The organism is Bradyrhizobium sp. LB13.1, from assembly GCF_054056815.1.
In genome coordinates, this window is the sequence record NZ_JBSRYQ010000001.1 from 6,885,944 (window position 1) to 6,943,248 (window position 57,305).

47 protein-coding genes, 12 pseudogenes and 1 other annotated feature (2 of these 60 running past the window's edge) are annotated in these 57,305 nt (G+C 59.1%); of the genes and pseudogenes, 28 read left to right on the forward strand and 31 right to left on the reverse strand.

The genetic code is table 11. The annotated features are described in order from the left end of the window. From ACVWYI_RS33280 to ACVWYI_RS33325, 10 genes and pseudogenes are all read right to left on the reverse strand, one after another. Positions 1-87, reverse strand: the 5' portion of a protein-coding gene (locus ACVWYI_RS33280; protein WP_456664239.1) for a hypothetical protein. 129 nt of this gene lie to the left of the window's left edge; only the first 87 of its 216 coding nucleotides appear in the window; it begins with the start codon at positions 85-87; its stop codon lies beyond the left edge, outside the window. After that, a complete protein-coding gene (locus ACVWYI_RS33285) occupies positions 45-698 on the reverse strand; it encodes a hypothetical protein (protein ID WP_456664240.1) in 654 nt (217 codons plus the stop codon). Before ACVWYI_RS33285 ends, ACVWYI_RS33280 begins: the two co-directional genes overlap by 43 nt. Before the next feature lie 919 nt (positions 699-1,617). Next, entirely contained in the window at positions 1,618-3,192 is a 1,575-nt protein-coding gene (locus ACVWYI_RS33290) for a porin (RefSeq protein ID WP_247352201.1), read from the reverse strand. 650 nt (positions 3,193-3,842) lie between these two features. Then, complete coding sequence (locus ACVWYI_RS33295) at positions 3,843-4,034, reverse strand: transposase (protein ID WP_456664241.1); 192 nt, start codon at positions 4,032-4,034, stop codon at positions 3,843-3,845. A 277-nt stretch (positions 4,035-4,311) separates the two neighbouring features. Beyond that, positions 4,312-4,526: pseudogene (locus ACVWYI_RS33300) on the reverse strand (IS110 family transposase); the annotation flags it as partial. 160 nt (positions 4,527-4,686) lie between these two features. Next, the gene (locus ACVWYI_RS33305; protein ID WP_247352203.1) at positions 4,687-6,402 is read right to left on the reverse strand and encodes an arylsulfatase; all 1,716 of its coding nucleotides are present in this window, start codon (positions 6,400-6,402) and stop codon (positions 4,687-4,689) included. Positions 6,403-6,759: 357 nt separating this feature from the next. Then, positions 6,760-7,679, reverse strand: a pseudogene (locus tag ACVWYI_RS33310) (formylglycine-generating enzyme family protein). A 165-nt stretch (positions 7,680-7,844) separates the two neighbouring features. After that, positions 7,845-8,378: an HdeD family acid-resistance protein gene (locus ACVWYI_RS33315; RefSeq protein ID WP_247352207.1), complete on the reverse strand. Its 534-nt coding sequence runs from the start codon at positions 8,376-8,378 to the stop codon at positions 7,845-7,847. 150 nt (positions 8,379-8,528) lie between these two features. Beyond that, positions 8,529-10,178 carry an arylsulfatase gene (locus ACVWYI_RS33320; protein WP_456664242.1) on the reverse strand — a complete coding sequence of 550 codons (1,650 nt, stop codon included), beginning with the start codon at positions 10,176-10,178 and terminating at the stop codon, positions 8,529-8,531. 246 nt (positions 10,179-10,424) lie between these two features. Beyond that, complete coding sequence (locus ACVWYI_RS33325) at positions 10,425-11,378, reverse strand: helix-turn-helix domain-containing protein (RefSeq protein ID WP_456664243.1); 954 nt, start codon at positions 11,376-11,378, stop codon at positions 10,425-10,427. Positions 11,379-11,709: 331 nt separating this feature from the next. Here ACVWYI_RS33325 and ACVWYI_RS33330 point away from each other — a divergent pair, with 331 nt between their 5' ends. Further along, positions 11,710-12,711 carry a SphA family protein gene (locus ACVWYI_RS33330; protein ID WP_247352212.1) on the forward strand — a complete coding sequence of 334 codons (1,002 nt, stop codon included), beginning with the start codon at positions 11,710-11,712 and terminating at the stop codon, positions 12,709-12,711. Positions 12,712-13,002: 291 nt separating this feature from the next. Here the strand turns inward: ACVWYI_RS33330 and ACVWYI_RS33335 are convergent, their stop codons facing one another. Beyond that, positions 13,003-14,016, reverse strand: coding sequence for an HAD family hydrolase (locus ACVWYI_RS33335; RefSeq protein ID WP_247352214.1), 1,014 nt, complete (start codon positions 14,014-14,016; stop codon positions 13,003-13,005). Positions 14,017-14,300: 284 nt separating this feature from the next. Then, the gene (locus tag ACVWYI_RS33340; protein ID WP_354069187.1) at positions 14,301-15,332 is read right to left on the reverse strand and encodes an AraC family transcriptional regulator; all 1,032 of its coding nucleotides are present in this window, start codon (positions 15,330-15,332) and stop codon (positions 14,301-14,303) included. Between the two features lie 196 nt (positions 15,333-15,528). Here ACVWYI_RS33340 and ACVWYI_RS33345 point away from each other — a divergent pair, with 196 nt between their 5' ends. From ACVWYI_RS33345 to ACVWYI_RS33370, 6 genes are all read left to right on the forward strand, one after another. Beyond that, entirely contained in the window at positions 15,529-15,702 is a 174-nt protein-coding gene (locus ACVWYI_RS33345) for a hypothetical protein (RefSeq protein WP_247352216.1), read from the forward strand. A 768-nt stretch (positions 15,703-16,470) separates the two neighbouring features. Then, positions 16,471-16,818, forward strand: a complete 348-nt coding sequence (locus tag ACVWYI_RS33350; RefSeq protein WP_247352218.1) for an HdeA/HdeB family chaperone — start codon at positions 16,471-16,473, stop codon at positions 16,816-16,818. A 221-nt stretch (positions 16,819-17,039) separates the two neighbouring features. Then, positions 17,040-17,729 (forward strand): hypothetical protein, encoded by a 690-nt coding sequence (locus ACVWYI_RS33355; protein WP_456664605.1) that lies wholly within the window; start codon positions 17,040-17,042, stop codon positions 17,727-17,729. Positions 17,730-17,892: 163 nt separating this feature from the next. Continuing rightward, entirely contained in the window at positions 17,893-18,615 is a 723-nt protein-coding gene (locus ACVWYI_RS33360; protein ID WP_247352220.1) for an outer membrane protein, read from the forward strand. A gap of 59 nt (positions 18,616-18,674) precedes the next feature. Further along, on the forward strand, positions 18,675-19,160 hold the full coding sequence (locus ACVWYI_RS33365; RefSeq protein ID WP_247352221.1) for a DUF992 domain-containing protein: 486 nt from the start codon (positions 18,675-18,677) through the stop codon (positions 19,158-19,160). A 94-nt stretch (positions 19,161-19,254) separates the two neighbouring features. After that, positions 19,255-19,719, forward strand: a complete 465-nt coding sequence (locus ACVWYI_RS33370; RefSeq protein WP_247352222.1) for a cysteine rich repeat-containing protein — start codon at positions 19,255-19,257, stop codon at positions 19,717-19,719. 630 nt (positions 19,720-20,349) lie between these two features. Here ACVWYI_RS33370 and ACVWYI_RS33375 read toward each other — a convergent pair. Then, a complete protein-coding gene (locus tag ACVWYI_RS33375; protein WP_456664244.1) occupies positions 20,350-20,700 on the reverse strand; it encodes a hypothetical protein in 351 nt (116 codons plus the stop codon). A gap of 351 nt (positions 20,701-21,051) precedes the next feature. Here ACVWYI_RS33375 and ACVWYI_RS33380 point away from each other — a divergent pair, with 351 nt between their 5' ends. Next, positions 21,052-21,852, forward strand: a complete 801-nt coding sequence (locus tag ACVWYI_RS33380) for an LssY C-terminal domain-containing protein (RefSeq protein ID WP_456664245.1) — start codon at positions 21,052-21,054, stop codon at positions 21,850-21,852. A 201-nt stretch (positions 21,853-22,053) separates the two neighbouring features. On the opposite strand, the gene ACVWYI_RS33385 is transcribed toward ACVWYI_RS33380, so the two are convergent. The 6 genes from ACVWYI_RS33385 to ACVWYI_RS33410 all read right to left on the reverse strand — a co-directional run bounded on the left by ACVWYI_RS33385 (position 22,054) and on the right by ACVWYI_RS33410 (position 27,359). Further along, complete coding sequence (locus tag ACVWYI_RS33385; protein ID WP_247352225.1) at positions 22,054-22,956, reverse strand: GNAT family N-acetyltransferase; 903 nt, start codon at positions 22,954-22,956, stop codon at positions 22,054-22,056. Positions 22,957-23,173: 217 nt separating this feature from the next. Beyond that, positions 23,174-23,332 (reverse strand): hypothetical protein, encoded by a 159-nt coding sequence (locus ACVWYI_RS33390; RefSeq protein ID WP_247352226.1) that lies wholly within the window; start codon positions 23,330-23,332, stop codon positions 23,174-23,176. Between the two features lie 173 nt (positions 23,333-23,505). Continuing rightward, positions 23,506-24,075 (reverse strand): NuoB/complex I 20 kDa subunit family protein, encoded by a 570-nt coding sequence (locus tag ACVWYI_RS33395; RefSeq protein ID WP_456649770.1) that lies wholly within the window; start codon positions 24,073-24,075, stop codon positions 23,506-23,508. Between the two features lie 64 nt (positions 24,076-24,139). Continuing rightward, the gene (locus ACVWYI_RS33400; protein WP_247352227.1) at positions 24,140-24,355 is read right to left on the reverse strand and encodes a hypothetical protein; all 216 of its coding nucleotides are present in this window, start codon (positions 24,353-24,355) and stop codon (positions 24,140-24,142) included. Between the two features lie 120 nt (positions 24,356-24,475). Next, positions 24,476-25,363: a hypothetical protein gene (locus ACVWYI_RS33405; protein WP_247352228.1), complete on the reverse strand. Its 888-nt coding sequence runs from the start codon at positions 25,361-25,363 to the stop codon at positions 24,476-24,478. A 4-nt stretch (positions 25,364-25,367) separates the two neighbouring features. After that, positions 25,368-27,359 carry a protein-L-isoaspartate(D-aspartate) O-methyltransferase gene (locus ACVWYI_RS33410; RefSeq protein ID WP_247352254.1) on the reverse strand — a complete coding sequence of 664 codons (1,992 nt, stop codon included), beginning with the start codon at positions 27,357-27,359 and terminating at the stop codon, positions 25,368-25,370. 358 nt (positions 27,360-27,717) lie between these two features. Here ACVWYI_RS33410 and ACVWYI_RS33415 point away from each other — a divergent pair, with 358 nt between their 5' ends. The 3 genes and pseudogenes from ACVWYI_RS33415 to ACVWYI_RS33425 all read left to right on the forward strand — a co-directional run. Continuing rightward, positions 27,718-28,044: a hypothetical protein gene (locus ACVWYI_RS33415; protein ID WP_247352229.1), complete on the forward strand. Its 327-nt coding sequence runs from the start codon at positions 27,718-27,720 to the stop codon at positions 28,042-28,044. Positions 28,045-28,361: 317 nt separating this feature from the next. Further along, positions 28,362-28,858, forward strand: a pseudogene (locus ACVWYI_RS33420) (Hsp20/alpha crystallin family protein). Between the two features lie 127 nt (positions 28,859-28,985). Continuing rightward, positions 28,986-29,375 (forward strand): annotated as a pseudogene (locus ACVWYI_RS33425) (IS481 family transposase); the annotation flags it as partial. A gap of 1,397 nt (positions 29,376-30,772) precedes the next feature. Here the strand turns inward: ACVWYI_RS33425 and ACVWYI_RS33430 are convergent. The 3 genes and pseudogenes from ACVWYI_RS33430 to ACVWYI_RS33440 form a co-directional block, all read right to left on the reverse strand. Further along, positions 30,773-31,159, reverse strand: a complete 387-nt coding sequence (locus ACVWYI_RS33430) for a response regulator transcription factor (protein ID WP_354050165.1) — start codon at positions 31,157-31,159, stop codon at positions 30,773-30,775. Between the two features lie 85 nt (positions 31,160-31,244). Next, positions 31,245-31,917: pseudogene (locus ACVWYI_RS33435) on the reverse strand (response regulator transcription factor). Continuing rightward, positions 31,914-34,350, reverse strand: a pseudogene (locus tag ACVWYI_RS33440) (PAS domain-containing sensor histidine kinase). Before ACVWYI_RS33440 ends, ACVWYI_RS33435 begins: the two co-directional pseudogenes overlap by 4 nt. Positions 34,351-35,045: 695 nt before the next feature. On the opposite strand from ACVWYI_RS33440, the gene ACVWYI_RS33445 reads away from it, so the two are divergent. The 10 genes and pseudogenes from ACVWYI_RS33445 (at position 35,046) to ACVWYI_RS33490 (ending at position 44,398) form a co-directional block, all read left to right on the forward strand. After that, on the forward strand, positions 35,046-35,444 hold the full coding sequence (locus ACVWYI_RS33445) for a hypothetical protein (protein ID WP_247444718.1): 399 nt from the start codon (positions 35,046-35,048) through the stop codon (positions 35,442-35,444). Between the two features lie 1,049 nt (positions 35,445-36,493). Then, entirely contained in the window at positions 36,494-36,778 is a 285-nt protein-coding gene (locus ACVWYI_RS33450) for a hypothetical protein (protein WP_456664606.1), read from the forward strand. Positions 36,779-36,853: 75 nt separating this feature from the next. Next, on the forward strand, positions 36,854-37,018 hold the full coding sequence (locus tag ACVWYI_RS33455) for a DUF2934 domain-containing protein (RefSeq protein WP_247352234.1): 165 nt from the start codon (positions 36,854-36,856) through the stop codon (positions 37,016-37,018). Between the two features lie 615 nt (positions 37,019-37,633). Then, entirely contained in the window at positions 37,634-38,071 is a 438-nt protein-coding gene (locus tag ACVWYI_RS33460; RefSeq protein WP_247444717.1) for a sensor histidine kinase, read from the forward strand. Between the two features lie 588 nt (positions 38,072-38,659). After that, positions 38,660-39,457: a Crp/Fnr family transcriptional regulator gene (locus ACVWYI_RS33465; protein WP_247444716.1), complete on the forward strand. Its 798-nt coding sequence runs from the start codon at positions 38,660-38,662 to the stop codon at positions 39,455-39,457. Between the two features lie 218 nt (positions 39,458-39,675). Further along, complete coding sequence (locus ACVWYI_RS33470) at positions 39,676-41,019, forward strand: ABC transporter substrate-binding protein (protein ID WP_354049980.1); 1,344 nt, start codon at positions 39,676-39,678, stop codon at positions 41,017-41,019. 130 nt (positions 41,020-41,149) lie between these two features. Next, entirely contained in the window at positions 41,150-42,178 is a 1,029-nt protein-coding gene (locus ACVWYI_RS33475) for an ABC transporter ATP-binding protein (protein WP_247444714.1), read from the forward strand. Between the two features lie 15 nt (positions 42,179-42,193). Next, positions 42,194-43,123: a carbohydrate ABC transporter permease gene (locus ACVWYI_RS33480; RefSeq protein ID WP_247444713.1), complete on the forward strand. Its 930-nt coding sequence runs from the start codon at positions 42,194-42,196 to the stop codon at positions 43,121-43,123. Position 43,124: 1 nt separating this feature from the next. Further along, entirely contained in the window at positions 43,125-43,970 is an 846-nt protein-coding gene (locus ACVWYI_RS33485; RefSeq protein ID WP_247444712.1) for a carbohydrate ABC transporter permease, read from the forward strand. Between the two features lie 39 nt (positions 43,971-44,009). Beyond that, a pseudogene (locus ACVWYI_RS33490) lies at positions 44,010-44,398 on the forward strand (hypothetical protein). 347 nt (positions 44,399-44,745) lie between these two features. Here ACVWYI_RS33490 and ACVWYI_RS33495 read toward each other — a convergent pair. Beyond that, on the reverse strand, positions 44,746-44,937 hold the full coding sequence (locus tag ACVWYI_RS33495; RefSeq protein WP_247444711.1) for a DUF3606 domain-containing protein: 192 nt from the start codon (positions 44,935-44,937) through the stop codon (positions 44,746-44,748). Positions 44,938-44,972: 35 nt separating this feature from the next. Next, positions 44,973-45,344 (reverse strand): ATP dependent DNA ligase, encoded by a 372-nt coding sequence (locus tag ACVWYI_RS33500; protein ID WP_247444710.1) that lies wholly within the window; start codon positions 45,342-45,344, stop codon positions 44,973-44,975. A gap of 148 nt (positions 45,345-45,492) precedes the next feature. On the opposite strand from ACVWYI_RS33500, the pseudogene ACVWYI_RS33505 reads away from it, so the two are divergent. The 3 genes and pseudogenes from ACVWYI_RS33505 to ACVWYI_RS33515 form a co-directional block, all read left to right on the forward strand. Then, positions 45,493-46,116, forward strand: a pseudogene (locus ACVWYI_RS33505) (transposase); the annotation flags it as partial. Beyond that, positions 45,818-45,932, forward strand: a sequence feature (AL1L pseudoknot). (Overlaps the previous pseudogene by 115 nt.) 902 nt (positions 46,117-47,018) lie before the next feature. After that, entirely contained in the window at positions 47,019-47,552 is a 534-nt protein-coding gene (locus ACVWYI_RS33510; protein WP_456664246.1) for a Crp/Fnr family transcriptional regulator, read from the forward strand. A 5-nt stretch (positions 47,553-47,557) separates the two neighbouring features. Then, complete coding sequence (locus ACVWYI_RS33515) at positions 47,558-47,782, forward strand: DUF6894 family protein (RefSeq protein ID WP_247444708.1); 225 nt, start codon at positions 47,558-47,560, stop codon at positions 47,780-47,782. Between the two features lie 436 nt (positions 47,783-48,218). On the opposite strand, the pseudogene ACVWYI_RS33520 reads toward ACVWYI_RS33515, so the two are convergent. From ACVWYI_RS33520 to ACVWYI_RS33530, 3 genes and pseudogenes are all read right to left on the reverse strand, one after another. Continuing rightward, positions 48,219-48,415: pseudogene (locus ACVWYI_RS33520) on the reverse strand (cold-shock protein). A 130-nt stretch (positions 48,416-48,545) separates the two neighbouring features. Further along, a complete protein-coding gene (locus ACVWYI_RS33525; RefSeq protein WP_247444707.1) occupies positions 48,546-48,713 on the reverse strand; it encodes a hypothetical protein in 168 nt (55 codons plus the stop codon). A gap of 272 nt (positions 48,714-48,985) precedes the next feature. Continuing rightward, positions 48,986-49,270 (reverse strand): hypothetical protein, encoded by a 285-nt coding sequence (locus ACVWYI_RS33530; RefSeq protein ID WP_247444706.1) that lies wholly within the window; start codon positions 49,268-49,270, stop codon positions 48,986-48,988. Between the two features lie 201 nt (positions 49,271-49,471). Between ACVWYI_RS33530 and ACVWYI_RS33535 the strand changes: the two genes are divergently transcribed. From ACVWYI_RS33535 to ACVWYI_RS33550, 4 genes and pseudogenes are all read left to right on the forward strand, one after another. Further along, a complete protein-coding gene (locus ACVWYI_RS33535) occupies positions 49,472-49,651 on the forward strand; it encodes a hypothetical protein (protein ID WP_247444705.1) in 180 nt (59 codons plus the stop codon). A 1,389-nt stretch (positions 49,652-51,040) separates the two neighbouring features. Beyond that, positions 51,041-52,000, forward strand: a pseudogene (locus ACVWYI_RS33540) (IS5 family transposase); the annotation flags it as partial. Between the two features lie 35 nt (positions 52,001-52,035). Then, positions 52,036-52,248, forward strand: a pseudogene (locus ACVWYI_RS33545) (phage integrase N-terminal SAM-like domain-containing protein); the annotation flags it as partial. A 3-nt stretch (positions 52,249-52,251) separates the two neighbouring features. Beyond that, a pseudogene (locus ACVWYI_RS33550) lies at positions 52,252-52,422 on the forward strand (transposase zinc-binding domain-containing protein); the annotation flags it as partial. Between the two features lie 447 nt (positions 52,423-52,869). On the opposite strand, the gene ACVWYI_RS33555 reads toward ACVWYI_RS33550, so the two are convergent. From ACVWYI_RS33555 to ACVWYI_RS33570, 4 genes are all read right to left on the reverse strand, one after another. Then, positions 52,870-53,205 (reverse strand): response regulator, encoded by a 336-nt coding sequence (locus ACVWYI_RS33555; protein ID WP_456664247.1) that lies wholly within the window; start codon positions 53,203-53,205, stop codon positions 52,870-52,872. Then, on the reverse strand, positions 53,186-54,742 hold the full coding sequence (locus ACVWYI_RS33560; RefSeq protein ID WP_456664248.1) for a PAS domain S-box protein: 1,557 nt from the start codon (positions 54,740-54,742) through the stop codon (positions 53,186-53,188). The genes ACVWYI_RS33555 and ACVWYI_RS33560 overlap by 20 nt, the downstream gene beginning before the upstream one ends. Before the next feature lie 240 nt (positions 54,743-54,982). Then, on the reverse strand, positions 54,983-55,918 hold the full coding sequence (locus ACVWYI_RS33565) for a DUF5996 family protein (RefSeq protein ID WP_456664249.1): 936 nt from the start codon (positions 55,916-55,918) through the stop codon (positions 54,983-54,985). Positions 55,919-57,231: 1,313 nt separating this feature from the next. Further along, positions 57,232-57,305, reverse strand: the 3' end of a protein-coding gene (locus ACVWYI_RS33570) for a recombinase family protein (protein WP_456664250.1). Its footprint extends 1,090 nt past the window's final position; the window shows 74 of its 1,164 coding nt (coding positions 1,091-1,164); the start codon falls outside the window, past its right edge; the stop codon is at positions 57,232-57,234.

Genomic DNA, 57,305 nt, shown 5'->3' on the forward strand with positions numbered 1-57,305 from the left:
GGTCTCGGTATCCAGCAGGCCCCTGTCGGTCGCAGCAAAAGCGATCACTGCGAACGATTGACGAAAGGTGGCGAGGAACATTGCCATGCGGTCACCCTCCGCCAGCCGCCACTGATATGCGAACTGATCGGATACTTCGAACTTTCCTTGACGCAACGTGCTCGGCGGCAACAGGTGCTCAAAAACGCTCTGGGGAAACGTACCATCGAGGCGGTCAACATTTGAAAACCACCGCGCAACAACGCCACCAGACTTCGGCAAAACTTTTTTTGTAGCGGCCCATCGGTACGAAGCAAGCCACCATTTTGCTTTCGCCATCCTGCAGCCGTTTGCAGTTCGCGAGGGATGTGCATTTCCTGCAGCAGTCCGGGAATGTTGTTATTGACGGCCGAAAAGATGCTCTTCATCTCCGCACGGCCCGCGTCCGTTCCTGAATCGGGCATGGAACGGCCGAGCATAGCTGCAACCAGATCAGCGTGCTTAGTGCCGCCGTTGCACGGCTCGCAACTCCCGAATTCAAGTCCTTTTGGACGTTGGCGCTGCGCGAACATGATGATCGGCGGAACGTGGTCAACAGTCGTCGCAGGTAGGTCGCCGCCGCAGTAGATGCACCACGGACAACCGTCCAGTACGGCGGCGTGCGCGCGGCGCTTCAGATTGCTCTCGCCCATCAACAAAAAGACCCCTTGGCGACTCATAGGAGATCGTAGCGTGCCCGTTGCGCCCGCCGCCAGACTTGGGCTTGATAGGCATTCATATAATTTTCTCGCAGCCGGACCGTCGCCGGATCGCGACACAAATGTGGACACAACAGCCACAGCACGTTGATATGTCTAAGCTTTTTGTGCCTACACTCTCCCTGCGCAGTGGCTTTACGGCGTATGCCGTGCTCTCCCGGGAGCCGAGTTCCTGTTGGCCTCCCTCGCCTTCACGAAAGTCGCGGACACCGCGCCGGTTGACGCGAATGCCGCCTCCGCAAAGGCTTGACCGTAGCAACGACGGCCAGGACCACACGGTTTTGCCGTACGCACGGCTCGCTTGTCGCCACCGGTTTCGACGACGTTGTGCACGTTGCCGCCGACCTGATGACGAGACGAACCTGACAGCGCCGCTCGTCGGCACGAAGTTCTGGGCTCACGGAGAGCAATCCGCCCTGCCCGCACTTTCGCGCCCGACGCTGCCGCGTCCACCGCAAGCCCGGCTCTACGACCATCACGACACATGGTCGCCCCTCAAGGGTGAGCCGGGATGGGCGACTACATACGCCAAAACCGAATTTCGGTAAAGTGGAATATTTTTGCGGGGAGGGATTGACGGGGTGACGGGTGTTTTGCCCGACGGGTGACGGTTGGCAACGCTCAGAATTTTGGAGCGTCCGAGTGCCACCGGACAAGCGCATCCATGTTCAGTCGCATTTCGTTTGCATTGAACAATTATCAAGCCATACCGAGAAGCTTAGCCGAGAAACTGGTTGAGAGACGTTCGTCTCACCTTTGCTGGGTGGAGAGCCAGTTTAGGCTGTCCCGATTCTCACCCGCTGCCGGAGGCATCAAAAATGCAAAGAACCCCCGGCAGTTTCCCGCCGGGGGCCTTGGAGGTCAGGTCGTTAGACCAAACTTACCAGTTGCGCTGAGCGCGGAGCAGCACGCTGACGGTGCTCTGATCCTTCAGCTCGTAGGTGGCACCCGGCTTTGCGACGAGTGGCGCAGCGGCAGGCGTGGTGATCGTACCAGCGTACTTCTGGTCGAGCATGGTGTAGGCCACGTCCGCCGAGAAGGTCAGATTCTTCACCGGGGTCCAGCGGGTGATGAGACCGACCGTGCCGAGGTTGAAGTCCGGGTTGCAGGTGGTGATGCCCGCAGTGGCTGCGCCCAAACCGAGGAGAGCACCGCAGACGAGAGCCGAACCGCCGTTGCCGTACTTCAGCTGAGAGTACGAACCGTAGATCGCGGTGTTCCAGAACGCATCCCAGTTGTGGGTGAAGGCGCCACGGAAGCCCCAGCTCGTAACCGTGGAGATGCCGGTTCCGTTGGCAAACACACCGTCAGCAGCGCCGGCAAGGCCAATGCTCTGATAGGCACCCGCCAGGCCGGTACCGCCGAACATTGCATAGTTCTGCGAGGCCAAGCTCTGGAAGTTGTAGCGGGTCGCACCGTCCGTGTAGACCGCCTGCACGTTGAGCGTGTCGCCGGCACCAGTCGGGATGTTCTTGATGGACAACGCCGCCTGCACAGCATATCCCCACTTGTCGCCCGGGTGACCGGCCGCTTCGGTTCCCGCAATCGCAGCCGCAGCGGGCAAGCCAGTGTAGTACCCGACGTGGTTGTCATGCGCCGCGGCGGACAACTGGAACAGACCCCAGGCCTGGTCAACGCGGATCATACCCTGGATGTCAGGAGACCGGGTGCCACCGAAGGCATTGATGCCGTAGCCGCCCGAACCAAAACCCGCGACCGAAACGCCGGCGCTGGTGTTGTACAGGTTGCTCTGATAGTAGGCAGTCGGGTCTACCGCCGAAATCGCGGCCGTGATGCCCTGACCGAAGTCAGCGGTGTAGGTGAACTGGTTCACACCAGTGACCGTGCCGCCGCCACCCGTCAGACCGTCGAAGTTGTTGCCCGGATAGTTGGTCCAGGGAGCGTCGAACTGCGCGACGGCCTTACCCATGGTGAAGCCGGCGAACTGGATGAAGGCGTAGTACACGCCGAGCGTACCGCCAGCGATCGCGCCTGCGTTGGCATTGTTGGGTGCGCCAACGCCCGTGCCGCCGAGCTGCGAGTAAACGGTCGCGCCAGGAGTGGTGCCGCTGCCCGAGTACGCATCCGTGGTCCACGAGAACACCACATCCGCGAAGGTACGAACCACGCCGTATTCGGTCGCGGTGCGCGTGTCGACGTTGAAGTCTTCACGGGCGCGAGTGACGTAGTAGTTCGTCAGACGGTTCTGAGCACCTTGGGTGCTGCTGAAGTTACCGTTGAAATCGGTCGCGTTGATGGCGACTTCGGCGCGCAGATAACCACCCAGCTTGATGCAGGTGTCAGTGCCCGGGATGTAGTAGAAACCGGCACCATAGAGCGAACAGATCCTCACGTACTCGACCGCTTTGGCCTTTACGGGAAGATCAGCCGCTTGTGCTCCCCCAACGGCGAGCAGTGCTGCCGCGGAACCGAGCAAAAGGCCCTTGAACTTCATGTTAACCTCCAGTTGAAGCCCCGTACAATTGCTCGTACAAAGCCGTTTGAGCTACCCGCAAAAACACGTCGAAATTCAACGCGTCCCTGTAACGATGGTCTACTTCAGTGAAAGACCTAAACGGGACGACCTTGGGATGCCCCCCTCCGTCGCACTCACGATAAGAAGCGAAGACCTCCGATCAATCAATGACAGACTGCCTTTGTTGAGGCCTGAATGGCGCGTTTTTGGACGGATGTTGCACAAATATCACTTTTTGCTGAACGGCTACTTTTCACCAATACCTTGATAATACTTACGAAATACCGCCGCTTGACGAGAAGTGCTCGGGGCGTGATCTCGCGCTGGTAGGAGTTCCCCACAGCCTCAATTCTCTCTCTGCGGCTGATCATCTCGGGGAATCAGCCCGACCCCAAGGCCTTGCGCCTTTCGAACGAGGGAGTTTCTTGCGAGGGAGTTTCTTGGCGGAGACCCGAGGCTTTGCCCGAGCGACGCGGAGTCACTGCTCGGGCGGCTGATCTGAGCTAGAGCGTCACTCTTCTAATCAGGACTTCAAGGAGAACCTTCACTTGCAGCGTTGGGCGAAGCAGCCATGTGTTCGGCCTTCTCGTGCGGTACTCATGACCGCTGGCCATAATGCCCTCCGCTGATCAGGTCCCGATTAAAAGCACGCATTCATAGCGGATCACGGCGAGTGCGCCCGCCGTGATCCGGCTGCCCAAATTGCGATCGCCTTGCTTGCTGATACTGCCAAGCTTGTCCTTGCCCCCACTGGAGTTCTGCTTCGGCACGAGCCCGCTCCAGGCCGAGAAGTCCCGCCCCGATCGGAAGGCCACTGGCATCGGCAACCCGCAGGGGTGTCGAACAGCTGTTGGCGTCGCCGATCCAGCTGACTGCCGGGTCCCGGAGGTTGCCCGCGCGTGTCTTGCGTATCTCGGCAGTCAGTTGCGGACACTGAAGGCTCAGATCCCGGAGTTCGCAGATCCTGGAGTTCGATAGGCGCATTATTGCTTGGCATCGATCAAAGGCGACAAGCAAGCGACTGGATGCGATCCCTGGCATCGGTTCAGCACCGGCAACGGCGCTAGTCGCGAGCGAGTTGATGACGGCAGTCTGCTAGCGAACGATGAGATGGCGCACGCGATGAAGCATCAGACAGCTCTGTTGTTCGATCGTCTTGCTCGCCACGAACCGCATGTTAGGCCTTGTGGCCGCCTCGCAAATAGCCTCCGCGTCGGTGCTGTCGTTCTTCTGCCGCTTGACGTGGGGCTTCACATGGACGGAGGCATCAGTTGGACCGTATGCCCCAGGGCCTGCAGCCGGCGCGACCAATAATGCGAGGACGCACAAGCCTCGATCCCCACTGGGCACGCGGCATCTTCTCAAAGAAGGACGGCACGAAACGGCGCTTGAGCTGAAGGCGTACGACCACATGGAATGACGGGTGCCTCGCTATCAGGGCACCCGTCCGAAGTTGATCAACCAAAGTTCATTCTACCTGGCGATTGCAGCTTGGGCCGCGGCGATCTTCGCCTTCACGGCCTCAAGATTGAAACTCGCGCCTTTCTGCATCGGCGGAAACTCGATCGCAGTCATCGCCAGCTTTTCAACCTGTTGTTGAACAAATACGAAGCGCCAGAATTCGTATTTGAACCAGTCGAAGTATTGCTGCGCACCTTCCTTGGTCCCGTTGTTCGGCCAGCCCGTGCGCTCGAACGGATCGAGGCGCAGGTTGGTTATGTAGGGTACATCCGGCTTGCTTTTGTCACCCAACCAGCCCCCAGGCTGGTCGATGAACCGAAACTTGTAGTCATCGATGCGCACCGCGCCGAGCTCGCTTTCGCCGAAGTACCAGATCTCGTGCCTTTTCGACGGCCCCTGACCGGTGATCATATCCATCTGATTATAACCATCGAGATGGCACTTGAACGTGGTTTCGCCGATCTGCTTTCCCTTCTTCAATTCTTCGACGATGTTGGGATTGCCCGCGGCAGCAACAAGCGTCGGGAACCAGTCGAGGCCGGAGATGATGCCATTCTCGACCTTGCCCACCGGCACTTTGCCGGGCCAGCGGATCATTGCTGGGACGCGGAAGCCGCCTTCCATCACCGTGCCCTTGCTCTGCGCGAATGGCGTCTGTCCGCCATCGGGCCAGGTGAACACTTCGGTGCCATTGTCGGTCGTGAAGATGACGATGGTGTTGTCGTCGACACCCATGTCCTTGAGCTTCTTCATGACAATGCCGACGTCATCGTCGAGTTGCGCCATACCGGCTTCATGGATCGTCCAGCCGTTCTTGGAGTTGCGCAACGCCTGATATTTCGGCGACAGATGGGTGACGATGTGCATGCGGGTCGGGTTGAGCCACAGGAAAAACGGTTTGTTCTCGGCCTTCGCTTTATCGATGAACGCCAGCGAGAGGTCGCGAATTTCGTCGTCCACAGTTTCCATTCGCTTCGGGTAGAGCGTTCCGGCGTCCTCGATCCTCTGCTTGCCTACCTTGCCCCAGCGCGGATCTACCGTGGCGTCGTCAACGCTGGTCGCATATGAATGAATCATATTCCGCGGACCGACGGTGTTCAGCAGATCCTGCGGATAGGCGGGATGGGCCGGATCTTCCATCGCATCCAGATGATAGAGGTAGCCAAAGAATTCGTCGAAGCCGTGCACGGTTGGCAAGAACTCGTTCTTATCGCCGAGATGGTTCTTGCCGAATTGGCCGGTCGCGTAGCCCATTCCTTTTAGCGCCTGAGCGATCGTTACGGCCTGCGCCGGCAGGCCTGTGGGAGCGCCGGCTTGGCCAACGGTCGTCATACCGGTGCGGATCGGCAGCTCGCCAGTGATGAAGTTGGCACGACCGGCCGTACAACTCGCCTCGGCGTAATAGTCGGTGAACAGCATGCCTTCGGCGGCGATCTTGTCCAGGTTCGGTGTCCGGCCGGCCATCATGCCGCGGTGGTAAGCGCCAAGATTCCAGATGCCGATGTCGTCGCCCATGATGACGACAATGTTGGGCTTTTGTCCGGCAGACGCAGCTGCGGGTGCTGTCGTCGCCTGCTGCGCTTGGGCAGGGCTCGTCAACCCGACGGCTGCGAGTGCCGAGGCCGCGACGAGAGAGCTGCCGCTCAATAGCAATTCGCGGCGTTTCAATCCTGCGCTGCCTGGCCCGGTAGCGAGCTCTGACTTTTCTGACGCCTTTTTGTCGCTCATGACGATTCCCTTCCTGGTGAGCACGTGAAGCCGAATGACGAGAGCGTCGGCTCGAGGCGGCATGACTCGGCCGGGCAGAGCGACAACAGTATGCGCAAGTACTGCAAGTACTGAAGGCTCTCCACCTGACGAATGTCGACCGTCGCAAGTACAGTTTGTGAGCCGACGCACTAACGAAAATGACCCACGACCCATCCTGGCGGAGTTTCTAGGGATCGACTATGCGGAAACGGCAACCGCTCCAATTGCGAGTCCAACCCGATCATGCGGATGGCTTAGGGGCTGTGCAGGATCGCTCCGTTGCGGAACGAGGTCGCTGAGATGGGTAGATGGCAAGCTAGGCGTTGATCTTCCTCATCAGGATTTTCTCCTGGAGATGCACCGGAATCCAACATGGCTCGCAGACGTATCGATCGGCTCGGCATGACGGGCTGCCGGGCGATAGCGTCGGCAGTAGTTCGGCGCACACAGATGTGAGCCTCCCTTGAGCACTCTCCGGGGAATGCTGATGTTCGGGGTGCGCGGGTCGTAGCTCCCGCCCTCGGCGCCTCCGCGCGGATTCTGCGGAACGCAACAAGCTTTCGGCGCATCGGCATCGTGCTTCGCCGAATACCAGTCGGCCGTCCACTCCCAGACGTTGCCGATCATGTCATAGAGGCCGTAGCCGTTCGGCGGAAACGCGGTCACCGGCGAGGTACGTTCGAAGCCATCGGCTGCGAGGTTCTCGTGCGGAAAATTCCCTTGCCAGGTGTTGGCCATGTGTTTGCCAGCAGGCGTCAGTTCGTCTCCCCACGCGAACTCCGCGTCGCTCAAGCCCCCGCGCGCGCGGCGAATTCCCATTCGGCTTCGGTCGGTAGTTCCTTCCCGGCCCAGTTTGCGTAGGCTTCCACGTCGCGCAAAGCGACGTGAACGACGGGGTGATCTTCCAGCCCACGGATATTGCTGTGACGTCCGTAGGGCCGTCGCCAGTTGGCGCCGAAGGCGAATGTCCACCACTCCCCCCAGTAACGCAGGTCCACCGCCTCTTTGGGCGGAGTGAACACAAGGGAGCCTGCTTTGAGCATCCGCGGCAATGCGTTTGGATAATCCTTCGCGTCGGGAGTGATCTCTGCGAAGGTGACGTAGCCGGTCGCGTTGATAAACTCGCGGAACTGGCGATTGGTTACAGGCGTCCGGTCCATCCAAAAACCGTCCACGGTAACGCGGTGGGCGGGCGCTTCCTCCGGATAGTGCTTGTTTGAGCCCATCCGAAACGTACCGCCTGGTACGTGCACCATCTCTATATGCGGTGAATCTTCAACGCGCCTGGGATCAGACTGGGGGAGCGAAATTCATGTGACTTCCGTCTTGCCGATCACTTCAGTAGCAGAGTGCCCAGCCTGCGCCGCGCGCACTATGCGAATTCGGCAGAATCCCGAAATCCTCGAAGCGAAGACCAAGCCTTAGCTACGAACTCGAAAGGCCAGGATTACCAATCCCGCCCCCTGAATGAGGAGCAGCGCACCAAAGACAACCGGCACGGCCAATGCGGCTGCGATCGGAGACCCTAATAGCAGAAGACCAACCAGGCCGTTGATCGCTCCCAGGATAAGCGGCCCGATGCCGCCACCCTTGAGGCCGGCAATGATCTGCAGGGCGCCCATGACAAGTCCTTGCACGCCGAGAATGAGGATAAGCACAGTAGGCACGGTCAGGGAAGCAACCAAAGGGTGCCTTAGAACGAACAGTCCAGCCAGAACGCCGACAAGCCCGCTAAGCAGGGACCATATCCACGGAGTCGAGCGATCGACGAAGACCTGAACCAGCGCAAGGAGGCCGGTGATAAGCCAGTAGAATCCCAGGAAGGTTGTGAGCGCCAGGATTGTGGCTCCGGGCTGAGTGACAAGCATAAGGCCAAGAATGATACCGGCAAAACCCTGCAGCAGGAAAACCCACCAGATGCTCGGCTGTTGCGGAAGGATAGCGATATTGGTCATGACGAGCGGGCTCCCTCTGCTAAATGGCTGGCGGCAATCGCTGCGGCTTGAGCAGCTCAGCGATGTCGAGCGCGGCTCGACGCCAGCTCACAGTATCCAAAGTGACCGGCTTTTGGGCCGGCCACCAATGTTGGATATCGGCAGGCGTCGTTACTCGCTCTGGTGACCGGACTTCTTCATCTCTGCGAGGATACCGTCGAGGTTATAGGTCTCCGGTGCCTGCATCGGAGGGAAGTCCTTGTACGAAAAGAGCTCCTTTTCCCAGAGCAGCTGGCCGAGCGGCAGGATATTCCAGTCATAGAGATAGGCCGTGCTCGGAGAGCCGATCGAACCGGCATAGCCCAGCAACGATTTGGCATCGGAGCCGACCGTCTGCTCGAATGGGTCACGCTTGATGTTGGCGACCTGCGTCCAATGGAAGCTCTGCGCTCCGAACAGCCCGCCGGTCCCGGTGTCCGGCACCATCGTGTAGTACATCTTCCAGTTCTTGTAGCGTACCGCCGATGGCTGCGCGCCGGTGTAGTAGAAGAAGACTTCGCGCGCCGACTTGTCCGTGCCTTCGAGATAGGCGCGCTGATCGACGCCGTCCAGCGTCGTCTTGACGATGCCGGGATAGCTTCCGGCCTCGATCTGCTTCTTCAAAGCGTCGCCCTTCGGGCCGCCGGCGATGTCGACCAGCGTCGGCAACCAATCAAGTGAGGACATCATTTCGCTCTTGACCGTGCCCGGCTTGATGTGGCCCGGCCAGCGAACGACCAGCGGGGCGCGCATGCCACCTTCCCAGGTGGTCAGCTTGCCGCCCTTGAAAAGGGTGGTGCCGCCGTCGGGAAAAGTGATGTTCTCGGCGCCGTTGTCGGTGGTGAAGACGACGATGGTGTTGTCGAGCTGGCCCATGTCTTCGAGTTTCTTGAGAACATAGCCGATATTGTCGTCCATCTGCTTCATGCCGGCCTCGTTGAGGCCCCAGTCCTTGCCACCGGGCTCGCCGATCATCGCCTCGTATTTCGGTGGCAGCACGGTCGTGATGTGCATGCGCGCCGGGTTGTACCAGACGAAGAACGGCTTGTTGGTCTTCTTGGGATCGTTCCGATCAAGATAGTCGATGACCTTGGCCGAGATTTCTTCGTCCACGCTTCGGGATCGATCGAGCGTCAAGGGACCTTCGTCCTTGCAGGTCTGGTTTGCTTGCGAGCCGTCTGATGATCTGCACGCAAGCACTGGCCGCGGCGGCGTCAAGCACGTCGTTGTTCGAGGATCCACGGCACCTGGGACTTCGGTGAGACCCGGGACCGGGGTTGCTTTGCACGGAGGCGCAATGCCTTGCACGGTCGGGCTCTTGTTGATGTCCGGGAAACTCACCCCCTGCATCGCGTCGAGGTGATACAGGTAACCCCAGAACTCCTGGAAACCATGCGCAGTTGGTAGCGCCTCGGGATTGTCACCAAGGTGATTCTTGCCGAATTCGCCGGTGTTGTAGCCGAGGTCGAGCAAGAACTTGGCAACGGCGGGGGTGCCAGGCCGCAACCAGGACGGGCTGCCGGGTAGCTGCGGGGGAATCATGCCGGTGCGAAGGGGATGCATGCCGGTGAAGAACGCGTTGCGGCCGGCGGTGCAGCTCTGCTCGGCATAGTAGGTCATGAAAAGCGCACCGTCATTTCCGATGCGGTCTATGTTCGGAGTCTCTCCCACCATCAAGCCGCGATGATAGATGCTCGGCTGCATGATGCCGATGTCGTCGCCCATGATGAAAAGGATGTTGGGCTTTCCGGCTGGCGCCTGTGCGAAGGCTGGCAGGGTCATCGCAGGCAAACTGACGGCCGCCAAGGCCGCCCCTGAGACCAGCATCCGTTTTAAGCTTTTAGTGATCGTCATAGCTCCGGCTCCTACTCTCACGATGTGTGAACGGCAGACTTTTCGAAGTCTGGAGGGCGGCCGCAGAAAGCGAAATGAATTGGCCGCACTCGCAGAGCTTTCCGCTTGCTGACGTGGCTAGTCTTCCAAGCTCTCTCAGATGGGGCTATGCGAATTCGGCAGAGCGCTTGTAAATTATTCCGCTTTGTCGGAAACGCGGCGCAAAGTTGACGAAGGTGTTTCACCGAAAGCGTCACGGTAGGCCACCGCAAAGCGGCCTAGTTCGGTGAAGTGATGATTTCGCGCAATCTCTGAAACACTGGCCGATTCCGGATCGGCGCAACTCAATGCGGATCGCGCCCTATTCAACCGCCGCAACAGGTAATACCGGCTTGGACTAACGCCCAGAAATTCTGCGCAGCAAACTCGCAACGTGCGCTCCGGCACTCCGATCGTGCTGCAGAGCTCGGACAGGTTCAAATGAGGCTCGCTTCGTCGCGCCAAACACTCTTCGAAGCGAAGCATGATATCGGCGTGGCGCAGCCTGGAATTCGAGAGCCCATCGGCATGCCTGGTCGACAGGCATTTGACGAGTGCATGGAGCAACTCGCGCTCGAGCAAGGCCGCACCGGCTTTTGAAATGAATTCTCCAGCCCTTTCAGCGAGCTGACACGCTTGGGAAACCAGGCCCAACAACACAGCAGTGGCGCCGTCTCCAGGAACCAAGACGTAGCCCTGTGATGGCGCTCTAATTGTTTCACCAATCAGAGTTTTGCTGCATGCGATCAGCTGATCTGGCGGCAGAGATAGCATGTACCAGTCCCCTTCTCCGACGGTTCGCTGGTGCGCTTTCTGCCCAAGGGAATGGAAAATCAGATCGCCAAAATTCAAGCCCAAGCCGCAATAGATCAGGCTCCGCGTCCGATTCGTCGAAAACGAGATGTGCACATGGGCCGGCGGCAAGGTGAGGAAAGCGATGCGCGGAAGGTTCTCTCTCCCTCTCAACACGTTCAGGCAGCCAAGATCCAAATGGGTCAGTTGCCCCTTGAACGCTCCATTCGATGTAATAAAGAGCTCGACCTTCGCCGCTCCAATCGCCGCACCGTAGGCGTCTGGACTAGCGAAAGTCGCCATTCCGTTCTGGATCATCCAAATCGTCTCGTTCGAAGACGGCCGCCGCCGCCGGCCCAGGCGGGCCCCAGCATGGTAGATCGGCAACGATCCGCCTATGCAGCTTCGGAAGCGGAATGTACTCGGTTGCGACTATTGGTTTCCTGGCTCCCCCTCGGGGCGACTGGCGCTATGCCCCAAGTGTTGCGCCGAGACATCAGCCGCCAAGAGTTTGCTGTTTTCTGCCGATTTTGCATAGCTTACGACCGAACCGCAGATAGCATAGGAGAACAAGGTACCGGGGAGCGGGCAGATGCGGCGTGATGGTTCGATCAGGGACTTCGGGCTCGGCGCGGGTACGATCTGTGCGATGCTGATCCTCACCACCCAAGTGTCCCGCGGCGACGAAAGCGGCATTTCGTTCTGGCTACCCGGCCAGATCAGCAGTCTGCCGGCGGTCCCGCAGAGCGCGCCGGGCTGGTCGATGGGGACCGTCTATTATCACACGAGTGTTGCAGCTTCCGGTTCAGTCGCTGCGGCAAGAGAGATTCAGATCGGGAGGCTCGCGCCGAACGTCAATGTCAGCCTCAACGCGAGCCTGCATGCGCAAGCCGATCTTTTGCTATTAAACCCGACCTACACCTTCGGCACACCCGTCCTTGGTGGCCAATTGGCAATGGGAGTAACGGGCATATTCGGCCGGTCGGCTGCGACCATTGATGGAACGCTGACAACCAGCGTGGGAGGATTTGCGGCAACGCGAATGGGGAGCATCGGTGACTCGATTACGTCCGTCGGCGATCTCTACCCGATGATCACGCTGAAATGGAACTCGGGCGTTAACAATTATATGACGTACATAACCGGCGATATTCCGGTCGGCGCTTACGATCCAAGTCGCATCGCGAACATCGGGATCGGTCACGGCGCCATCGATGCTGGCGGCGGCTACACGTACTTGAACCCGGCTACGGGTGTGACGCTTTCAGGCGTTGCGGGATTCACTTACAATGTCAAGAACCCCGACACGCAGGTTCAAAGCGGAATTGATTTCCATTTCGACTGGAGCACAGCGCAATTTCTTTCGAAACAGGCTTTCGTGGGCTTGGTCGGCTACGCTTATCAGCAAGTCTCAGATGATACCGGCGGACATCCACTGCTTGGCGGCTTCAGATCTCGCGTTCTTGGTATGGGGCCCCAGTTCGGATACATTTTCCCCGTCGGCGACATGCAGGGATATCTGAACATAAAGGCATACGGAGAATTTGATGCGGCGAACCGGCCGTCTGGTTGGAATACGTGGCTGACGTTTGCAATTTCCCCAACGGCGGCAACGGATGCGAAGCCGACTCGGCATCTCGTGACGAAGTAGTGATCGGGACTTCGTGACGGCTTCGCTTCTGCACGCGTCCCTTAACTCACCATCAGGCAGTTAGGTGACTTCTGCTGTTGAGCTTTGACGAAACGTCTGCCAGCCCGTTGATCGCTTCAAGGCTCAACGCGTGATTGCCTCGCTCGTTTGTGTCTTGCGCAAGCCTCGCAAGGTGGCTTCGCTACCGACGTGCGTCAACTCCGCAGGTTTCGATCGAGAACAACTTCTTCCCAACGGATCGAATTGAACCGAGGCTTTGATGCACAGTCGGCTGAAGGCAACCGCGGGAACTCAGCGCGCATCGAAGGAAAAGATCACTTTCCAATCTTTCTTCATGTCGATCACAGTCCACCGGTTTGCAGCAGCCGCGTCCAACGCCACGTCGAGCCGTCCAAAATGTGACTGTCGATCATAGGCGTACTCGCGCGCTGCGTCAGTGTGATGAACTATAGCCCCAAGACGCAAGCCATCGCCGCCGATGGTGGTCCATTGAAGCATTTGCAGATCGCCGTCTGAGTTTCCGAATGCAGCAATGGGACGACGGCCAACAAACTCGTAGATTCCAACGGGCTTGCCCGCCTTGTCGTCGATGAAGTTCACCTCCGGCAAACGGAATAGCGTAGGAATGCCATCGCGCATTTCAAATTTGGTCTTGATAGATGACCCTACCACTTGTTCCGGAGGAACCCCGTACACTTTGTCCGTCCATGGACGCATAAACTCGACGCCGCCGCCGGACACTATATAGGTCTTGAAGCCGTTCGCCCGAAGATAGGAAATCAACTCAAGCATCGGCTGATAGACCAGTTCAGTGTAAGGCCGCCGGAATCGCGGATCGCGCGCCGTGGCGAGCCAGTCCACCACAATCTTGGAGAATTCGTCAGTCGTCATGCCGGCGTGGGTCAGCAGGATTAGATCCAGCAGGCTGCGCTCGCTGAAGCCGGTCAGAGCTTGCATATCCCCTGCAAGTACCGACTGGAAAGGCTCTGTATACTGCCATTCCGGATGCAAGGGCGCCAGAGCCCTTACCCGATCGAGCGCGAATGCCAGTTGAACATACATCGGCTGCTCAACCCAAAGCGTGCCATCGTTGTCGAAGGTCGCAACACGTGCGGCGGCCGGCACGAATTCCGAGCCGCCTAGTGTAGTGACTCGACGCACAAAATCCACGATAGCCTGTTTCGTCGGCGTGTCGTTCCATGATGGGAGGGGATCGCTTTGGGCAAACGTGGGCACCAGGCAGATCAGGTTCAGCAACAGACCCAATGTGGCGCCGGCAATCGCGCTCAAAAATTTGCGCCTCATAGCTCACACTCCAAGTGCCGACAAATTATCGGGACTCCCGACTTGGTGGAGTTTGAATGAGCCGGATGTTCACCGTCTATGCAATTTCGGCAGACCTTCTGCATAAGCACGCCTGAGCTACCAGCGACGGAGCGGCCTCTCGACAATGCACGAACAGTGGCGAACGTCGCGCAACGAGGCGGGTTAGCGTCACCTCGGATCGGGCCGGAACCTGTCGCCAAGAACTTGCGCCGGTCACGCGATGGAACGTGACGTTCGTCGGCGAGCCGGGCTTTATCTGAAACTCAAGATACGAGCTGTGAAGGACGATCTATATTTCTCGATCGGAAGTCCTCACGACGCCGTAGGGTGGCGAGCGGCGGTTCGCCAAACAAGTTGCGATAGGCAACTGAAAAGCGGCCCAGCTCCCAGAAGCCATGCGTGGTGGCGATCTGGGTGACCGTTGCACAGTCGGGTGCTGCTTGTCCCAAGGCGCGGTGAACAAGATGCATCCTCCGCAAAGTGAGGTAGCGAATCGGGCCCATACCCAGATGCTCCTCGCAGACAACTCGCAGCGTTCGTTCCGCGACCCCGATCGCGGAGCATATTTCATCCAGGTACAAAGGAGTATTTGGGTTCGCATCTATAAAGTCTTCGAAGCGCGCGACGATAGTCCCGTGTCGCAGCCCGCCATCTTTCGATGCCGAGACGTTGCAGTCAGCCACACATCGCAGCAGAGCGTAGACCAATTGGTGCTCGATTGCGCGGATTACCTCCGGAACCTCCAGAAGCTCGGGGGCGGTTTTGGCAAAGGCTCCGGCGATCGCATGCAGGTCCAGAAATCGTTTCATCAGGTCCGGGGCAGGCCTCAGGAAACGCGTGCGCTGCTGTGGATCGAACTCGAAACCCATCATCGAACTGCACGCTTCAGCAAGCTCCTTCACTGCAAGCGACACTCCGCCGAGGCGATATTTTCCCGTCGTCACCACATGCTGCATGTCATGATCGTGCGCGCACAGATCACCCAGGGAGAATAACCGGCCTCGATTGTACACCTCTGGCTGATCTTCAGTGAGGAAAGTAAATACCTTGCGAGTTGCCGTGACCCTGCCTCTGTGTATACGCGGCAAAGTTTCCTCGAATCGCTGCATCCACAGTCGATCCAATGTCACTTGCGTTAGCTGGGATCTGAATTCGCCCTTCGCCGTCGGGAATATCTCTATGTCGGCCGAACGGATGCTCGCTGCGTACTGAGCCGGGTCAACGAAATTGAGGACTTTAGTCCGATTCACTTTGAGCTCCACCAAATACGCCGGTACACGCTCAGCGAGCAACACTATCTGTTTCTAATTCAGCATGTCAGGAAAATCTATGCAGTATCGGCAAAAATCATTTTCCGTCGATATGCTGAAATCGCATAGGCGGCCCGAAGCAAAGATGACAACTTCTCAAAGCGCGCACAAAAAATTTTCCGGAACCGCCCGGTCTGAATTGATTTGAGATCATATCAAATGCGACCGGCGAAGAGGCCAGATGCGCGAAGAGCGATTGACCGCGGCCGAGTGCGAGGAAATCGAGGCGGCGATGCGCGACGATGCTGCATTCCTGCCACCGGGATCAATTGCACGAGAGAAACTGTTGCAGCTGGCGGAAGCGTACCGGGTTCTCGCCGGTCTCAAAAGAATAGTACGTCGTCAAGTGAATTGATAGTTTCCCATGTACCGACCGCATCGCACCATTAGAACGGTTGCCGCAGCGCAGGACTTCTCCTGCTGTTGCGCGTCAGGGAATGCGAATGGCGACCTGGTCGTTCGTCTGTGGACTCTTCTCCCGAAGCAACAGCGGCGATGGGCTTGGTCATAGGCACTCGAGCTGGTTCGATGACCTGAGTTTTTCCGGAATTGCATAGCCGGCCTGAGCGCTGAATTTTATGCTGACCAGCCAGCGACTCCCACGAACCCACCTGGAGAACACTTGTGCAAACGTCAATCTTGCATCGCCCGGGCCGCGAGAGCCGATCGTTTCATCTCCCGACAGGCTTTCCACGGTTAGAGGAATGCTCATGATCACTGCTCGCTTGCTCCCCATCATTCTCGTCCTTGTACATGCGCTGCCGTCAGTTGCTATCGCCAAAGAGGCGCACGACCGCACCGTGTCAGTTCGCGATACTCGGCCCGCTCCGCGCCTGAGAACGAGCACCGTCGCTCGACAGGATTTGTTTGATCGCCGTAACCCAAATAACGCTCGTGCAGACTGGCCCAGTCCGCCTGCTCAACCCGGACAGTTCTGAGGGTAGCAGATCTCATCTGGCTGACGCCGGTACGCCAAGGGGTGATGCCAAGTTCTGGTCCAGTCTTCTTTGATTGGCCGCTAGGGCCGAGGCCCATCGGCCGAAAGTGCATAGCAAACGGCCCTTGTTTGTTGTGATCTCGAGCGCAGAACCCGATCGCTTCATCATTTCTCAGAGAGTTCCAGATGCGCAAAATAGTTCTTTTCGCGACAACGATCCTTTTAGCTACGAGCTCGCATTCTCGGGCCCAAACAGACCTCACCGCCTACGCCGATGCCAACGGATACATCGACGTCCAAACATTGACCTGCGCCGCGCTCGCGGGCACCTGGCAGGGAGACGCCGATCGGCTCACGACTTGGTATAGCGGCTGGTACAACGGCCTCGCCAAGAAGCATTACCTCAATATAGCGAGATCGAAAGAGCTCGAGCATGAGGTGATCGTCTACTGCAAAGCAAATCCTCAAATACGCATCATTGAGGCCATTGACGTCATGCTCAAGCAAGAGAGGCTCTCGGCCGGTTTCAAATGATATTGCTCTTGACCGCAACTTTTTAGATCGAGCTGGAGCACGCGGTTTTTGCGAAACGGCCTTCGTCCCGGATTCGGCATCAGGATTGGTCGGCAGAGAAAATAGATCTCGATCGCCGGAATTGCATAGTCAAACCTATAATGCTCTTCCATGGTTGCCCGGAGAGCGCGACGCCTTCCGCAAATTCTGGAAGCAATAACGTCGACGAAAGAGGGGGCGATATGACGAGCAAGACGAAGGCTGCCGCGCTTGCGGGATTTTTGGGCGTTTCAATCGCGTTCGCAGGCATCGCCGGCGCGTTTGGGCAGGCTGCTCCGACGTCATCCTCGATAAAAACGATTGGCACCCCTGCCGCGGCTGTCAAACCGGAAATCGTCCCGTCTTTGTTCGTGATGAACTCCCGCGGAGCGACACTGCAGGGAGATAACCTCGTTCTGACTGGCGTCACGCCGAGCTCGATCATCTTCGCAGATCGCCCAATACGAGCTGCCGGTCACCAGGCCACTGCCGACGTGATCGCAGAATGGGGCTCAGGAGAGGACAGCTTCGCCAAGAACCCACCCAATGCGACAGTGTCCGTTTTAGCGAAGGACGGCTCAGTGAAGGATGCGGTGGTGGTGCTGAAGAACCCGAAGCTCGAGGGTGACAAGCTGACTTTCACCGTGCAGACCCTGGAAGGTGATCTCGCCGGCGCCGATGGAGCGGCAGCGGTCTTCATCGATATTATCGGGCGGCCCCTGACGCCGCTATCGTTTGCCGGAGTTGCTCGCCGTTCCGCATTCCGCGGCGCAATGTACGCGGGCGCCGTAGGGGCCGCCGCATATGGAGCGGCCGCTTATGCCGCGCCCTACTATCGTCCCTATCCGCCACCTCCGGCATGCGGCTACTATCCCTACCCGCCTTGCTACTGAAGACCGCAGCTCCGCAACAGACAATTCGTTGCCTTCGACGCTCGGCGCCCTTTGCCGGATGCGCTTGATCGCGGCATCCGAGTGGCCCCCCGAATGCTCCTTCAAAATTCCGTCCGAAAACTTGGCGGCAAACTTGGCGGCTTCGACTCATAAGGACCAGCTCATGTGGCGTTTGGCACGTATCGCTCTCCTCGCCACCACGACCGGCGCTGTTAGCGCATCGGCATCTGCTGCCGACCTCCCGGGCCGAGTGGAGTCCCTCGCGCCGGTCGCCTATGCGCCTGCATTTTCATGGACCGGCTTCTACGTTGGTGGCGAGCTGGGGTGGATACAAACAAACCCCCAATACACGACCGGCGCGCTACTGCTCGGTGCTCCGTTCCTGCTCACATCCGGATCGCGTAAGGATGGCCTGACATATGGAATGCTCACTGGCTATAATTACCAGGTGGGTCAGTTGGTGTTGGGCGTCGAAGGTGATTTTCAGGGATGGACGGTCGGCGCTATACGCTACACCGCAATCACCGGCGATTTCCTTACGGCGCATAGCAAATGGGGCGGCTCGATACGCGGGCGGCTCGGCTACGCTGCCGATCGCGCCCTGCTCTATGTGACGGGTGGAGCGGCGTTCGCATCCATCGAGACCTCGATTCCCTTTACCGGTATTTCAGTCGGCGGCGACGGCACGCGCGTGGGCTGGACGATCGGGGCCGGGCTGGACTACGCCGTCACAAACAACTGGTTCACAGGGCTCGAATATCGCTACTCACAGTATCAATCCAGATCCTTGGTGTATCCAATACCGGTTCTTAATCTTGGCATCATCGGGTTCAAGCAAGAGCTGAGCAACAACCAGGTCACGGCTCGCCTGGGCTATAAGTTCTGAATCGTTTTCGACCCTGGCTAAGCCCAAATCGAGTAATTGCAGCAACGCGGGATTTCGTCATGCTCAAACATCTAGGCACGCTGTTGCTCGTGGGGCTCGCCACGCTGTTCGTATCACCTGCGGTTGCCCAACAGCCGCCTCCCGGAGTTAGCGTCGGTACCCTGACGTGCAAAATGGCGCCTTCCATCGGCTTGCTCTTTGGATCCCGCCAGCGGATGGCATGCCGCTTCGCACCCAACGGCCCCTATCCGCCAGAAGCATATCTTGGCGTGATGGGCACTATTGGTATCGATATCGGGATCACGGCAGGCGGGGCGATGGCATGGGGCGTCTTTGCACCAACGGCAGGTCCACGACGCGGATCGCTATCCGGCACCTATGTGGGTGCGAGTGGCGCCGTCGGCGTTGGCGTCGGCGTCGGCGCCAATCTGCTGTTCGGTGGAACGGGTCGTTCAATCGCCTTGCAGCCGCTCTCCCTCGAGGGCTCGGTCGGAATCAATTTGTCGCTTGGAGTTTCAAGCCTCACGCTTTCCTTGGCGCAATGAATTACAGCCAAAGAGCATCCCTCAGCGTTCATCACGAGCCTGCAGCCAGTTCAACGACCGCGCGGTTCGGAGCCAGTCATCAGAGGACGTATCGATGAGAATGACAGTCAGATCAATTATCATCCTTGGGGCTTTCCCGTGGCTCGCCATTTCGTCGATTGGCACGGCTTCCGCGCAGGCAGACGTCGGAAAGGCGCTTTTGGAAAAGCTGACCGCCAGGGTGGCAAAGCTTGAGAGCGCCTGCGCAAGCGATATCAAGAAATACTGCAAAACGGTGACGCCTGGTGAAGGGCGCATGATTTATTGCATGCAAGCCCATGAAGACAAGATTAGCCCCAAATGCGCGTTCGAACTCGGGGAAGCCACGACAAGCGTGCAAACGACGGCAGACGTTCTGAAAGACACTGTGATTGCATGCAAGGCCGAGATAAGCGGACCGTGCGGAAAAATATTGCCCGGCCAAGGTCGAATGGCTGCTTGTCTGCTGTCGAATAAATCGACAGCGTCTGCGGGTTGCGTCGAAGCCATTCAGAAGATCGAGTCCATGGCCGCTCAATAGCACGGCAAGCGCGTAGCATCTGTCAGGGATGGCTGTCTCTCCTCCCGTGTACTACGCGGCATGGTCGATCGGGCCTGAAAGGCGACACTGCCTCGCGGAGAAGCGGCCATGAACAAGGGACGGGAGCCACTCTTGTTCTCCTGAATACAAGATCCTTCGCTGACGCCAACACATCAATTCAATTCGCCCGGAATCAACTTTTTGAAGTTCACCGGGGCTCGATAACTGTCTTCGCGGCGAGTCTTGCACGCTTGCAGCACCGGACGATTTTGACGCGGGCGTGCAAAGTTATCGCAGGTGATGAATTTTCGGGATTGGAGTTAGAATACCTGGTCCGTCTAAGCCCGACACTTATGTCACGATTGCAACAACAGCATGAACTGATTGGCAAGATGGCCGTCTGCGACATCGCTCGTCCGGCAATTCGACGTTTCCGATCATCGGTCTGAGTGGGTAGAATTCTCGGCCGGGCAAATTGATGGGCTGCGACTGAGATCGTTGGGGGGAATTCCCACCCCTCAGTTCCGCCGCAAGCCTTGAGGATGAATTCCGAGCGAGGAGACTGGCAACAGCATCACATCGGGCAACGCGAATAGCTCAAAGTTAAGTCCGGCATTCCCGGGAAAATTCTTACGATAGTGTTGTCGTCGACGACTTTCGCGCTGATTGAACATTCGATGCCATGATGTCATTCGCACATCTGGCGATGATATGAAGAACATTTCCATCTTCTTTCCGCCTGCTGACGGTACAGGTCTGCATTTGACCCCGAATCTTGTCTCCCTCCAGGATGAACCCACCGCCGTACTGGTCCGAATCCCGCCGAAAGGAAATCGCACCGTCCTTCTTCATGAAAACTTGGCCGCAAGACGAGGGAGAAGTGGCCCACGAACCGGTGATTTCGAGCGCGTTCGCCGGAATGGCGAGGGCAGACCAAGCAACAGCAAGCGTCGCAACGAGGAGGCATGCTCTGCGCTTCATATGATTCTCCACGTTGCTAAGTGTCCCCCAAATCCGGCGGCGGATCACCATTCAGGAGAGACTACGGGAGATCGCTGGTTTCCGGCTATGCAGTTTCGGCAGGAAGAGAGGGTTCAGTCGACCGGGCAATTATCGCGGCGGTTTCCGCGCGCTGGCCGTAGAGACCTTGAATTCGGGCCATCGAGAGTATGGAAGGCGAAACGGGACGGCCGATTTCGCATAGTCGTCACGATGCGCAGTTCCTAAGATCGAGGCTGTTTGCGTAAGCCAAGCTGGGGCGGCATGCTCGCCAGGTGGCATCAGAGCGTTGTCGGAGTTCGGACGTTGGACAAGCTACGGAGGCGCTGGGGGATGTCGTTCGGGAGAGGGCAATGGTGGCTTGCCGTTTTTGGCGTCGGTGCACTCGGCTATCTGCTGGTGGCGTACGTCTTGGCCCCTTCCTTCTGGAAGCACCACGAACACGAACCCGGGCTGGCCGATTTACCCGAGGTAACTCGCACAGCAGACGGCATTCCCGGCGATGCACTGAATGTCGGGTTGGTCGGCGACGCCCAAGATATTGCCCGCGCGATGCATGCCGCGGAATGGTTTCCCGCAGACCCTATCACTCTGCGCACAAGCATTGAGATCGTGGGTAGCGTCATTCTCGACCGGCCATACCGCGACGCGCCGGTCAGCCCACTGTTCTACGACGGAAAACGAGAGCAGCTCGCTTTCGAGAAACCGGTGGGAAGCAGCGCGGACCGTCGTCATCACGTTCGACTGTGGAAAGTTCTCGAGAAAGGGACCAGCGGGCGACCGGTCTGGCTTGGCGCGATCACCTTTGATCGGGGAGTTGGAGTGAGCCGCGACACCGGTCAAATCACCCATCACATCGGGCCGGATATTGACGCTGAGCGAGACCTTCTGATGCACGACTTGCGAGCCGCCGACATGGTTGAGGCGTTTTTTAAGGTTTCCGGAGTTGGACCGACACTATTTGCGCGGAATGGCGAGGGAGATCCTTATTACACCGACGGGGAAATCGACGTGGCGCGCCTTGTCGTCGACGGTCACAAGAGCACGCAACCACCAGGAGCCTTGCCAGCGCCGGCCTTGATAGCCCTAAAGGACACGGTCTGGCATGCTGTGAGTGCCGGCGTCGCCAAATAAAAGCGGACGCCCCGTCCTGTGCTCGATGTCGATGCTCTCGGGCCTTGCAGATAAAGAAGAGCCTCAAGACCGTCATGCGCAAATACAAAGTTCACCGCTCCGTCGCGAATTGCTTGCGGAATCTCGGCAGGACCAGCGCCTCGAGCTCTGGCTCCTGGCACCCGCTGACCAAGCCTGGATGGTGAAGAAAGCTTCGTCGTTTCACATAAATCCTGGGTTCCGAGGCAGGTACTGGGCCCAACTGCCGAAATCGCGTGAGGACATCAGCAACATCGGAAACTTGATCCGCATGCCGTGCTCGAACGCCGTCGTCAGGGCAGCTTCGCTCGCACCCGGTAGAAATGCCGATACTTGCGGTGCGCCACTCTCGACGGCCAGGCGTAGCGCCGTCCTGAAGGCGGTGGCTGCGGCGCCGGACTGCAGGACCGCGACCGGTCCGATATGGCCGCCGGCATCGACGTAAACGTAGCCGGCCCAATCATCTCCGTCGTACAGGCTGAAGCCTCGCATCCGGCTGTCGTTGATAAGATAGCGATGGTGCTTCTGGCGAGATACTCCAAGCACCCGCTCGTCCGCCTGCACGAGGCGGGCCAGGGTCGAGGCGTCTTGGTCGAGCGGAGCGCATCTGAACTGCGGCCCATTCATACGATCGATCAAACGCTCTCGGGGCACGCTGACGCTGTAGATCGGAAACCGTGGAAACAGTCCGTGACGGATGTAGAGCCCCTGCGACACGGCATTGAAGGCAAAAGTGATCAGAACCCTGTTGGAAGCGCCGGACTTCTTGGCGTGATCTAGCGTCCGTTCGATCAGCTCGTTGCCGATACTCCCACCCTGGCGGTCAGGCGATACGAAAAGCTGCGCCAGAAACCAGATATCGCCGCAGACCCAGCTCCAAGCAAAGCCGAGGATCCGGCCCTCGTCTTCCGCGACCCAGAGACCGTCGGGATCGTCCCTCAGGGAGAACAACTGAAAATTCGGCGGACTCGCTGCGGCCATGGACCCAAATCCATGGCGGCCCGTGAGATCGTTGATGCTGGCGACGACAAGCGCATCGGCGAGCTCCAGGTCCTCCGCGCGGGCGGGTCGGCAAACCATTGTCATCGAACGACTCCACGATCACGGGGACTCCCGAAAGGTCCGAATACCTAATGCCGCCGGATCAGTCTCCACAGCGTTAGGGACGCAGAAAGCCTCACCCGAGGGCTTTCCGCCACGCAAGACCGGACCGCCGGAGGCCAGTGGGCGGACGCCGCCTCAAGCGACCTCGCCGGCAGTCAAGGCACAGACGCATCCGGCCCCTGGAGTCGGAGCGCTCAGCTCAGAACCATTCGCCCGGGGTGTATTTGTCGACGATCAGAACAGAGAGGGACAGCAGCAGGCCCAGGCCACTAAACAGCGCCACCGAAAGCGCGGTATCGATGTCGGCGATCGATTTCGCGGACACGCGGGGCAGCAGCCATGCAATCGCAGCGTTCATGTCACTCTCCGGTGAAGACGGCCAAGACCCGACGCCCACCATAACAGCAGGCGTTCGTTTCAGGATGACTTCGTGGGATTAACGAAACGGCTTCTCGATGCAGCGAAAACGCCTGTCGATCCGTTCCCCGACCACCGCTGCGAAAAGATGGTTGCGCGGTGTCGGCAAGCTTGTCAGCGCTCGATCGTACCGGTTCGCAGTATCTTCTTTTGCAGGAGCATAACTCCGTACAGCAGCGCCTCGGCGGTAGGCGGACAGCCCGGGACATAGATGTCGACCGGGACGATCCGATCGCAACCGCGCACCACCGAATACGAGTAGTGGTAATAGCCGCCGCCATTGGCGCACGATCCCATCGAGATCACATAGCGCGGCTCCGGCATCTGATCGTACACCTTGCGCAATGCTGGCGCCATTTTGTTGCACAATGTGCCGGCAACAATCATCACGTCGGACTGGCGCGGCGAGGCACGCGGGGCAAAGCCGAAGCGTTCGGCGTCGTAGCGTGGCATCGCCATCTGCATCATTTCGATCGCGCAGCAGGCGAGACCGAAGGTCATCCACATCAGCGAGCCGCTACGTGCCCAGGTAATCAGATTGTCTGCGGACGTGACCAGAAACCCCCGGTCCGACAGTTCGTGGTTCACTTCACGAAAGAAATGATCGTCCGCGCCTTGCGTGCCGGCATAGCGATGGACGGTCCCGACCGGCGCGGTCGTCGTGGCTGAATGCCCGCTTTGCATTATGAGTTGAATCTTGCCCATGCAAATCTCCTGCTGGCCCAGCACTGGCGGCGCACCGCCTGGTTCAATGAGCAAATCGGTCGAAGCCGAGAAGCAGGGCCAACACTGCAGCTCCCGCCAAGCCTGCGATAAAGATCGCGCGGCGCAGGGGAGTGCGGAGAATGATCTCGCCGCCCCTGGCCTTCTCGGCCGGATAGGGCGCCGTCTGGCGTTCGTTCCTTTCTGTCATCGCTGGATCGGCTCGGTTTCCATGCATCCGATTGGTTTTCGAGAAATGCACGCCGCTCTCGCGCTCTGTGGGGCCAAATCAAAGCAAGGCGAAACGTTCCAGGCCGGCCGGCTCAAATGTCGCCGGCCGGCAACCTGTTCCTCTTGATGCCGCGCGAGACTGCGCGGGTGCTTAGATGAACGCCCCTGGATAATGGGACGTGCATGCCATAACCCAAGTGATCGCCTCGCGATCATATTCATCGCCTGATCGCCAGCTTTCAAAAAATGTGTTTAGGCGCTCGACGCGCTCGGGCCAGACATGCGTCGCTTGCAGACCCAGGGAAACGCCGAAATTGGTGAAGGCGAACTTTGTGTCGCGCAGCGACGGCGCCCGACTGAAATAGCCCGGAGGATCAATCCACATCGTGTCGAGCGACCGCAGTGCGCGTTGCGCTTGCGCGATGGCCCATGACTCTTCAGGAAAGAAGTGAGCGAGCCACAGCATCATACCGAGCGCCAGGTCCTGGTCGATTTCGAGCCCGCGATAGGTCTGCTCGATCATGACGCTCATTTCCGCGATCTCGGACCTGAGTACATCGCTGTCGAGCAGCCGGTAACTGATATAGCCGTCATATGCATCCATGGCGCCCAGACCATAGCCGGGATAGGGACCGCTCAAATCTTCTTTCATTTTCCAGACCACACCGCGGTCGGGGATGACGAATGCCCGATGGATGTCGCGCGCCAACGCAATGCCGCGTTCACGGTATTCAGGCTTCACATCGCCCAGCCGTGCCAGCGCAAAAAGCCACATCGCGAGGTAGTGAAAGTACTGTCCGTCGCGGTCGGCGGCCTCGCCGATGCGCAGCCCGCGCGAACGGCCGAGTACGCGCTCCACATCGCTCACCAGCCGTTCGGCTTCGTCCAGCCAGCGGCGCTCGCCCAGTTCGCGGTAAAGCGAGACATACAGCACTACCCCAAAGGCATCAGTCCAGAGATAACGCAGGCCGTTCGGCCAGATCCGCTCGGCCCGCATCCAATCGAGCTTTTCCAGCACATAGCCGATGTCCCGCAGCATCGGGCTACAAGCCGAATGGATAAGTGTCGGGCACGCCGGCCTTGGCGTGCTCCGGTCCTAGCGGCGTAACCGCCGAGGTCTCATCGAACCAGACGAAGGCGTCGAATTGCTGCGGTAGCGAGGCATTGGCGTAGTGGCTCATTAGTTCGGTATCCGGCCTGTAGATGACGCCGATGAACCGCTCCAGCCGCGGCTCCAGAAGACGGCGCCGGACTGCCTGATCGCGGCCAAGATCGAGTAGGCAGCGTGGAACATTGGCATCGTGGCAGGCGCGCTCGTAGCTGTCGCGATGCGACGGTCGCACGCGCTTGATTTCCATATCGCCGCCCCAGTCAGAAGCCGCTGCCACGGTGCCCGTGTGCGTGCCGAAGCCGATCAGTGCAGCCTCGCCGCCAAATCGCTCTCGGCAGAGCTGGCCAATGTTCAGTTCATCGCGGACGGCGCCCATTTCGGTGTGACGGGCATCGCCGATGTGAGAGTTATGTGCCCAGACCACGGCCTTGGATTGTGGCCCGTGCGCGTCAAGCAGATGTCCAAGCGTCTCGAACATGTGCGTGTCGCGCAAGTTCCAGGATTCAGCGCCACCATAGTACATGATCCGATAGTAGCGCTCGGCGGAGGCGATCAGACGTGCGTTCTGCGCGGCATCCAGAAAGTCTTCACCGTTCTCAGCAATGTATTCGATCCGCCGTTGCAGCAGCTCCCGACATTGATCGACCACCGCCTTTTCGCACTTGCGGTAGCCTGCTGTGAGCACCGCTCGGCCGTAAGTGGAGGGTTCTTTCTGCCAGGGCGTGAGGCAAGCATAGCGCTCACGCGCCACGGCCGCAGCTTCAGGATCGACTTTGTCGAGATATTCGAGAATGGCGGCGATGGAACCGCTCATGTTGTAGAGGTCGAGACCAAAAAAGCCGGCGCGCTGCTCCGGCTTGAGATTGTCATTGTGCTCCCTCATCCAACCGAGGAACGCATCCACATCGGTGTTGCGCCACATCCAGGTCGGAAAGCGCTGAAATGGCGGCTCCTCTCCAAGACGTGCTGGCCGATGGCGTACATAGCGGTCGGCGGCGGCCGCATCGGGCCAATCCGCTTCGACGGCAACGATCGTGAAACCATGCTCCTCGACCAGACGCATGGTGATGGCCGCCCGCGCGCGATAGAACTCGGATGTTCCGTGGCTCGCCTCCCCCAGCAAAACGACGCGGCGATCGGCGAAGCGATCGAAAAATTGTCCGAAAGCGGGGTCGTCGAGCTTGGGCAGCGGTTCGGCCAGGCCGGCGATCATTTCAGACAAAGTTTGTCCACGTGATTGGTCCTGCGCGCCGCTCGTGGCCGCGCTTCGACCATCCTCCGCCCAGCCCTGTTCGCCGATCAATGGCACGAACGCGACGGCGCCAAGATTCTCTTCTTCGAATTCGGACCCGCTCTTCCGGGTGAGCTTTATCAGAGTCTGATAGCGCTCTTCCTCGCCTACCGGAATCACCAGACGGCCACCGATTGCGAGCTGCTCCTTCAGCGCCGAAGGCACCTCGGGTCCGCCAGCCGCGACCACGATTGCATCGAACGGCGCGGCCTCGGGCCAACCGCGCGTGCCATCGCCGACGCGCAGTTCGACATTGTCATAACCGAGCTTCTTCAACCGTTGCTGGGCGGATTTGCCTAACGAAGGGTGGCGCTCAATGGCGCAGACCCGGTTGGCCATCTGACTCAGGACAGCTGCCGCGTAGCCGGAGCCAGCGCCTACTTCGAGAACGCTGTCGCCGGGCTTTACCTCGGCCGCCTCGATCATCAGCGCGACGATGTAAGGTTGCGAGACGGTCTGACCTTCGCAGATCGGCAGTGGGCAGTCTTCGTAGGCGAATTCTTCGAAACCGGGTTCGACGAAAACCTCGCGTGGCACACGCCGCAGCGCCTCCAAGACGTGGGTATCCCGCACCCCGCGTCTGGCAATCTGAATATCAACCATCTGGTCTCGGGCGCGCGCGAGATCAAGCATTGGCTTTACCTCGTCATCCGGCATGGGTGTGCTCTCCACCCGGACGAAATTCCGCGCAGAGCATCGCCGGCGTCCTTGCGGTCGCGGCTGAGTGCAGCGACAATTTCGTCGAACCAAATATTGGTCGTCTGCAGTGTCTGTGGACGACATCAAGGCCAGTTGCGCTCATCGCAGCCTCGATCTTTAGCGTCATGACGGAACGCGTCCTTCAAAACTTCGTTCCAGAGCGTCGATCTATTGGCGGATCCCGGTGCGACGCGGAAAACGACTTATCCAAAAAACTGGTGTGAACCGGAACTACCACGCCGGCTAGAGGGTTCGTTTTGAAGGTCGCAACAAGCAGCAAAGGAGTTGCAGAATGGCAAGAGTGAGCAAGCTCTCAATTGCCGGCTTGGCGATAGTCGGCTTGTTTGGCCTCGGCGCCACCAGTGCGTCCGCGCAGGCCATCTATGTGGATCCTTATATCCAGCCCTATCCTGTCGTCGTAGCCCCGGGCAGCGCTTATGTCGCACCGGCGCCGATCGTGCGCGAGCGCACCGTCGTGGTGGGCCGCCCTGGGTACACCCGGCTTCCAGCATATTCGTATCGCGCGCCGATAGTGCCGTACGGCTATGGAGGCTACCACCCCGGATACAGCTACGCGGGATATGACTACGCGACGGATGTGATCGCCTCCGATTGGTGAACCGGATCCGCGGCTACATACAGCATGGCCCCGCCGAGGCGGGGCCATTTCACCAGGCGGTTTCTTTGCTCGCTGCTGCAGATGCACGAGCGCACATTCTCCCGAAACAAGACGCTGACGATTCGTTGCCGACGTTTCAGCGGTACGGCGCGATCGGATTGCTATCATCTGGCTTGGCCAAGAGCGTGCGGGTTCCGAGCCAAGCCAAAAATGTGGCAGAGGCTTGAAGCGGTAAATCGGGAGGCTACTTTTTGGATCAGCAAATCAACTTCCGCGTTGGTATGCGGAGGAAGTAGCCTGGTTGAGGGAGGATCATCATGTCCATCAAGGATCTCGTTCCATGGAATAGTAGGAGTCGCGAGGTTTGTCTCGGACGTGCATCCATTCTATACGTCGCAGCGCGAAATCAATCATATGTTCGACGATGCGTTTCGCGGGTTCGATCTAGCGCCATTCGGACTAACCTCCTGGTCGGCGGATGGGCCGGGCTGGCCTCAGATCGACATTGACGAAACGGACAAAGAGCTGCGTATCACTGCTGAACTGCCTGGTCTCGAGGAGAAGGACGTCAGTCTGCAAATTGCAGATGGCGTTCTCTCGATCTCCGGTGAGAAGAAATCGGAGTCGGTAGATAAGGATCGGCGTTTCAGTGAACGGTACTACGGCCGCTTCGAGCGGGCGCATTCCGCTACAGGACGTCAATGAGGATGAAGTCTCAGCCGCGTTCAAGAATGGCGTACTGACAATTACGGCGCCAAAATCCGCGGAAGCGAAGCGCAACGTTCGCCGCATCGCTATAAATCGCAACGGCTGACGTACTCGTTTGCCCGCGAGAGTCTCGCCGAGTTGGGGGCTCGGCGTGACGATGGGAATTTGCGCCGGCCGCGGGTGACGAGCCATTAGTATCGCGCCTGACTTTATCGCTGAAAGAAGCCGGGATGCCGGGCGCCAACAGCCTGATGCAGCAGGACCGCTTCGACGCCTTCGTCCGCGAGTTCAATGCCGAACGGCCGCATGAGGCGCTGCAGATGAAATGCCCCGCCGAACTCTATCGCGCCTCACCACGCCGTTACGATGGCTTGCCCGAGTTGATCTATCCGTTCCACGATCGCGAGGTTCTCGTGACCGCTTGCGGGCGCCTTTGCCTGCATCGCAAGCGAATCAACATCTCGACCGTGCTGGCCGGCCAGAAACTCGGCATCAAGGAGGTCGACGACGGCATTTGGCTCGTCAGCTTCATGCACTATGATTTGGGATATTTCGACCTGGAGCAGAAAACCCTGCAACCCCTCGACAACCCGTTCGGCACGAGGTTGTCACCCATGTCTTAGGGACGACCTGTTACCGATGTCTCCGGGCTGGACACAAGGCCGTTGGTAGCGGGAGACCGCTACATGGCTAAACCCACTATTGTGGAGGCGCTGTTCTCTTACAGGAGGGCAGCTTAACTCCCGACGTCGCGCCTTCATAGCCCGCCAGGAGCCGCCGTTCTTACGCGGTCCTCGCACGCCCGTGCGTCGACATAAAATTTACGATTTGGACGGAGCCGCTGATTAAGAGGCGTGTGATTTCGCAGCAAGATCAATCGTCATTCCGACAAACGTTTCGTCCCACCTGCATTGAACCCGCAATAGGTTTTCTCGTCTCGTACACCAAGGGCAATAACCTCGCGATCCACCTGGCCTGCGCAGGTTCAATTCCCGGAGACGCAAACACCGATACCAACACGCTTCAAGTCCCGATCTGAGCGAGGCACCTCCCTACGCTACGTCCCGAACGTAAGTAGCGATCAAAAGATCAACGAAAGCGGTGAGCTTTGCGCGGGATTGACCACCTTTATCGCCGTTTGTTCACGGGGTTTCGGTGGTCAATCGGTGGTCGAGTGCATCGACTAACTGTCGGAGCCCGCCTGAGGAAGCGGCAGAGACCATAGCGGATCCGCCGCACCCACCATTCGTTGCCAAAGGACGGCGGAGCTGGATTTCAGGAAGCTCCTCTGCTCGAGGTGCCCAGGGGCGGACTGGACATCAATCCATCAAACTACAGCCGAGCCACTCCTGCCCACTCGTCACGCCGCACCGCCGGGCGGCACAACGTCGCTACCCAATACGGGTTCTGTCTGCAGGAAGGCGGTACAGGCCAAACGGACGAACGGCGGGTGGCCCCGTCTTGGCGAAGGCGAACTTTCTGCGCGCCTCGACTTCTTTAGAGATGCGCGGTCCAGGCGCCCCATCTCGTGAACGAACTTAGAGCGTTCGCCCAATTGAATGAGCTCCTTGGGACCAGCGATCGAGCGCGTGCCATTGAGGTATCCAGAGGTGTGCGCATTGGCAATGTCCAAAAACTAGTCGAGAATTTGAATGAAGACGGATCACGATCATCAGTCTCTGCGGCATCAGAAGGCGCGCGAGGTCGGGCGTACCATGGCGCGATCTGCTGGAGAGCTTTGGGCCTTACTCCTCTTTCGAGCCCACCGAACAATGCAACAACGACCACTCCGAATGATCGAGAACGTACCGCGCTGAATCCAACGCCGCTATGCGCCCGAGAGCAAACGTCAATCGCCACAACAGCTACGTCCGTTAACCCCGGCAGAAGCTCCACTTATCCAAGCGGAGATTCTGTTCAGACAAAACGGGACCAGCTCTGAGAGCGGTTTTTGCTATGTTCATGCCTCGATAATTTGGAGCTTCTCAACCACTCTCGCCCGAGTGCTGGCGGCCCACTATTACGTGGCGACACCGGACCCGGACAGAGCGGTCTCCAGACAGTGAATCAGAGCCGGCGTCGAAAACGGCTTCGCGAGAAAGCAGATGGCGCCGGCCTTCAGCGCGCGCTCGCGCACCGCGGCGTCGTCTGGAAATGCCGTCACGAAAATGAAAGGCGTGTGGTGGCCCAGGCCGCGAATATGCACCAACAGATCGACACCACTGATGGCCGACATCTGCACATCCGCGATGACGCAGGACGTCGTCTTCAGTTCTGCCGACTGGAGAAATTCGCGAGCGGAGCCAAAGATGGAGACCGCGTATCCCCGCGACGTCAGGAGATTATTCGTCGCAAGGCGGACTGATGGATCGTCGTCAATGACGGAAATGACCGAGGGGGTTGACAAGATGATCGCTCCTGATCGGGGGCTGCCGATCATGGTGCAGCGCCCACCGGAAACTGGGCCCTCGTAGCAAGCTTGAAAAGCATACTTAGGTTTGCACGTTTCCCCCTGGGCGTGGGATTCCGAGCGCCTCGGTCATTCTGACGAGATCGGCCAATGACTTGGCGCCCATTTTCCGCATGATCTGTCCGCGATAGATCTTGACGGTAATCTCTGCCAATCCAAGCTCGGCGGCGACTTGCTTGTTCATCAGGCCGGACGCAACCAGGGCGAGGATGTCGCGCTGGCGCGCGGTCAGACCCTCGAAACGGGACCGCACTCCTGCGACCGACTTCTCGGCATTGCGCCGCCTGCGATCTCGATCAATGGCAGCCTGAACCGCATCCAGCATGTCCTGGTCGCGCACCGGCTTGGTCAGAAAATCGATGGCGCCACTCTTCATGGCCCTGACGGTCATGGGAATATCGCCATGGCCGGTGATGAAGATAATGGGCGTGCGAATGTTGGCCTTCGCGAGGTCCGTCTGGAGGTCGAAGCCGCTCGAGCCCGGCAGCCGGATGTCGAGCACCAAGGCAACTGGGGACCGCCGGCGGCTTGGCTTCCATGACCTCCGCCGCTGAGCCGAAGGCCTCGACCCTGAGGCCGACCGATTGAAAAAGATTGGTGAGCGCACGCCGCATCGACGGATCGTCATCGACGATCAGGACGATCGGATCGTCGGCACTCGCCTGTGCCTGCATCGGCTTGGCGTGGTCCGTCACGACGTGTCCTTGTGTGGGAAGGGCAGGGCAATCTGGAACGTTGCGCCGCTCCCCTCATTGGGAAGGGCCGAAAGCCGGCCGGCGTGAGCCTCGATGATCGATCGGCAGATCGATAGTCCCATGCCCAGGCCGCTCGACTTTGTGGTGAAGAACGGTGTGAAGATGCGGTCTGTCACGTCGCAGCCAAGGCCGACACCGCGATCTCTCACGGTGAGGAGCAGGTGGCGGTCGCCGTCCTCGCCAGCCTGACTGGAGCGGATCGCCAGCTCGCGCGGACGGTCAACATTGGCTTGCATGGCTTCGATCCCGTTCACGACAAGGTTGATCAGCACCTGCTGGAGTTGGATCCGATCGCCGCAAATCTTGGGCAGGCCGGACGACAACTCCATTCGCACCGACACGGCATTTGTAGCGAGCTCGCGCCGAACGAAGGCTATCACCTCCCTGACAACCTGATTGATGTCGAGCGCAACCATCTCGATTTCGGTCTTCTTCGCGAGCGCCCGAATCCGGCGGATCACCTCGCTAGCCCGATTTGCGTCTTCGACAATCCATTCCACGGAACGTCGCGCAGCGTCCAGATTGGCCGGGTCGCGACCGAGCCAGCTGATACAGGCGTCCGCATTGGAGATCACGGCGGCAAGAGGCTGGTTGATTTCGTGGGCTATCGAGGCGGTGAGTTCGCCGAGCGTCGTGACGCGCGTGACATGGGCGAGCTCGGCTTGCGCTTTGCGTAGCGCTTCTTCAGCCTGCTCGGCGCGGATAGCCGCCGTCACATCGCTGCTGACGCCCCGATATCCGAGAAAATGGCCGTCCGCATCATGTAAGGGCTTGCCGCTGGTGCGCACGTAAATTGGAGATCCATTGCGATCCCTGCCACGGTAAACCAGATCGCGGAACGGGAGGTGGGCGTCGAGCGTCGCGCGATGCTGCTCCCACTTTCCCGGCTCAAGCTCAGCGTCGGGCGGAATGTCCCAACGGCTCAGGCCAATCAAGCCCGTCGGCGTAGCACTGGCCGTATCGGCGTGTTCCGATATCTGCGTGATACGGTGATCCGACCCGGTCTCCCAAAACCAGTCAGATGCCGTTTCAGCATAGTCCCGGAACCGCTGCTCGGATGTCTTGAGTTCATCAAATGCCCTTTGCAGCGCTTCTTTTGCAGCGATCTGCTCGGTGACATCCACGTGGGTACCGATGATCTCCATCACTTCGCCGTCGCTGTTGACGATGGGATGTCCCTCGGTATGGACTCGTCGTATCGAGCCGTCCGGGCGCGCAATGCGAAAGTCAACTTCAAAGGGTTCCTTTCGCCGGACGGCCCGACGTTCCACCTCGACGATCCGTTGGAAATCCTCAGGGAGGATGCGTTGCTGGAAAGCCCGCGCCGGTACTTCGATCTGGCCTGGGTCAAATCCGAACAGGCGGTAGAGTTCAGCCGATCGGTAGGCAAACTCCTGACGACGCACATCCCAGGCCCAGCTGCTTGTATGGCTGAGCCGCTGTGCCTCGGCCAAATAGGCCTCGCTGCGGCGCAGCCTCTGTTCCGCCTCTTTTGCAACCGTGACATCGGTGACAGCCCCGACAAATTCGATGAGCCCGGATCCATGTCTGACCGCGCGGGCTACGGAATGGAGATATTTGACTGATCCGTCAGGCATCAGCAGGCGATATTCATGGTCGAAATCCGCTGCTCGGCGGGCGGCTCGATCGAGGGTCTTGCTGACCGCAGCGCGATCTTCCGGATGGATGCGCTGGACAACAAAATCCAAGGTCGGCTTCACCGCCAGGTCGCATTGGAAGATGCGAAAGGTTTCCATTGACCAGACGATCGCGCCTGTTACGATGTTGAGGCCGAAGCTGCCGGTGCGGCTCAGTTCCTGGGCTTGGGCGAGGTAGGCCTCGCTCTGGCGTAGCGCATCCTCCGCCTCCTTGCGCTGGGTAATGTTTTCGCAGGCGACCAGCACGATCGGCGTGCCGTCGCCGCGCAGCATCGCCTTGGCGTTTTCACGGACCCAAAGGACCGATCCGTCCTTCCGGAACTTGCGAATCTCCCAAGTATGCGACTGGTGCAGGGTTTCCAGGGACAATGCTACACATCGGCGAACAAAGTCGTGGTCCTCCTCGAAAAAGACGTTGAGCACGGACTGGCCAATCAGCTCGGCCGCGGTGTAGCCCAGCTGTGCGGCGCCGAATGTATTGACGTTGAGCACCGTTCCGGCCCGATCGACCATGAAGTACATGACCGGATTGTGCTCGAACACCTCGCGCCACTGCTTCACGGCGTCGCGTAGATCGAGGATGTCTTGCCCGCGAGTCATCTCCGACAGCGGGCCTGTCCTTCTCGCCGTTGCCGAAAGATCGAAGTGCCGCGAGGCCGCCGAGCAGCAATTGTGCGGCCGAATTCCCGAATTTCGCGATTTGGCCAGGCATCATCGCAGGCGTCCCGGCTCGCTGGGGCCGCAGCAAGTAGAGCACTTTGCAGCAAGGGGAGCAATTCCCTCCGACCAAGTTAGAACTCCGCGCCGAAATTCGCGGTGACCGTGCAGCCTGCCGGCCTTGCGCCGTCTCGTTGCGAAGGTGCGGCGGGGTCCGAAACTACGGGACAAACTTACGTATAGCTCGCGCATCCCAAGTCATAGCGCACATTTACCTCCGTACAGTTGAGCGGTCCGTTGCGGGCGGATTAGTCTCATAACCAATCGAGGGGACGCGATGTGCAAGGCACAAGCCGGCAATTAGCTCGATGTGCTGCTACAGCTCTGCGACCGTTGCCCGACTTGCCGCATGAATGGCTGATCACGATTAATAGGCTGCATTTCACGAACGGAGCGTGGATGGCTCTGCGTCAGCGTACGAGCGAATCCACGGCCATGAAGCCGGGAGAGTATGATGTGCGATACGCCTGAACACTCCGAGCGCGGTCCTGCTGTAAAAGGTTGCGCTCTCTGTAGCGGCAAGTTTGGCCTGATCCGATATTATTCCTGGCGAACGCCACTGTGCTCCAGAAAATGTCTCGACCGCTTCAGGGCGCGTCGCGAACGCGACCGCCGATGGTTGTTCCGATTTCAGGCGGCATGAGGATTTGTCCTTCGATCCGCTCCATCCGCCAATTCTGAACAGGAGGCTGCGTGCTGAACCGTGCTTGCAAGCTCCTCTTGATGATCGCGCTGCCGCTTCCGTTGATAACGGGAGTGGAGGCCGACGAGGTTGGACCGGATAGTGCACATCGTCATCATCCGCTCCAGGATCAGCTCCTGCACGAGAAGTTCTATTCCAGCTGGCGTATGCCCGACAATCCGGTGCTCAGCTGCTGCAACAATGCGGATTGCTATCCGACCGAGGTACGATACGTCGACGGCAGGGTCTACGCGCGACGCCGGGAAGACGGGAAATACATCCTGATCCCGTCCCAGAAGGTCGAGCGAAACAGAGACAATCCCGACGGCCGCAACCATTTTTGCGCGCCGCCGCCGTCCGCCTCTCCGGTCGACACGGCCTACTGCTTCGCGCTGGGAGGTGCCACGTGAGATTCATATTGGTGAACGACAGAACCCCTTTCCGCACGACGTTCTGTCTATGGTGCTGCGAGCAGATCAGCACTGGTTATCTGCGCGACGCCAGGACGCAACTGCCTTACTGCGACTATGAGTGCTACGCGCTTCATGGCGAAGCTGCGCCGTTGATCGAGGGGCGTGCGCGAACGGCGTCTTGAGCGGACACGTGCTCGAGACGATCGGCGATGCGCCTGTCGGCAGGAGAGGACACGACCTTGAGATTCATGCTCATCAATCATGGACGACCCAGCTACGGCGCCACCTGCAGCGCGTGCGCCCAGCCATTGGGCGCGAGTTACGTCCGGCATTTGTCTACGCGACGGCGTTATTGCGATACGGATTGCTACCGTCGCTATCAACAGTCGGCCATGGGAATGCTCTGGCCTTACCACAGTTCGCTCGAGACGATCACGGTGTTGGCGGCCACTTCGAGCTGGAGCTGGCTGATGCAGATGAGCGCGCTTTCGCGCTCGCTGACGGACGCGTTTCTGCGCGCGCACGAACCTTCTGACCACGGAAGGAGGTGACGGCTAGCCGATGAGGGCCGCGCAGAGTGGTCGGCCGCAGTCACTGCATCCAGCTTCGCGCCGCGTCCAGCCCCGGCGTTGCGAAGCTACGGCGCGGAGGCTGCGGCCGCTGCCGGCGTGTGCGGACGGTATCGCGCAACTTATCTCTGAAGTGCGGGTCTCCTAAATTTGCCAGAGAGTATACCTTCCCAGAACCACGTGCGGCTGATCATTGCTGTTGCGACACCAGGACATCTTCGCTCCGCACGGGAGGATTACAAGCCGGTCGTCCCGTCTCGTGCCGTTCACGGCATCGCTCAAAGAACTGCCTAGCGCGCCCAATTTGGCGATGGTCCGAGTTTGCATCAGTTCGTTCCAGATCCGGAACGCGGTGAAGCAAAAGTCGCGGGTGCTGCAGATTTCCAACCCGCACAGCCGTTCGAGATCCTAAGCTCGTCCATTGAGACGACAAAACATGTTTGTTGCTTTGTTCAAGATGATCAGCGGGGTCGAAAAGTGTTTGATGTCTATCGCAATGACAAGCGTGACATGCTCGTTCTAAACACAGGCTCTGCCGTACCCGTGCTTTACTCTGCACATAACTGGCGCAACAGCAGAAGAAGAGTTCTCAAGGTCAGCGACGAAATTAAGTCAGCCGTTCAGGACCTCCAGTTTTCCTTGACATCACGGCGGCATGGGGCCTCAGCTACCTTGAATGCGACTGAACTTGCGCTGATCGATCAGGTGCGGAGCGGTGATGTCCTGCAGCTGCAACGGCATGATGAGCCAGATGTGGATTAGGGAGAACCGTACAAGAACTACGTGAACAGGGCGGTGAGCCTAAACCGCGCTTGGTCTCATTGGGAGTAACGCACCATGGCAGGTCCTTTGACCCAGAAGGACGTCGAGCGCCGCGCATATCAGCTGTGGGAGCAAGCGGGAATGCCTAAGGGGCGGGATCAAGAGTTCTATTTGGAAGCGGAGCGACAGCTGAAGGAAGAGCTGATCCACCACGAACTCAAAACGCCGGATACGCTGTAGAAAACAAGGAAGAGAGGTCCGCGCGCCTTCTATGGCGTCGAGATCAATCCACTGGCTGTTGCAACGATCCAGCGGTTGCCCAACGCACGATGGAGTCGATTCGTCCGATGCCGGGAACGGTGTCACCCCGTGTTGCCATCCGAACCCCGTCGGGCCCTCCAAGAACCGCCATCCCGCCTCTAACATCAAGAACGGTCCAACCCTCAATGGTTGTCGGTCTTGTCTCCGGCGTGGGCAATCCAAGCGCGCTGTAATACCGTGTCGATCGATATGGTCGAAGCGCCGCACGCATAAAGGAAAGCCTTGAGAGCACTCGTCGCTCCTGCTCGACCCACCCGGTGATGGCAGGTGAGGCGACCCAAGGAACATGCGTCGAAACGCCGACGGTGATGGAACGCCTACTGCTCCGCCTGATCGCCGTGACGCCGCGTTACCCCACGTGGGTGCGGTACCTTCTGACCCGCGGCCTGGTCGGAATCACGTTCACGGCAAAGCTCCTGCTCTTCGACGCTCTGGATTCCCTTCCTCTGCTGCTGTTCATCCCGGCAGTATTCCTTGCATCGAGTGATCTCCGACCATGGGTCCGGCGTGTTGGCCACCGCGGCGAGCGCAGTGATGGCCGCGGCTTATTTCATGTCCCCGCCGGTCACCTCTGCAATCGTCCCGCTGATCGACTTTCTAGTGATGGGCCTGTTGATTGCCGCTGTCACCGAAACCTTGCGGAAGACTCTGGACAGGCTTTCGCAAGCCAAGTCATATGGCGATGTCCTCTTGCAGGAGCTCGCGCATCGCACCAGAAACGAACTCGCGATCTTCATCTCAATCCTTCGACTGCAGGCGCGTTCCGATCCCAATCCTGTGCCGCAGGCCGCGATCGCCTCGGCCGTCGCACGGATGGACGCGGTGGCGAAGGTGCACGACAGGTTGCGCGTCGCCGACAGCGACCTCGTCGATCTTGCGCCCTACGCGGACCGGCTGTGCGCAAGCCTGGCGGACTTTCATCGTGGAGTGCGTCCGATCGCGATACAGGTGCACTGCGACTCGGCTCGGTGAAGAGCTCTCAGGCCGGATCCATCGGGCTGATCGTCGAGCCGGTGACAAACGCGTTCAAGTACGCCTTTCCGGAAGGACAGACGGCACGGTGGAAGTGAACATCAGGGCTTTGAGCGGTCGGATCACGGTCACCGTGCGGGACGACGGCGTCGGCTGCCCCAGCGAGGTCAAGAGCGGCCTAGGGACCCGCCTCATCAGCCTGCTGACCTCACAGATGAATGGAAATATGGCCAGGGTCCCCTTGCCTCGCTTCTGCGAGGTCCAAGTCATGGTGTCGGTGCTTCCCACCTAGTTTCGCGCCCGCCGCAGCGCGCTTTCGAGTTTTCTCCCTCTGCTTCTGCCAGCGCGCCTCATCGGCTTGCGACCGTTTCTCGACGGGGGCCCGGTCGGCCTCCAACTCGGCCGCCCTCCCGTCCTGCTGGCGCCTGCCTTTCGTTCGGGGGGTGAAGGCGCCTTTAGCGGGATCGCCGGATTGTCGGGTGCCAGTGACTCTAGATGGAAGAGAGAGTAGCTTCGCGGGGAACAAGCCCTGATCTCAGCCGAACGAGGGCCGATGGGGACGCATCTCGAGGACAGCGCCATGGGATAGTGCTCGTAAGTGCGCTGAGCCGTGCCAACCGCGAGCAGACGGTTCGGGTTCAAAACCGTCTGCTGGCCGGTCTTGCGCCGGCGTCCTTTGAGCGCCTTCGTCCTTTCCTGCAGCCCGTTGCGCTCAAACGCCGGGCGATCCTTCAGGACTACCACCATCCCATCGAGCACATCTACTTCATCGAACGCGGCGTCGCATCGCTGCTGGCGCGAACGCAGCGCGATGGTCCGGTGGAGATCGCGATGGTCGGACGGCTCGGCTTTGTCGGTGTGACCGCGGCGCTCGGCATCCAGCGGTCGCCCAATCGCTGCCTGATGTCGGTCCCGGGTTATGCGTTGCGCATCGCGGTGCCCGACCTGCGCCGGGCCGCACACAGATACCCGGACATCCAGCAGCAGCTGTTCAGCTACGTCCACGCGCTGTTGGTCCAGAACACCCAGACAACTCTTTGCAGCGCCCGCCACGGCCTCGAGGAACGGCTGAGCCGCTGGCTGCTGCTTGCAGCCGACCGTCTGGATGACCGGGTCATTCCCGTGACGCACGACGTGCTGTCCGTCACCCTGGGCGTGCGACGCGCCAGCATCACGACGACGCTTGCGGAACTGGAGCAGTCCGGCGGGCTCATCAGGCAGCGAGGCGGCATCGACGTGTGCAATCACGCGGCCCTCGAGCTTCGAACATGCGAATGCTATCAGATCATAGCGTCGGAATACGGGCGCCTAACTCGCAGCGGCCTGCATGAGCACCGCATTTCCGCGGCCGCCGACCTTATGCGCAGCTGTCTTTGCTGCGTCTGACAGTCATTCAAATAGCCTGCTTCGGCCAGCGCCGCGCGACTTCGTCGGCTGTCAATCCTTGTACGGCAGCGTACTGAGTGACCGTCTTTAGTAGAAAGGCCGATCGGGACCTCAAAGCTATAGTGACGTTGAAAATAGCAAGATCCAGGACCGAGCTAGACTGATCCCTCATCTGGATGAGCCTTCTCCAACTGGCCACATCCACAGGAGGAATCCAGATGAGCACGGGCAAATATTTGCGCGTCACGCGACGCCGCTTCTTGAAACAAGCCAGTCTTACGCTTGCCGCCGTTTCGGCGCCTTCCCTTGCTGCGCCATTCGTCTCCCGCGCGCTTGCCGACACCAAATCGCTCTCCATCGTGCAATGGAGCCATTTCGTCCCGGAGTACGACAAGTGGTTCGATACGTTCGCAAAGGACTGGGGACAGAAGAACCGTATCGAGGTCACCGTCGACCACATCCCGGTCGCTAACGTCGCCGCGCGTGCGGCCGCCGAAGCCTCGGCCCAATCAGGTCACGATCTGTTCGGCTGGAACGGCGCAGGCGGGGCGCACCTCTACCGCAAATTCCTCGTTGACGTGACAAGCCTCGTCCAGGCGACCGAGAAGAAGTACGGCAAGATCAGCACGATCGGCCGCCAGATCGGATATAACCAGGACGACAAGACCTGGTCGGCTTTCCCCGATTTCTACATCAACTTCCCCGCCATGTATCGCAAGGGCATGTGGGATGAGATCGGGATGAAGCCGGACACCTGGGACAATGTTCGCATTGGCGGCGCCAAGCTGAAAGCCAAGGGTCATCCGGTCGGCATTTCACTCGGGCACAGCAACGATCCGAACACGACTTGGCGCGGCCTGCTGTGGAGCTTTGGCAGTGCGCTTCAGGACGCCGAAGGCAAGGAAGTCGTGCTCAACAGCAAGGAGACGGTCGAAGCCGTCAAGTTCGTCGCCGCGCTATACAAGGAGGCAATGACGTCGGAAGTGCTGTCGTGGGATGACTCCAGCAACAACCGCTATCTCGTTTCGGGCATCGGCTCGATGATCGTCAACCCGATCTCGGCCTATCGGACGTTCCAGAAGGCAAACAAGAAAGGCGCCGACGACACGTTCGTGATGGCTCCGCCGAAGGGACCGGTGCGCCAGATCATGGGCGGCGCCTCCGAGTTCTACGGTATCTGGAAGTTCGCCAAGAACAAGGATGGCGCAATCGATTTCCTCAAATACTACGCCGACCATTGGCCGGAAGCGTTTAAGGCGAGTGAAGGGTACAACAATCCCTGCTTCGCCAACCTTGTGCCGAAGCCCATGCCGATCCTCTCGAACGATCCGACGTCGACGCCGGCCAACAAACTAGCGGTGCTGCAGGACTCCGACCAGTGGTCCGCCTCTCCGGGATATCCCGGTCCGTCCTGGCCCGCCGTCGACGAGGTCTACAACGACTTCGTCATCTGCGACATGATGGCGAAGGCGGCGACCGGCGAGATGTCCGCCGAGGATTCGGTCAAATGGGCGCACCAACAGTCGGAAGCCATCTTCAAGAAGTGGCACGAGAAAGCCTGAGGCCGTGCCTGGACCGGCCCCCCTTTTTGGTCGGTCCGGATGCTGCCGTTGCCGCCAATTGGCAAACAAGATTGGCGCTCCGTCGAACGATTGGCGGCAGAGCGCCATCCATTAGTTCTCGGGAGGTTCGATGGCAGCGGTATTGACCAGGGATATCGTCAAGAAGTTCGGCGAGGTCGCCGCCGTCAACGGCATTTCGCTTACGGTGCCGAACGGCGAGTTCATGGTATTGCTCGGCCCCTCGGGCTGCGGCAAGACGACCTTTCTGCGCATCATTTGCGGCCTCGAGCAACAGACGAGCGGCGATCTCCTGATCGGCGGCAACGTCGTCAACGACATCCCTCCACGCGCTCGCGGCGTCGCGATGATGTTTCAGAGCTATGGCCTTTATCCACACTACACAGTACGCAACAACATTGCCTTTCCGCTGCGCACGCAGCGCGTGCCCCGCGAGGAAATCGAAAAGAAGGTCGAGTGGGCCTCGCAGCTGCTCGGCATCGGCCATCTTCTCGACCGGCGGCCGCGCCAGCTCTCCGGCGGCGAGCGCCAGCGTGTTGCGCTTGCGCGCGCGCTCGTCCGCGAACCGACCGCGCTTCTGCTCGACGAGCCGCTGTCCAATCTCGACGCCAAGCTGCGCACCTCGGCTCGCCAGGAGATCAAAAACTTTCAGCAGCGCGTTGGCCTCACCACCATCTACGTGACCCACGACCAGGTCGAAGCGATGGGCATGGGCGACCGTATCGCGGTCATCGACCATGGACGGGTTCGGCAAGTGGGAACGCCAACTGATATTTATGAAGATCCTGCCGACCTTTTTGTCGCGACCTTTGTCGGCGCGCCGCCGATGAACATCGTCACCCGCAACGGCGGCGGCTATCTCGGATTCCGGCCAGAGAATTTCTTGCCCAGGGATATGATCGAAGACGGGGGCGCGACCCAGTTTTTATTTCGCGTCGATCGCTCCGAGTATCTCGGATCCGAGCGCATTGTTTACGGTGTGATGGATGGCTTTGATTCAAAGCAGCCGATCACGGCGAAGTTGCCACCGGCCCACGTAGCCAAAGAAAGCATTCGTCCCGGCGAATGGCATCCGTTTGCGGTGAGGAACAGCGCATTGCGCCACTTCGACGCCAACGGCAATCGTAGCAGTCGCCACTGAGCGGGGAATTCACCGATGGCCGTCATCGCCGAACCTATTGCCAAGCCGATTTCACGATTTCGCTTTGTCCTCGACCGGCGCGAGGTGCTTGAAACGATTCTGGTCGCACCGGCGATCCTTTACGTCCTGCTATTGGTAGGCCTGCCACTTCTGCTCGCGGTCTACTACTCGCTCAGCGCCTATACAATCTACAACCCGACCTGGAAGTTTGTCGGTCTGGCCAACTTCGAGCAGATACTGCAAAATCCCACTTTCCTTGACACGCTGCGGAACACCTTCATCTTTACATTTGGGTCGCAACTGCTCGGCCTCGTACTCGGAAAGTTCGGCGCCTTCCTGCTGTTGCAGCCCTTCCCCGGCCGGAAGATTGTGCGGGCGCTGATCATCCTGCCATTTGCTGTACCGGTCGCGCTCGCCACGATCGCCTGGCAATGGATGTTCGATTCGCTCTACAGCGTGATCAACTGGACCATGATTGCAGCTGGTATCCTTACTCGCGACGAGGCGCCGAACTGGCTCGGCAATCCCTACCTCGCGATGCTGTGCATTGTCATTATCAACGCCTGGCGCTTCTTTCCATTTGCCATCGTGATCTTTCTCGCCGGCATCACTGCGGTTCCACAGGACGTGATCGACGCTGCGACGATCGATGGCGCGGGTTTCTGGCGCCGCAACTACCAGATCGTCCTGCCGATGATCCTGCCAATCATGGCTATCGGCCTGATATTCGGCATCGTGTTCACGTTCACGGATCTTTCCATCGTCTTTTTGCTGACAATGGGAGGCCCCGGTGGCGCGACGTCAGTCCTGGGCTTTGCGGGTTTTCAGACCGGCATCGTTTCCGGCGACGTGTCGCACGGCGCGGCCATCTCGCTGTTCATGCTGCCGGTGCTGCTTGTCGTGGTGATTTTCATGCTGCGCTTTATTCGTCGCCGGGAGATTTGACATGTCGCGGTCTTTTGTTCGCTCGCTCCGCGGAACCGGGTTTTTCCTCGGCGTCGCATTCTTCGTTATCCTGGCGGCCTTTCCGTTCTATTGGATGGTGATCACGGCGTTCAAACAGAACAGTGATCTTTACGATGTCACCAACATCCCATTCTGGTTCAATGAGCCGCCGACGCTCGAGCACGTCAAGTACCTCTTCCAGGAGACCCTGTTCGCGCGCTGGCTGTTGAATTCGCTGATTATTGGCGTCTGCGTCACCGCGATCACGCTGGTCACCGCGGTTCCGGCCGGTTACAGCCTGGCCCGCATGACCAGCCGCAAGGGCGAAGCGCTCGGGATTATGATCTTCCTGACCTACCTGGTGCCGCCGACCCTGTTGTTCCTGCCGTTGTCCCGGATCATCGCCGAACTCGGTCTGCAAAACTCGATGTGGTCGCTGGTGTTGATCTACCCGACCTTTACGATCCCGTTCTGCTCCTGGTTGCTGATGGGATTCTTCAAGGCCCTGCCGGTCGAGATCGAGGAAGCCGCAATCGTCGACGGCTGCAGTCTGTTTGGAGCCTTCATCAAGATGGCGGTCCCACTGTCGGTGCCTGCAATCCTGACGGTGGTGATCTTTACGTTCACCCTGACCTTGCAGGAGTTCGTCTACGCGCTGACATTCATTTCGTCGTCCGACCAAAAGCCGATCACGCTGGGCGTGTCGACCGACCTGATCCGGGGCGACGTGTTCTTCTGGGGCGAGATCATGGCCGGCGCCTTGATCGCCGCCTTCCCCGTGGCGATCGCCTACAATCTCTTCCTAGATCGCTTCATCGCGGGCATTACCGGGGGCGCCGTCAAATAGTGAACAAGCGCCCAACATTGACCCTTCACCCCTCACTGTATCGATAGCTTAGCTCGCCGATCGGCGTCGGGAACCCGCGCCGATCAACAGCTCGATCGGTTAGAACGCGACATCTATCTTGTACTCGAAGATTTCGGCGCCGCGCCGGCTGCGCATGGCGCGAGACCGACGAACGAGACACCGCTCTCGATGATATCCGGCACCGTCTTCTGTCAGGCGAATATACCTATCCGGTGCGGATCGTCGCCTTCAATTCGATCGAGAGATGGTCACGGGACACAACATCGGAAGTCGCCGATGCGGTCGCTCAGCGCGCGGCTGACACCGATATCGAGATTTCTCCTGCGCTACTTGCCTTTGTCGCCGCGAACGCAACTCGCCGCTCTGGCGTTCAGCTGGCGCTACGGCTTCCGGGCGGTACCGCTTGAACTGAGTTCGCTTTGGAAGCGCGATCTTGAACTGGCCTTCCATCAATGCCAGGTCTTCTTGGGGCCGCCTTAGACTTCCTCGATTATCCCCTCGATGTCGGGTAAGTCGATGCCGTCGGTCCTGTTGCACTCACAGGGCATGCCGGCACCACACTCGCAACCGCCCGCAGTCTCACTCCAAGCGCGATCGGGATGGTTCTCGCAGACCCAGCCCAGCGAGTGGCAGATGGGACAATTCGGATCAGTCAAACAATAGTCCCCCGATCACGTGGGCGAAGGTCACGAGGAGACCGGACATGCAGGGAGCGATGGCTACATCGATCAAGAACAACAGACTCTCACGCTCCTCATCCCGCATCGTCTGCTTTGCCCAACTCCTTGCGAACGATTGCCGCCGAGTTGCCAACCTTATCGATCGCCTTCTGAAGCTCCTCCTTGGTGACACCCAAGGCATGGGTCCAGTGCTTAACCTCATAGGCTTCGTGCATGTTGACCTTGCTGCGGTCGGGCTGCTCTCTCTTGGTGAGATTGTCGGTCACGTTCCTCCTCCCTATTTTGAGGGGAAACGCGGTTATCAGCCGCGCGTTCCTTTGCTCAGCCCCTTGAAAGAGCTCGCCCTGAGTAAGCCCTCCAATGTGATGTCGCGGTATTCGACGTCGGCGAAGAACTTCGGCTTGACCCACGTAGCCTTGGGCTTCTTAATGGGCTTCGTCAGCTTGACCTTCGGGCTCACGACGGCATCGAGAGCCTTCCTAATCTTTTCCGACTTTGTGCGGCTCCAGCCCGTGCCGACCTTGCCCATGTAGACCAGTTCTTTCCCTTCCTGCTTGCCGAGATAGAGAGCGGCAACGCCCGACGAGTCCTTGATGAACCCATCGGAATGTTCCGGTGTGTACGGTTTTGACCTTTGCCAAAGCTTCTGTTCGCTCCGAACGGTACAGCGCATCTGCCCACTTCGAGACGATGCCTTCGTAGTTGAGCTTGCTGGCATGTTCGAAGAGCACCTGCCCGTCGCCAACCAAGTCTTCGCTATACAGAACCGGATGAAACGCCCCGGGATTGCCGGAGGCTCCAACTCTTGAGAAGGCGGAGCCATGACGAGCAAGACGACGAACAAATTTTCACCCGAGGTCCGGGCGCGTGCGGTTCGGATGGTTTTGGATCACGCCAGTGAGCACCCTTCGCGGTGGGCGGCGGTGACATCGATTGCCGCCAAGATTGGCTGCACACCGCAGACGCTGCATGACTGGGGTAAGAAGGCCGAGATCGACAGCGGGCAGCGGGTCGGCGTTCCGACGGAGATGGCCGAGAAGCTGAAGGCCCTGGAGCGGGAGAACCGTGAGCTTCGACAGGCCAACGAAATCCTGCGCAAGGCAAGCGCTTATTTTGCGATGGCCCCTTTCGGCGAATGAAGACATTCGCCTTTCGGGCGAGGGGAGCTCGACCGCCGGTCCAAGCCATGATCGCGTTCATCGACGATCATCGTGGGGCGCATGGGGTCGAGCCGATCTGCAAGGTGTTGCCGATCGCCCCCCTCGACCTACCACGCCCAGGTGACCAAACGGCACGATCCCGCCAGGCTGTCGGCGCGCGCCAGGCAGGACGCCGCGCTGAAGATCGAGGTCCGGTGCGTCTTCGATCAGAACTTCCGGGTCTATGGCGTGCGCAAGGTCTGGCGCCAGCTCAAGCGCGGCCGTGATCGTTGTCAATACGCAAGGCCGCCAACAACATGGCGTCCATCGAAGCGCTTGCGGCGCTGAATCTCCATGCAGTGCAGCAGATAGGATTCAGGATCGACCTTCTCCACGTCGGCAATCAAGTCAAAGCTTGCGTCTCGAAACTCCTCACGCGATGGCGGCGGCATCGCCGAGCGACGCAAAGCCGCCCGCAGTCGGATTCAAATTGGCTAATGATCGTTCAATGCGATCAATTGCTGCATCCGCCATATCGCCAGCTTGATCCATATCGCTGGGCGAATTGGTCCAGTTTTGCGCCGAGTTGGACTACGAGGTCGTTGGCATTTGTATCCTAAATTGAGACGTGAGGTTAAATCTGAAGTCGCGCGGATTTGCGTACCGCGCGCCGTCTGGCAAACGTCGCTCATACGTTTGAGGGCGCGCCAGGCTGCCCGAGAAGAAAGAAACTGTTCGTCGCGACGGAGGGATTGGGACCGGCTTCGCGTCTCTGAGGTAGGCCATTGCCGGATTCGAAAAAAGCAGGCTGAATTGGACAAGTCCAAGACTTGACTTGGAATTTTCCTAAATCGTCGGTTGCACTCCGCCCGCCCTCATGCGTTACTATGCCATCACTGGCCAAGGCTTTGTCCGTTAGGCGTCGGTGGCTGAGAGACCAACTGGGCTCCCGCGTGCATCGCACGGGAGCATGAATGCCGCATCAGAAGCTAATAGCGCGCCTACAGGCGGTCGGCGGTTTATCTGAACGAGATAAGGTTAGACTCACGCGCATACCATACAGGGTGAAATCCCTGGCTGATGGCGAATACGCGGTTCGCGAAGGAGACAAGCCCAGCAGCTGCATCGTTGTGATCGACGGCTTTCTAGCTCGGCAAAGAGTGGTGAATGATCGAAATCAGATCTCCTCGTTCTAATTGGCTGGGGACATGCCCGACTTGCCTACCCTGCATTTGCCGATCGCGGATTGTGATCTTTGCAGCATAGGCAATTCGACGATAGCCGCTGTGCTTCATTCATCTCTCAGAGAGATGATGACCGACTCTCTCGGACTTGCACACGCTTTTTGGCGCGAAACGCTGATACAGGCTTCCATCTATCGCGAATGGGTTGAGAATCTCGGAGCCCGCCAAGCCTTAGGTCGACTCGCGCATCTTCTTTGCGAGCTTACCACTCGCATGGAATTCGTTGGGCTGGCGGACAACGGCAGCTTCCGGATTCCGCTCACGCAGCAAGATGTTGCCGATGCATGTGGACTTTCGATAGTTCACGTGAACAGGACGATCCAGGAACTCAGGGGTTTGGGCCTCATTGAATGGGAAAACCAAACCGTTACTCTGCTCCGCCCGCAGGAACTGCAAGCTGTAGCCGAGTTCAGCCCTGAATATCTTCATGAGCTGAGCCCAAGCGAAAGATCAAAACTCAGCAATGTTTTTGGAACGTCCCCACCCGGAGTGATTTAGCCGGCATGGTTCGATATCATTTCGACTACCATGAAGCGGACCTCGTTACCGTAGACAGCGCGGGTGAGGAATTCGCCAGCGTTGACGCCGCCCGAAAAATGGCGCTGATCGCCCTTGGCGAGGCCGTGCGCGACTTCACCTTTGCCGGCCGGCCTGGACGGATAGCTATTTGGGTTAGGGACGACACCGGCGGTGTTTTGAGTGTCTCTGCCATTATTGAGCATACTTGAGCCGGCGATGGGTAGGCAGACGTCACTATCGCCGCTAACGGCACGATCGAACCGACGCGCGCTCCATCGGGTCGCTAAGCGTAGGAGCAAGAGGATCGACGAACTGGTGATTTGGAGCCCTGACGGAAAACAGGCAGCCTCGGGTTGCGCCTCGCCCACGGGAAAAGCCGCAGCGTGGTTCCAGCCCCACTGCGGCATTCCCGGACAACTTGAAATCAGTTTTGGTACTTAAATCTCGCCGGTGTTCTCACAGTAGAACACCCCGTTCCGAAAATGGAGTCGGTACAACTACCGGAGTCCGCCGATCTACCCATTGTCGTTAAAGGGGGAACATGGCACGGCTCGCTTTCCAGCCCCAATGCTCCCGGCTGCCGATCCAATTGCGGATCAGAGCGCCGGGAGTGCTGGGCCCACCAGCGTGATTCGGCTCGGCTGGTCAACCCATCCGTAGATTTCCCGCTGAATCTTTGCCGCGATTGTTCACGACGTCGAAGCTGACTTTGGCTCCCTCGTTGAGGCTGCTCAGGCCGGCCTTCTCAAACGGCGGAGATATGGACAAATACATCCTTGCCGCCGTTGTCAGGTTGGATGAACCGTACCCCTTCGGGGGTTGAACCACTTCACTGTCCCCATAGCCGCTTAGCTGCTCCATTTTTCAAAAATCAGAACTAGTGCCCGAATTCCGACAAAGAAACGCTGGTCACGCGCGCTATCTGGGTGGAGGTTGTTGAATCCGACTTTCATTTTGAACCTCACAAATCCATCAGGGCATATCCGGCCACCGTTCGATCACCTTCGTTGTGATCGCCTCGCGCGTTACGACCGTATGTTGGCAAAATCCGTGGACAGCCCGGCGCATCCATTTCGACTTGATGAAGCCACCTTGGTTTGGGTCCTCGACCGCGAAATCCGTGTCGCGCTGCTTGCGCATGAGCGACAAGCCTGAGCTCTCAATCTCCTGCGAGTCCAAAGTGAGCCCCGGAATCGACGGGCGAATGAACTGCGCTACAGGCTTTGCGACAAATCCACCTTGCGACGCGAAAACGACGGCAGCCGGCGCATCCTGGCCCAGTAACCAACCAGCAAGAACAACTTCACAACTCGGCCAATGAGACGGCGCGCCGTAACCCGTTCCGTGATCGGTCCCACGCCTGATTACTTTAGGAAACCCGACACTAACGCATCGAAATCGTCGAACCGGACCTATGCGAGCACCGCACGAAGAAGCTGTTCAATGAAGACCATGCCGTTCGCCGCGAAGACGGCGTGATACTCAGGTAGCAGCGCGGCCTTACTGGCAACCGCTTCAAGTTTCGTGCACCCGGAGTCCATCAGCCCGGCGTCGGTAAAGAGATGAACCGCGTCGGACGTTACAAAATTATTGATCGATGTCATCTCGACAATTCCTCGATGTAGGCCTCGCCCGCGAAGGGCGTTGCGAAGAACGCTGGCAACGCGAGCGCTGTTGCTATCGGTGAAGATCGCCATTTCAGTCTCCTTGATAATTTCACCGATTCGATCGCGCCGTTGCGCATCAAATGTCGGGCACGTGCCTCATCCGCCGGCGGTTCTGAGAGGTGGGCTGGGAATTGTGGGCCTGGATCATCTTGAAACTCGGTGCTGCGGCCTTGCATCACTCCCCTCGCGTGATAGAACGCGACCACGAAAAGTGAATGCAGGGAAGTTGCTTTGGCCAAAACGAAAAAGACTGTTCGTCGCGAATGGACGAAAGATGATGTGAAGACGCTCAAGTCACTCGCGAAACAGAAGGCCGGTGTTAAGAAAATTTCGAAGACGCTGAAGCGAACACCGGGCGCTACAATGGTCAAGGCGTCGTTATTGGGCGTTTCGCTCGACACGAGGGGTTAGGCTCCCGCTCTGGTCTACGATGCGGCTGGATAAGTCTCATCCCTTGCGCTCAACTTGCACGCCGGCACCTTCGCTTCAGCCAATCCTCCGCCAGCCTCAACCAGGCTTCTTTGTCCGGCTGTCTAATTGCCCTATCGGCCAAGCGGCGGCATTCCTCAGCTTCCGAGCTTCGGTTCGAAAGCGATCCGCCTCCTCCTCGCTCATCATTCGACCCCCCGCGAACAAGAGAGGATGGCCGAAGAGGAAATCGAGGGAAATTCGACGATAGGCCATACGGGCTGGCCGGAGAATTGTAACCGTCGCAGCGATGTCACAAGTGCGCACCGGGCTGACGGCAATCGAGTTAAGGCGCCACCACCCCCCTCAACATTTGATTGGCAGACGCGCGTGAAACTGGGGGCGAGCGGTCGCTAAGAAACGATTGGTTCTGAAGCTGCGGACACCCCTCCCCATCCCCTTACAGCAGACACGCATTTCTTCACGCCTTCCCGCTGTGCGGCGTTTCGTTGCGGTGTCGTTGCCGAGCGCGATGCATGGAAACGTCATCTACCTGGTAAGCATCGTCCTCTCTGACATCGCTGCTGCCACATGGATAGCACCCGTGTCCTGATAAGCAGACCGGTGACCACGGACACTTCTTTTGACTTTGCCTGCCGCAATCACGCGCGGTGGCGTATCTTCAGCGCGCCCACGATCACGTCTGCTCACGAGGCAAAAGCTCAAAGGCCTTCGATCTTGGCCTGCATCCGGCTCAACAAGGATTCCGCCGAGACCGTCCCAATCCCCGCCCTCTGGAGCTGGAGGATCTCCGAATAGACACGGGCTCAAACTAGCTCTGTGCTTGGGGCCGTGAACCAGCGACCCCACGGAACCAATCCCGACAAGTCGGAGTTGAAGGCAGAAGAGGCGAGTAGAGTAGTGCCGGCAGTGTCCCCCCTCACCGAGTCGGCATCAAAGGCCCCGCGGCGCCGCCGTCTCGGGGTCTTTCTTTCAAGAGGAGACCCGCATGAGTGACCGCACAGGAAATGAACCTGCACCCTTGATGCTTTTAGGCGTAGCAGTCATTCCCCTAATAGCGGTGCTGGCCTGGTTCGCTTTCTAATTAACGAGGTTCGGAGAGCGGCGCAGGAGTTCAGACCTGTTGCCCACTAAGCAGTGAGCCTCACGGCAAAAACCTGATGAGCAGCCGCAAGGCTGGCAGCAAGTCCAGAGCAGCCGCTTGTGGTGCAGGTTCGATTCCTGCCCCGAAGGCCAATTGATGGAGCGCCGCGCCTTACAGCGGCACTTCTAAATCCTTCAGCAAGCCACCTAGCACTCTGCTGAAAAACCCCCTCGCCAGGGAGGGGACTTGATGATTCACTTTATCATCTCGAATCGGCGGAGACGATCATGCGCGGCAGGTTTACGGATCAGGGCGGCCTGTTTTCGTACATCGCGCCGGATAAACGTGTGCCAGCGAACCATCCGCTGCGGAAGGTCCGGGAACTTGTCCGGGATGTTTTGAGTGATTTGAACCGCAGCCTTGGAAAGCTATACGCCAGCGAGGGACGTCCTTCGATCCCTCCGGAGCAATTGCTGAGCGCCTTGCTGCTGCAGGTGTTCTACGGCATCCGCTCGGAACGCCAGCTGATGGACCAACTGGACTACAATCTTTTGTATCGCTGGTTCGTGGGACTGTCGCCGGACGATCCGGTCTGGGACCCGACCACCTTTACCAAGAACCGGGAGCGGCTGCAGAACGGCGATGTGTTCACGAAGTTCATGACCAGGCTTCTGAACCATTCTCAGGTCAAGCCGCTATTGTCGGACGAGCATTTTTCGGTGGACGGAACGCTGATCGAAGCCTGGGCTTCGCAGAAGAGTTTTCGTCCCAAGGACGGCAGCGGCGACGATGATGACGGCGCCAACTTCCATGGCCAGAAACGCAAGAACGACACCCATGCGAGCACCAGTGACCCGGACAGCAGGCTTTATCGCAAGGCGGCCGGACGGGAGGCCAAGCTTTGCTATATGGGCCACGCCACCATGGAGAACCGGCATGGGCTGGCGGTGGCCGGCAGGGTCACGCATGCCAATGGCACCGCCGAACGCCGGGCTGCGGAGGTCATGCTGAAGGCGAGACGCAAAGCCGCAGGTCGCCGCATCACGGCTGGTGAGGACAAGGCGTACGATACGGCCGATCATGTCGCCAATCTTCGCGCCATCGGCGTGACGCCGCATGTGACACAGAACCAGGCCATCACCAAAACCGGCAAGAACCGTAACAGCGCGATCGACGAACGAACCACGCGGCATCCGGGATACGGCATGTCGCAATCACGCCGGGCGATGGTCGAGTGCATTTTCGGATGACCGACGAGGCAAGGAGCCCGTTGCGCCGGCGCATGATCAAAGACATGACGATCCGCAAGCTCGCGCCGAAGACCCAACATGACCACGTGCAAAGGGTCAAGAGTTTCGCTGCGTTCCTCGGGCGATCACCGGATACGGCGACCTTCGAGGATGTGCGCCGCTATCAGCTGCATCTGACCGCGAGCGGCGTCGGAGTTCCGACCATCAACCAGACCGTCTCGACGCTGCGGTTCTTCTTTCGGGTCACGCTGAAGCGCCGCGAGATCGTCGAGCATATCTTCCGCGACCGTGGACCGGCATGGCGACAGGCCCATGCCGGTCATGTCAGCCTCGACCAGTTGAAGGTGATGTCGGCGATCGAGAACTGCCGCACGGCAGCCCTCGGCGGCCAGGTCGAGCGATGCGAGGATTGTGCCCACCCACGTCATGATCGCGGTGGCGCGCCAACATCACAAAACCTGCGCATCAATTGCACCGGTCCTCGACCGGCAGCCAAATCGCTCGCCCCCGTAGCAACTTCGGCTACAGGCTTGTCAACAAATCGCCGCTCAACGCCGGTTCTGCCCATCCGATCAGACCCGCCAACCTTCTCGATCGCGTCCGCAAAACGCGTTCAACGAACCTCGCACACACACACACACCTCCAGCGACGAAATCCCCATAGCACCTGACGTGCCACCTCGCCCGACGTCCCGCGGTTCCCTCCTTTGGAGGTTTTCGTACGCCGGCCCCAGAGCGCGTGGCGCCATCATCGTGGGCCGGCATCCGAAAACCTTCACACAAGCGGAAGTCGCGCGCGGGCTGACCGGAAGAGGTCGTCCCTGGCGCCTGCCGGTCCCAGGATGCCACTGCTGTCGCCCCCCGGTTCATCCATTCTGATCGAGAATCTCTCGCACCCTTAGCGCTAGTTTCGCTTGAGAGATCGGCTTCTCCAGCAGATTGACGCCTTCATCAAGCCTTCCCTGGTGGACCACGGCATTGCGCGAATATCCGGTCATGTACAGTATCTTCAGACCAGGTCGAATTTGATGCGCGCGCCTCCCAAGCTCGCGACCATTGATCCCTGGCATGACCACGTCGGTGAGAAGAAGGTCCACCTTCGAGTCCTCCTGCAGAAGAATGGTCAGGGCGGCTTGAGCGCTCCGGGCTGAGAGGACGCGGTAGTTGAGATCGCGCAGGACGTCAGCGATATACGTGCGCAAGTCTTCGTCGTCCTCGACGACGGAGAACGGTCTCGGCTATCTCACCCCCCGCGAGTTCCTCCTGTGCGATTTCCTCAGGTCGTGCACTCCCCGAGAAACGTGGAAAGTACATCTTGATCGTCGTGCCTTGCCCCACCTCGCTGTAGATTTTGGCGTGGCCTCCGGATTGTTTGACGAAGCCGTAGACCTGGCTCAGGCCAAGGCCAGTGCCGTGGCCCGGCTCTTTTGTGGTAAAGAAGGGTTCAAAGGCGTGACTGAGAACGTCCGGCGACATGCCGCCTCCGGTGTCGGTCACGCAAATGGCGACGTACTGACCGGGCGCGACTTCAGGATTGAGACGGCAGTAATCCTCGTCGGCGGCGATGTTGGCAGCTTCCAAGGTCAGCTTTCCGCCGCCAGGCATGGCGTCGCGAGCATTGATCGCCAGGTTGACGATGGCTGACTCCAGATGATTGGCGTCGGCCTCGATATGCCATAGACCCGCACTTCCGACGGTCTGGACTTCGATGCGCTCTCCGAGCGTACGCTGGAGGAATTCCTGCAGACCATTGATGTAGTTGTTCACGTTGATCGGCTTGGGATCGAGCGCCTGTCGGCGCGAAAAGGCAAGCAGGCGACTGGTCAACGCCGCGGCTCTCTGCGCGCCTCGTTTCGCATTCGCGAGCGCCCGATTCAGATTGGCTCCGGGCAACTTGGCGTGCCGTTCAGCTGTTTCCAGATTGCCAAGGACGATCATGAGCAGATTGTTGAAGTCGTGCGCGATCCCGCCGCTGAGTTGCCCAACCGCTTCCAGCTTTTGAGATGCGGCGAGTTGCTCCTGAACCTGCTTGAGCTCGTCTTCGGCTCGCTTCCGGTCCGTAACGTCGCGCGTGACTTTTGCAAACCCGACGATGTTTCCGGATTCGTCCGTGATACGATCGATGATGACCGATGCCCAAAAGCGGGAGCCATCTTTTCTCAGACGCCACCCTTCCGCTTCAAAGCGTCCGTGCTCTGCAGCCTCAGAAAGCGCACGTGTTGGCACACCAAGCTCGATGTCCTCGGGAGTATAAAAAGCGCTGAAATGCCGACCGACGATCTCCGGCGGCGCGTATCCCTTAATACGCTCCGCTCCGGGATTCCAGGTTGTCACGTTGCCGAACGGATCGAGCTGAAAGATCGCGTAATCGACCACGGCCTCGATCAGCTGGCGGTAGCGCCGCTCACTATTGAGAAGCTCTTGGTGGGCTTGTTGCCGCTCGGTGATGTCTCGTGTGACCTTGGCAAACCCGATCAGTTCACCGCCTTCATTTCGGATCGCATCGACGATCACCGATGCCCAGAAACGACCGCCATCCTTGCGAACTCTCCAGCCCTCGGCGCTGAAACGGCCTGTTTGCGCCGCGACGCTCAAGGCCCGCTGCGGCAGCCCTTTGGCGCGATCTTCCGGCGTATAGAAGGAAGCAAACGATTTTCCGATGATTTCGTCGGGTGTGTAACCCTTCAACCGCAGCGCACCAGAGTTCCAGCTGCGCACCGTGCCGTCGACGTCGATCATGTAGATGGCATAGTCCACGATTCCGTCGATAAGCAGTTGAAGTCGCGCAGTATCTCCGATCCCGTCAAGTTTTGACTGAGGGCTTTGCAAAGGCGGGCTCCGATTGGGGAACACCAGTCAACCGTGCTGATAATGTATAGTTCCGCGAACTCGCAGCCTGTGGCAGAGACCCGGGCGGTTCAGAAGGCCGACATGGCGACCAAGCTGTTCAAGCACCTCGTCGGCGCGCCGTTGGGCCGCTTAGCTTAATGGTCGCGGTCGGCGGGGTAAGCCGGTGAGACAATCGAGGGCCATACGATCCCAATGACCGAGGTCGGCTGCAGCGCGATAGGTGCTCTCCAGGAAGGCCGTCAGCGCTACTTCTGGGTCAGCCGATTGTCTGACGACATCGTAAGGCAGAAGAAATTCCCCGAGCTTCGGGTCGAAGTACGCCCCATCGGGCATCACCTTGGCCTCCGCAAAATCTGTAGGAGCGGGATAGGCATAGGAATAAAAGGCCGCAAAATCCGTGCTGCCGCCGCCCGGCCAAAATCCCGCCGACGAGACTTCATGACTGTATGCTTCTTGGGTCACCTCGTCCGGCAAAGCCGGAATGCCACCCGGATGTAGGGGCGCGCGGCGTCCGGAGAAGCGCGTGACCGCTAGATCAAAGCTGCCCCAAAAGAGATGAACCGGACTAGCCTTTCCGATGAAGCCGGTTCGAAATCGGGTGAACACATTGTTGGCGAGCACCAGCGCCTCGAAGAACCTTGTCACGGCTGCAGCATCGTAGGGCCTGGTTTGCCGATCATCGCGAAAGGGGATGGGCGCTGACACCTCGCTGGGTCGGTCGTGAAGCTCCGGCGTGCCCCCAATTCCCCGAACGAGTTCGAGGAAATGTACATAGAAGTCAGCCACGGACATTGGTCCTAACGGAAGCTCAGCTCTCCGCCCGTCTGCTGCTTCTCCGATGACGACATGTTTCCGGAGATCAAGGGTGATCTCAGTGCCGGCCCCGTCCGGTACCAGCGAAGTCGTCAAGCCGCGTGTATTGACGTACAGGGTCGCATGCCAGGAATGGTTGAGCCAAGGCGTTTGTGCAAGTCGGTACTTACCCACGATCTGCGAATAGATATGGAGCGCGGAACATGTCTCGCGCCACTGCTCGAACGGGATGTATGGCCAGTTTGCGTTCACAGTGCTTCCTCCAACTAAGCTTCATCCGGTCGGTCACACAGCACCGAAATGATATGAGGCGAGGTCTCTTCGCTGCTCAAGGCCAGACGAAGAAACGCGAATAGGGCCGGTCTCCCATTGTGACGCCATATTGCGCCACGTCGCACCGAAGACGCTTGTGGCGCCAAGCGATCATGCGCCAAATTCCCATTGTCGGCTTTGGTCAGGCTTGGAACTAAGAGTTGGCTCGCGAGCCTATTCCGGTTTGTCACTAAATCAAGACACGGCGACCTTTGGCGGGCGAATCTTGCTAATCGTATACGCAAGACGCACCCTTGCCGGGGAGAACCGTCTTTCTCGAGCATCCAACGGTTGGATTCACACGGCCGCCCTGCGACGCGGGAGCAGGCGACAACCTGCTCTGACCAGGCTGTGTCGTACAGCCGCAAGTGGCTGCCGCTGGCGGCGACGACCATAGTCGGATCGAGCATGGCGTTCCTCGACGGAGCGCGATCAAAGATGAGCTTGATGCTAGATGAAGCCTCCCTGCCCTTTCAGACAAGTCGTAGATGTTTGCGCGCGAAAGAAGCGTAACGACCGCGGTTTCCAACCGTAGCTTTGGTCGACGCGCACAAAAATACGAGCCATTGTAATGAGGTTCGGCGGAGCGGTGATCCTCTGACCCTTGATAATTGGGGATTATCGAGGCAGATGCGCTCCACGCGCGCGAGCTCGTCGATATCGTGCTGATGTGGGCCTCATCCGGCCGATCAGACTCCCGTGGCGGGGCGTCCGTCAAGAGCGGCTCGCTCAGTTGAGCCCCCACGGAGCTTCCTGATGATCTCCCGCAGATCGCACAGGTACTCCTCGACTACGCGTTGGGCCTCCATGCGCGAAGGCTTGCCCACGCTCAAACTCGGCTGTTCACGCAGTCAAGATTGCAGCTCATCGCTCAAGAAGTCACGCTAGCCGTCGTTTGATTGCTCGAATGACGCCGTTGAACGTTCCAACCCGGCGCACGCCGTAACGCTTATGGACATTTTCCGTAAACCTCGGCCTTCGCACGAAGTTCGAAGAGGACATCAAAAAAAAATCGCAAACGCTCTGGTTGCACGCGTCAAGCCGAATCGCGAGGAGCAGACCTGGCGGGATATTTCGGCCACACTCGATCGTCCAGAAAGGCGAATGCCCCTCTTTGCCGTCCTGACAGCACCGGGCCACGCGCAGCGATATTAGCAATTCTCGCACCTCGAGCATTTGGTGGACTCGATCAAACCTGACATCTTCCCCGGATTTCATAAGAGCCGCTCCAAGTCTCGAGGCGTGTTCATCGATCATGGCAAGCCAGGCGTCGCGTGAACGTAACCAATCAGCCGATAGGCGTTTCTCACTGTCCCAAAGCGCAATT

What these genes read in the sequence shown, in the direction of transcription:
- ACVWYI_RS33285 (WP_456664240.1), bottom strand. Translation starts at nt 698, where the DNA reads ATGAGTCGCCAAGGGGTCTTTTTGTTGATGGGCGAGAGCAATCTGAAG.
- ACVWYI_RS33290 (WP_247352201.1), bottom strand. Translation starts at nt 3,192, where the DNA reads ATGAAGTTCAAGGGCCTTTTGCTCGGTTCCGCGGCAGCACTGCTCGCC.
- ACVWYI_RS33295 (WP_456664241.1), bottom strand. Translation starts at nt 4,034, where the DNA reads ATGCCAGTGGCCTTCCGATCGGGGCGGGACTTCTCGGCCTGGAGCGGG.
- ACVWYI_RS33305 (WP_247352203.1), bottom strand. Translation starts at nt 6,402, where the DNA reads ATGAGCGACAAAAAGGCGTCAGAAAAGTCAGAGCTCGCTACCGGGCCA.
- ACVWYI_RS33315 (WP_247352207.1), bottom strand. Translation starts at nt 8,378, where the DNA reads ATGACCAATATCGCTATCCTTCCGCAACAGCCGAGCATCTGGTGGGTT.
- ACVWYI_RS33320 (WP_456664242.1), bottom strand. Translation starts at nt 10,178, where the DNA reads ATGACCCTGCCAGCCTTCGCACAGGCGCCAGCCGGAAAGCCCAACATC.
- ACVWYI_RS33325 (WP_456664243.1), bottom strand. Translation starts at nt 11,378, where the DNA reads ATGATCCAGAACGGAATGGCGACTTTCGCTAGTCCAGACGCCTACGGT.
- ACVWYI_RS33330 (WP_247352212.1), top strand. Translation starts at nt 11,710, where the DNA reads ATGCTGATCCTCACCACCCAAGTGTCCCGCGGCGACGAAAGCGGCATT.
- ACVWYI_RS33335 (WP_247352214.1), bottom strand. Translation starts at nt 14,016, where the DNA reads ATGAGGCGCAAATTTTTGAGCGCGATTGCCGGCGCCACATTGGGTCTG.
- ACVWYI_RS33345 (WP_247352216.1), top strand. Translation starts at nt 15,529, where the DNA reads ATGCGCGAAGAGCGATTGACCGCGGCCGAGTGCGAGGAAATCGAGGCG.
- ACVWYI_RS33350 (WP_247352218.1), top strand. Translation starts at nt 16,471, where the DNA reads ATGCGCAAAATAGTTCTTTTCGCGACAACGATCCTTTTAGCTACGAGC.
- ACVWYI_RS33355 (WP_456664605.1), top strand. Translation starts at nt 17,040, where the DNA reads ATGACGAGCAAGACGAAGGCTGCCGCGCTTGCGGGATTTTTGGGCGTT.
- ACVWYI_RS33360 (WP_247352220.1), top strand. Translation starts at nt 17,893, where the DNA reads ATGTGGCGTTTGGCACGTATCGCTCTCCTCGCCACCACGACCGGCGCT.
- ACVWYI_RS33365 (WP_247352221.1), top strand. Translation starts at nt 18,675, where the DNA reads ATGCTCAAACATCTAGGCACGCTGTTGCTCGTGGGGCTCGCCACGCTG.
- ACVWYI_RS33370 (WP_247352222.1), top strand. Translation starts at nt 19,255, where the DNA reads ATGAGAATGACAGTCAGATCAATTATCATCCTTGGGGCTTTCCCGTGG.
- ACVWYI_RS33375 (WP_456664244.1), bottom strand. Translation starts at nt 20,700, where the DNA reads ATGAAGCGCAGAGCATGCCTCCTCGTTGCGACGCTTGCTGTTGCTTGG.
- ACVWYI_RS33380 (WP_456664245.1), top strand. Translation starts at nt 21,052, where the DNA reads ATGTCGTTCGGGAGAGGGCAATGGTGGCTTGCCGTTTTTGGCGTCGGT.
- ACVWYI_RS33385 (WP_247352225.1), bottom strand. Translation starts at nt 22,956, where the DNA reads ATGACAATGGTTTGCCGACCCGCCCGCGCGGAGGACCTGGAGCTCGCC.
- ACVWYI_RS33390 (WP_247352226.1), bottom strand. Translation starts at nt 23,332, where the DNA reads ATGAACGCTGCGATTGCATGGCTGCTGCCCCGCGTGTCCGCGAAATCG.
- ACVWYI_RS33395 (WP_456649770.1), bottom strand. Translation starts at nt 24,075, where the DNA reads ATGCAAAGCGGGCATTCAGCCACGACGACCGCGCCGGTCGGGACCGTC.
- ACVWYI_RS33405 (WP_247352228.1), bottom strand. Translation starts at nt 25,363, where the DNA reads ATGCTGCGGGACATCGGCTATGTGCTGGAAAAGCTCGATTGGATGCGG.
- ACVWYI_RS33410 (WP_247352254.1), bottom strand. Translation starts at nt 27,359, where the DNA reads ATGCTTGATCTCGCGCGCGCCCGAGACCAGATGGTTGATATTCAGATT.
- ACVWYI_RS33415 (WP_247352229.1), top strand. Translation starts at nt 27,718, where the DNA reads ATGGCAAGAGTGAGCAAGCTCTCAATTGCCGGCTTGGCGATAGTCGGC.
- ACVWYI_RS33455 (WP_247352234.1), top strand. Translation starts at nt 36,854, where the DNA reads ATGGCAGGTCCTTTGACCCAGAAGGACGTCGAGCGCCGCGCATATCAG.
- ACVWYI_RS33460 (WP_247444717.1), top strand. Translation starts at nt 37,634, where the DNA reads ATGGCCGCGGCTTATTTCATGTCCCCGCCGGTCACCTCTGCAATCGTC.
- ACVWYI_RS33470 (WP_354049980.1), top strand. Translation starts at nt 39,676, where the DNA reads ATGAGCACGGGCAAATATTTGCGCGTCACGCGACGCCGCTTCTTGAAA.
- ACVWYI_RS33475 (WP_247444714.1), top strand. Translation starts at nt 41,150, where the DNA reads ATGGCAGCGGTATTGACCAGGGATATCGTCAAGAAGTTCGGCGAGGTC.
- ACVWYI_RS33480 (WP_247444713.1), top strand. Translation starts at nt 42,194, where the DNA reads ATGGCCGTCATCGCCGAACCTATTGCCAAGCCGATTTCACGATTTCGC.
- ACVWYI_RS33485 (WP_247444712.1), top strand. Translation starts at nt 43,125, where the DNA reads ATGTCGCGGTCTTTTGTTCGCTCGCTCCGCGGAACCGGGTTTTTCCTC.
- ACVWYI_RS33500 (WP_247444710.1), bottom strand. Translation starts at nt 45,344, where the DNA reads ATGCGCTGTACCGTTCGGAGCGAACAGAAGCTTTGGCAAAGGTCAAAA.
- ACVWYI_RS33510 (WP_456664246.1), top strand. Translation starts at nt 47,019, where the DNA reads ATGCCCGACTTGCCTACCCTGCATTTGCCGATCGCGGATTGTGATCTT.
- ACVWYI_RS33515 (WP_247444708.1), top strand. Translation starts at nt 47,558, where the DNA reads ATGGTTCGATATCATTTCGACTACCATGAAGCGGACCTCGTTACCGTA.
- ACVWYI_RS33525 (WP_247444707.1), bottom strand. Translation starts at nt 48,713, where the DNA reads ATGCGCAAGCAGCGCGACACGGATTTCGCGGTCGAGGACCCAAACCAA.
- ACVWYI_RS33530 (WP_247444706.1), bottom strand. Translation starts at nt 49,270, where the DNA reads ATGGCGATCTTCACCGATAGCAACAGCGCTCGCGTTGCCAGCGTTCTT.
- ACVWYI_RS33560 (WP_456664248.1), bottom strand. Translation starts at nt 54,742, where the DNA reads ATGATCGACGTCGACGGCACGGTGCGCAGCTGGAACTCTGGTGCGCTG.